Source organism: Serratia liquefaciens ATCC 27592, assembly GCF_000422085.1.
GTDB classification, from domain to species: domain Bacteria; phylum Pseudomonadota; class Gammaproteobacteria; order Enterobacterales; family Enterobacteriaceae; genus Serratia; species Serratia liquefaciens.
On the sequence record NC_021741.1, the window covers coordinates 2173992 to 2228964 of the forward strand.

Below are 54973 nucleotides of genomic sequence, written 5' to 3' on the forward strand. Positions count from 1 at the left end.
CGGTCATACTGCTGTTCCGGCTGATAAACTGTTAATTTATCCAGTATATGGGAAAATTCCCAGTAGTGGAAGCAGTTACCCTGTAACCAATTGTTTATTTTTCCCGGTTTTACAACGGCTTGTTACTTAAATGGCCAAGTGCTGTACGCTTTTTCTGCGGTAAGGGGATGGGCGTAGGAGAAAGCGCCGGACGAGAGCGTAAGGCTGCGTGGCAGTGACAGCCTGTGCCTAACGTCCGGCGACTTTCTTGAACTGCAGCATAATGAGGCCGCTACAGTAACTCAATAAAAATGAAATAATGTTTTATTTATTTTATGACGTGCAGCCAGATTTTGAACTTAAGCAACGAAAAGGCGGGAGAAGTCAGGTTAGCGGCACCGGCAGTAAGCCGATGCCGTGAAAATCAGGCCAGATGATCGGAGGTCAGTTGCTCAAGGGAATCGAGCTTGTGGTCGGCCAGCGCCCAACGGCCATCATGGCGATACTCGTGCGCAGGGATCACGATAGAACGCATCCTCGCGGCCTTGGTGGCAATCATGCCGTTGAACGAGTCTTCCAGCGTTATACAGCGCAGGGGATCGCTGCCCAGGCGCTCGGCGGCGATCAGGTACACTTCCGGGTGCGGCTTGCTGTAAGGCAAGTATTCGGCGGAGACAAGTTGATCAAAGTAGCCTTCGAGGTCAAACATCTGCAGCACCTGTTGTTGCATGTGCAGCGGTGAGGCGGAGGCCAGGCCAATATTCAGATCCAGGCTGCGGCACAGCTCCAGCGCCTGTTGTACGCCAGGCAGCAGGGGGCGTTTTTCACGCACCAGCTCGATGGCGCGCTCGATAATACGCGCAGAGACTTCTTCTTGCGACACCCCTTGCCACGGCATGGCCTGGTACCACATCTTCACCACCAGATCGATGCGCAGACCCAGGGTATCCGGCAGTTTGTGGCGGTCTGACAAATCCAGCCCCAGTGCGCCAAAGATATCCAGTTCTGCCTGTAGCCACAGCGGTTCTGAATCGATCAATAAACCGTCCATATCAAAAATAGCGGTTTCAATGCGTTGCGAATAGGCCATTATCGGTTAACTCCTGCCGGTGAATGTGCCCGACACTTTATCATCGCCGGCGTTGAGACTAAAATTTTTGCCTGCGTGGCTGAGCTTTGCCGAAACGCAGGATGCGCCACATCTCCTGCACTTTTAGCCACCAGCGCTGATGCTGGCGTTCGGTAACCTGTTGCAGCATGCGGGCATAATCCAGCACCAACCCCGGTGTCCAGGTCATGCTTTCGCCACGGCTGCGCAGCACCGCCAACATCCACAGGTTGGGATCGAGTATCAGCAACAGGAAACGCCGCCACAGATGTTTATCGCCCAGTACACCTTCCAGCGCGCTATCGAGCGCCTGAATAACCGTGGTGGAGCAGTTGCGACGAGTCAGATTGTAAGTGGCATCCTGACGATAACGCTGCCAGAAGGCGCGTAATGCCGTCGAGTTGTAACGGCGAAACTGTATTCTTTTGTCCGGGGGGCACCAGGCTGCCACTTCCTGTTGCAAATCGGGCAGAAAGCGTCCGTCGACGTTGTTTTGTTCGCCGGAGTGCAATAGCCGGCGGAAATCTTGTGCAGACTGGCTGATTTCGTTAAGCGGATAGTGGCTGATATACACGTCCGGTGCCAACGCCAGGGCGGCATGGCCAGTGGATATATTGCCGCTGCCGTCCACCGCCGCGATATAGCGATCGACGATGTAACGCCTGCGGGCATCTTTTGCCGATCCTGTCGGTGTCCAGACATACACCCTGAGCGGATTAGCGTCATTGGTTTGCGGCTGAGTGGCTAACTGCGGGTTCTGATTTAGCGAGAAGCTTTCCAGCCTGCGGGCAATGCGTAGCAGTGCCCAGCCGGAAAGCAGGATCATCACGCCGATACAAAAAGGAACCGTCATCCGATGCGGCACCGGCCAGCCAATAAAAATCATCAGCGAAAGCAAGATTTCGCCGCTGCCCGCCAGCGCGACCGGTTTCCAGCGGCTGTGCTGGATCACCGTAGAAGAAGCAATGCGAACCGCACCGTCAAGCAGTAGCGCACTGCCAAACACCAGCGTGGCGACGATGTTGTCGTCGGCGGGCACGTCCCAAACTAAAAAGGCCAGAAACAAAAAGCCCAATCCCTTCAGCATCACTGGGCGACTGGCGGATGAGCCGATCACAAGTGCGGCGGAAATCGCCACTAATCCCTCCAGCGCCAGCAGTACCGCCAGCGCATCCAACGCCAGCACCGAACGCCCGTCCTGAAGTACATCGAACAGCATCAGCGCGCCTACGGCGATCCACGCCCAGCCGAACAGCATTAGCAGGCGGCGTTGCCCCCGCAGCGCTTGCGCACCCAGCAATAAGATAATCAGCCGAATCATGAAGGCCCCTGTTTAAACGGTTTGATTTAACTATATAACTATTTACCGGCAACGCGCGCTCGCCGTTAAGCTGTTGATTTCGGATAATCCCGGCTACGCTTGTAGCACAGCAGTGCTGAAGAAAACGGTGGGCGAGTTTCAATAACTACAGGTAGACTTAGCCCATTACGGTTACGTCGCTTACAAGGGGAACACATGACGTATCAACAGGCTGGGCGCATTGCCATTTTAAAACGTATTCTTGGCTGGGTGGTTTTCATCCCTGCGTTACTGTCAACGCTGATCTCGCTGCTGATGTTTGTGTATCAACACAGCGAAAAGACCAAAGGCATCAACGCAGTAATGCTGGATTTCGTTCACGTAATGGTAGATATGGTGCGCTTTAACACCCCGTTCCTGAATATCTTCTGGTATAACTCGCCGGTACCGGACGTAGAAAAAAGCCTGTTCAGCGGCGCGAACCTGATGTTTATCATCATTTATATTCTGATTTTTGTCGGGCTGGCGCTGCAGGCCTCTGGCGCACGTATGTCACGTCAGGTGAAGTTTATCCGCGAAGGCCTGGAAGACCAGATGATCCTCGAACAGGCTAAAGGCAGCGAAGGGCATACGCGTGCGCAGTTGGAAGAGCGCATTACGCTGCCGCACCACACCATCTTGCTGCAATACTTCCCGCTGTACATTTTGCCGGTGGTGATTGCGGTGATTGGCTGGTTTGTGATCAAGCTGCTCGGCCAACTGGCCGGGGCGGCCTGATAACGGCTGCTCATTAAAAAGGCGCTGATTTCAGCGCCTTTATTTTATCGGGACTCGGGATGCAGCAACGCTTCCACCGCGCGTTGGGCCCGAACCAGATGCTGCCCGCCGAACAGGTTACTGCGGTTGAGCAGGTAATACAGTTGATAAAGCGGCTGACGTTCGATAAAGCCGCTCTCTAACGGCCAGACGCTCTGGTAGCCGTCGTAAATTTGCGGCGGCAGTTCCGGATACAGCGGCAGCATGGCCAAATCACACTCTCTGTCGCCCCAATAGCAGGCCGGATCGAACAGCAGTGGGCCGTCGGCGGTCATTGCGCAGTTGGCCGGCCACAAATCCCCGTGCAGAAGAGAAGGTTGCGGCTGATGATGCTGCAAACGCAGATACACGATGTCGACAATCTCATCGATATCCCCAAAGGTCATGCCTTTCTCTGCCGCCATCTGCAGTTGCCAGCCAATGCGCTGTTCGGCAAAAAACTCTGACCAGCGGCGCTGCCAGGCGTTAGGCTGCGGGGTGGTGGACAGGTCGTTGTCGAAGTCGAGGCCAAACTGCGGCTGTTCGCTCCACTTGTGTAAATGGGCCAGCTGTTGTCCGAGACAGTGAGCGCCATGGGCGTCTAAAGGTTTCAGGGTTTGGTATTCCAGCAGCAAGAAGCTGTAATCGCGATCGCTGCCTACGCCGTACACCTGCGGAACCCGCACGGTTTTACTGCGCGCCAGCAAGGCCAGCTGGTCGGCTTCGGCGGTGAAGATGGGCAACAGTTCGCGAGCGTCGCATTTGACAAACACCTGATTGTCACCGTAACTCACGCGCCACGCCGGATGGATTTCTCCCCCGGGCAGTTCGGTCCTTTCGCGGATTTCTGCGCTGCCAAGATGTTCACTTAACAGACGGCTAACGGCTTGCCACATGGTACACCCCCTCTGTGTTGCCTGCGAATTCATTAGGTTAGCGTCTTTAGCCCTGTGAAAACACGACCTGGCGCACAGCTGGCACCAACAACCGGCGATTTTATCGCCATCGCATTTGCTCAAAGTATATACGCTATTGATTAATTTAAGTACGACGTCTGTTGCAACTTGGCGGCGTGAGAGCGATGTTTATAAGGTCGTCAGCTATTACGGCAAGGGCAGGATTCAGATAACTATCATTATCAATGAGATGAACAACAATGGAGCAAAACCGGCAGTGGCAGCGAGGGGAATACCGGATCAACTGCGATACAAGTGAATTGAACCTCTCCTTTACTCACGCATTTTTGACCACTTCAAGCTGGGCGAGCGGCATTTCGTTGCCGACGGTGCAGTTGTCTATCGACAATAGCCTGTGTTTTGGCCTGTACCATCAACACCAGCAGATTGGTTTTGCGCGTCTGGTGACGGATTACGTCACTTTTGGCTATCTGTGCGATGTGTTTGTCTCCCCGGACTACCAGGGACAAGGGTTAGCGCGTTGGTTGATGGACTGCACGCTGGAGCACCCGGTGTTGCAGCGGCTGCGACGGATTATGCTGGTGACCGGTACTGCGCCGTGGTTGTATCAAAAGGTGGGTTATGAAGCGGTAAACCGCGAGGATTTTGTCTGGCATATTGTCCGACCGGATATCTATCAGCAGCCGTAATGAGCAGCGGCGGCGCCATTAGGCACCGCCGCCTGTTTCAAGGTTTTGCGTCGAGCATTCCATTTTCGTGACGTTGTAACGGTTTAAATTTACTGTAGAGCAGGGCGAACACAAACAGAATGGCCTGGACTATCACAATGCAGGGGCCGGTGGCACCGTCAATGTGGAAGCTGATCAAGGTGCCGAGTACGCAGGAGAACACAGACACCACCGTGGCGACTATCAGCATGCGGTCGAAGCTGCGGCACAGCATGAAGGCAATGATGCCTGGAGCAATCAACATCGCAATCACCAGAATGACCCCGACGGCCTGCAATGAGGCGACAATCGTCAGCGCCAGCAGGCACAGCAGCCCGTAGTGCAACAGTTTCACCGGCAGGCCAATCACCCTGGCATGGTTGGGATCAAAACAGTAGAGCATCAAATCTTTGCGTTTCAGCAACACCACCAGCAGCGTAATGCCAGCCATCAGCAACGTCTGTTTCAGCTCTGCGTCGGTAATGCCCAGCATATTGCCGAACAGAATGTGGCTGAGGTGCTGATCGGTATCGATACGGGAAAACAGCACCAGGCCAAAGGCAAACATGCCGGAGAAAACGATCCCCATCACCGTGTCCTCTTTCACCCGGCTGTTTTCTTTCAGGTAACCGGTAGCTACCGCACAGAAAATACCGGAGAAGAAGGCACCTATCACCACTGGGATGCCGAGCACGAACGCCACCACGATACCGGGCAGCACCGCATGCGAGATGGCGTCACCCATCAGCGACCAGCCTTTGAGCACCAGATAGCAAGAGAGCACTGCACACACCACGCCGGTCACGATGGCGGCCAGGATTGCCCGCTGCATAAAGGGATAGGCGAAGGGCTCGCTGAGCAGTTGATACAGGGTTTCCATCAGTGGCCTCCGGTCTGTTCACGTGCCACGCGGCGTTTGGACGCCAGTAGCCCATGTTTGGGGGCGAAGAAAAAGGCGGCCAGGAATACCAGCGTTTGCAGAGTCACGATCACCCCGCCGGTAGCCCCGTCGAGGAAGAAGCTGAGGTAAGCGCCCAGGCCGCTGGTCAGTGCGCCAATCACGATGGCGATAATCACCAACCGGCTGAAGCGGTCTGTCAGCAGGTAGGCGGTAGCCCCCGGCGTGATCACCATGGCGATCACCAAAATGGCGCCAACGGTTTGCAATGCCGCTACGGTGCAGGCGCTGAGCAGGGTGAAGAACAGGATCTTTAACCGCAGCGGCGACAGGCCGATAGACACGGCGTGGTTTTCGTCAAAAAACACTGCCAGTAAGTCTTTCCACACCAGACACAAGATCAGTAGAGAAACGCTGATGATAATCTCGACCTGCAATACGTCTTCATCGGCGATACCGAGGATATTGCCGAAGATAATCGACTGGACGTTAACCGACGTCGGGTTTAGCGACACAATCAACAGGCCTACGGCGAAGAAGGTGGAAAAGATAAAGCCGATAATGGCGTCTTCGCGCAGGCGAGTCACGTGGCGCACCAGCGTCATTGCCAGCGCGGCCAGCATGCCGGTGAAGAAGGCTCCGGCGGCGTAGGGCAGGCCTAGCGCATAGGCCCCGGCAACGCCGGGTACCACCGAGTGCGACAGTGCGTCCCCCATCAGCGACCAGCCCTTTAGCATCAGGTAGGCCGAAAGGAACGCGCAGGCGGCGCCGACGATGGCGCTGACCCAAATGGCTTTGACCATGTAGTTGTAACTGAAGGGTTGCAGCAGAAGTTCCAGCATCAGGGTTGTTTCTCCTTCGGCTGGCTTTGCGCCGGCGGATCGCTCTTGGTATGGCCGTAGAACACCGCTGGCCGCTCGTCATCGGTCAATACCGTGACCGTGCGTGGATCGTTGTCGTCGTGCAGATCCGGGCCTGACAGATTGATATGGCGCAGTACGCCGCCAAACGCCTGTTCCAGGTTGCTTTGGGTAAAGGTGGTTTCTGTTGGGCCGGCAGCCAGCACCGTGCGGTTAATCAGGATCACCCGATCGCAAAATTCCGGCACGCTCCCCAAGTTATGGGTTGAAACCAGGATCAGGTGGCCTTCATCACGCAGTGCGCGCAGCAGATCGATAATGGCGTTCTCGGTTTTGACGTCGACCCCGGTGAAAGGCTCGTCCAGCAGCAGAACGCTACCTTGTTGCGCCAGCGCCCGCGCCAGAAAGACGCGTTTTTTCTGCCCGCCGGAAAGCTCGCCGATCTGGCGGGTGCGTAACTCACTCAGCCCAACGCGCTCCAGCGCCTTGTCCACTCGCAGCCGGTCCTCTTTTGAAGGAATACGCAGGAAGTTCATCTTGCCGTAACGGCCCATCATGACGACATCTTCCACCAGCACTGGGAAATTCCAGTCAACGTCCTCGGTTTGCGGCACGTAAGCAATAACGTTTTTCTTCAATGCCTGCGCGACTGGCTGCTCGTTGAGCTGTACGCGGCCCGTGGTGGGCCGCACCAGGCCCATAATGCTTTTGAACAAGGTCGATTTACCGCTGCCGTTGACGCCAACCAGCGCGCAGATGGCACCGCCGCTCAGGGTAAAGCTGGCGTTGTGGATCGCGGTATGGCCGTTGTTGTAGGTCACGGTAACGTCGTCCACGCTCAACTCAGGGCGGACAAAAACCTCACTTGTCATTGATCAAATCCTTTGGCAATGGTTTGTACGGTGACGTTGAGCAGGTCGATATAGGTCGGTACCGGGCCATCCTGGGTGGACAGAGAGTCGACATAGAGCACGCCGCCGTATTTTGCGCCGGTTTCTTTCGCGACCTGCTTGGCCGGTTTGTCTGAAATAGTGCTTTCGCTGAACACCACCGGGATGTGGTTGGCACGCACGGCGTCAATCACCCGGCGAACCTGCTGCGGTGAACCTTGTTCATCGGCGTTGATCGGCCACAGATAAACTTCTTTCAACTGATAGTCTTTGGCCAGATAGCTGAAGGCGCCCTCGCTGGTCACCAGCCAACGCTGGGCTTCCGGAATGCGAGACAGGCGTTCGCGCAGCGGGGCATCCAGCGCGGCAATTTTGGCAGCGTAGGTTTTAGCATTGCGATTGTAAGTTTCTGCATTGGCCGGGTCGTACTGCACCAGCGCTTTGCGGATATTTTCGATGTACACCTGCGCATTGCTGGCAGACATCCAGGCATGTGGATTCGGGTTGCCGTTATAAGGCCCTTCGCGGATCGGCAGCGGGGTGATGCCCTCGGTGACCACGGCCGCAGGCACCTGTTTAATGTTCTCGAAGAAGCGTTGGAACCAGCGTTCCAGATTCATGCCGTTCCACAGGATCAGGTCGGCGTGCTGCGCTTTGACGATGTCGCGTGGTGTAGGCTGGTAATCATGGATCTCTGCACCCGGTTTGGTGATCGACTCCACTACGGCGGCGTCACCGGCTACGTTCTGGGCAATGTCCTGAATAATGGTGAAAGTGGTCACCACGCGCAGCTTCTTTTCCGCCAACGCGGCATGGCTGGCAAGGCTGGCGGTCAACAACAGACACAGCAGGGTGAAAGGGCGGAAGTAGGCCCTGTTCTTAACGAGGGATAGGCGGGGAAAAGCGCGTTGTTTCAAAAACATGGTGACATCTCCTGGCTCAAATGAAAATGATTATCAATATCAATTAGAGCAAAGTCAAGCGTCACCTGCAGGCAAACTGCCGGTTATTTCCACAGCGAAGCGAAATAATACCCAGCAGTGAGTTATAGCATTTTATGTATCAGTATGTAACCGCTTTACGTAGTCCTCATAGGTGACGATGTCGACCTCCGGCGCCTTGCCCAAGGCCACCTGACCAAGCTTCTGGGCCAATTGCCGTACATCCTCTTGATCCAGTGGGGTTATTAACGCAAAACTGTTGCTGCCCAGCTCGTGCGGAACGCCATTTTCGTCGGCCACTGACGTGACAAATCCCTGCAGGGTTAATTGTCCTGTCAGCTTGGCTAAATCAGCTAATCCTTCTTCCTGATAGCGAAAAGTGACCACAAAACACGTCGTTGCAGATTGACTCATAAATCACCTCTTGGTATACGAGTAGCTTGAGAATAGACCAAAAAACCGTACAGGCGTCCTTACAAGTTGTATATGCTACGCAACTCATTGAAAGGAGTGAGGGATTCTGTGAAAACAAAAATAGGTTGCCTGACGGCAATTTTGCTTTTGTCGGGGTGCGCCAAAGACCCGCAAACAGCAACTAATAATTCAGGCAGTGGCACATCGCGTGGTGGTTGGCTAAAAACCCCCCCGCAGGCACCGGTTAACCGCACGGGGACACCGATAGCCTATAACGATTACATTCGTCAGGCAGCCAGCAGCTATGGCGTTGACGAAACGCTGATTAAAGCGATTATTCAGGTGGAGTCCGGGTTTAACCCGAACGCAGTCAGCACCTCGAACGCAGTGGGATTAATGCAGCTGAAGCCTTCAACCGCCGGGCGTGATGCCTATCGTTTAAAAGGAAGAAGCGGGCAACCAAGCTCGCGTGAGTTGAAGGATCCGGCGGTCAATATTGATCTGGGAACGGCCTATATCAATATTCTTCAAAGCCAGCAGCTAGCCGGGATCAACAACCCACAGACGTTGCGTTACGCCACCATCGTTTCCTACGTGAATGGGGCGGGCGCTATGCTTCGCACTTTCTCATCGGACAAGCGTGTGGCGGTGAACCGCATCAACCAAATGAGCCCGGATGAGTTTTATCAACACATCCAGAAAAAGCATCCTGCCCCGCAGGCGCCACGCTATCTCTGGAAAGTGACCACCGCCTACCAGGCGATGTCACCCTAGCCAAGATTTTTTCGTAAAACCGGCCGCGTCAGCAGCCGGTTTTTTATTGGCTAGCGCTAAATTCGCGACATATCTCTCATTTTTCGTTATTTCCCATCCTGTTACCTAAAAAACCGCACGAATCGTTAACTTTACATTACCCATCAAATCTTTACGTTTATTCAATAAGTTACCGGTAACATTTTGGCTTTTGTTCACATTTTGGTCTTCAATAAATATACAAATAAGTAACAATTTGTGTTTAAAACCCGCATCGACCGCAAGGTTGAGGTTAAATAGTTGTGATTATCTTTGGATGGAATGTGATATGTCGGACGATAAAACTAACAATTCACGGCGCGATTTCCTGTTGAAATCGATGACTTTAATTCCCGCAGCAGTGATTGGCGGCAGTGGCGTGAGTGCGCTGACAGCTCCAATCCCGGCGGTTGCGGCAACAGACACCTCAAAACAGCCAGATTACCAACCGACTTTCTTTACGCCGGAAGAGTGGGCCTTCGTTAAAGCCGCTGCGGCGCGACTGATCCCGGCGGATGAACGCGGCCCCGGTGCGCTGGAGGCCGGCGTGCCGGAGTTTATCGATCGTCAAATGAATACCCCGTACGCCACCGGTTCTATTTGGTACATGCAGGGACCGTTTAACCCGGATGCACCGAAAGAAATGGGTTATCAACTGCCATTGGTGCCAAAACAGATCTATAACCTTGGCATCGCAGATGCTGATGCCTACTGCAAGAAAACCGCCGGTAAACCCTTTGCTGAACTTGACGCTGCACAGCAGGATGCGCTGTTGCAGAAGTTTGAGTCCGGAGAGGCGGAATTCTCGCAGTTGCCGGCAAAATTGTTCTTCTCCTACCTGTTGCAAAACACCCGCGAAGGTTTCTTCAGCGACCCGATCCATGGCGGCAATAAAGACATGGTTGGCTGGAAGCTGATTAATTTTCCGGGCGCGCGCGCCGACTTTATGGACTGGGTTGAGCGAGGGGAACGTTATCCCTTACCTCCGGTCTCGATTCGTGGGGAGAGGGGGTAACAATGGCAACGGTAATGAAAAAAGTAGACGCGGTGATCGTCGGTTTCGGTTGGGTGGGCGCGATTATGGCCAAAGAGCTGACCGAAGCGGGCCTGAACGTGGTGGCGCTGGAGCGTGGCCCGATGCGCGATACCTATCCGGACGGTTCCTATCCGCAGGTGATCGACGAACTGACCTATAACATCCGCCGCAAGCTGTTCCAGGATCTGTCGAAAAGCACCGTGACCATTCGTCACAATACCAGCCAGACTGCGGTGCCTTACCGCCAGTTGGCGGCGTTCCTGCCGGGTACCGGCGTGGGCGGCGCGGGCCTGCACTGGTCCGGCGTCCATTTCCGGGTCGATCCTATTGAATTGCGTATGCGCAGCCATTACGAAGAGCGCTACGGCAAGAGCTTTATCCCGAAAGACATGACCATCCAGGATTTCGGCGTGAGCTACGCCGAGCTGGAGCCATTCTTCGACAAGGCCGAAAAAGTATTCGGTACTTCCGGTACCGCCTGGACCATCAAAGGCCAGAAAGTGGGTCAAAAGGGCGGCAACCCGTTCGCGGGTGACCGTTCGGACGACTTCCCGCTGCCGGCGCAGAAAAATACCTTCTCTGCCCAGCTGTTCGAGAAGGCAGCGCTGGAAGTAGGTTATCACCCGTATAACCTGCCTTCCGCCAACACCTCCGATTCCTATACCAACCCGTACGGTGCGCAGATGGGGCCGTGCAACTTCTGCGGTTTCTGCAGCGGTTATGCCTGCTACATGTATTCCAAGGCTTCGCCGAACGTCAACATTCTGCCGGCGCTGCGCATGGAAAAACGCTTTGAGCTGCGCACCAACGCTAACGTGTTGAAAGTGAATCTGACCGCTGATAAATCCCGTGCGACCGGGGTGAATTACATTGACGCGCAGGGTCGTGAAGTCGAGCAGCCGGCGGAGTTGGTGATCCTGGGGGCATTCCAGTTCCACAACGTGCACCTGATGCTGCTGTCCGGCATCGGTAAACCTTACGATCCGGTGACCGGCGAGGGTGTGGTAGGGCGTAACTTCGCCTATCAGAACATGACCACCATCAAGGCGTTCTTCGACAAGGACGTATACACCAACCCGTTCATCGGGGCCGGCGGTAACGGTGTCGGCGTTGACGACTTCAACGCCGATAACTTTGATCATGCCAAAGAAGGCTTCGTCGGCGGTTCGCCGTTCTGGGTCAACCAGGCGGGGACCAAGCCTATTTCCGGCTTGCCAACGCCGCCAGGAACGCCAGCCTGGGGTAGCAAGTGGAAAGCGGCAGTGGCCGATGCTTATACCCACCATGTATCGATGGATGCGCACGGTGCGCATCAGTCGTACCGCAGCAACTATCTGGACCTCGATCCCAACTACAAGAACGTCTTCGGCCAGCCCTTGCTGCGCATGACGTTCGACTGGCAGGAAAATGACGTCAAGATGTCGCAGTTCATGTACGACAAAATGGCACCTATCGCCAAGGCCATGAACCCTAAACTGATCGCCGGCAGCCCGAAAAACGCCAATAGCCACTTTGATACCACCAGCTACCAGACCACCCATATGAACGGCGGGGCGGTGATGGGGGAAGATCCGAAAACCAGCGCGGTGAACCGCTATCTGCAAAGCTGGGACGTGCATAACGTATTCTCGATCGGCGCGTCGGCCTTCCCTCAGGGGCTGGGTTACAACCCGACCGGCACCGTGGCCGCGTTGGCTTACTGGTCTGCCCGTGCCATTCGCGAGCAGTATCTGAAAAACCCAGGCCCTTTGGTGCAGGCATAAGGACGGCGACTGATGAAAGCATTTGTTCCCGCACTGGTTCTCAGTGCACTGAGTTTTTCCGTATGGGCGCAGGACGCCACGGTCAGCAGCGAGCTGATCAAACGCGGCGAGTATTTGGCGCGCGCCGGTGACTGCGTGGCCTGCCACACCAACGGCAAAAGCGGTAAAGAGTTTGCAGGCGGTCTGGCGATGGAAACGCCGATCGGCACCATCTACTCCACCAATATTTCGCCGGACAAGAAAACCGGTATCGGTGATTACAGCTTCGAAGACTTCGACAATGCGGTACGCAAAGGCGTCGCCAAAAACGGCAGCACCCTGTACCCGGCGATGCCGTATCCGTCGTTTGCCCTGGTGAAAGAGGATGACATGCGCGCCATGTACGCCTATTTCATGCACGGTGTGCAACCGGTGGAGCAGGCCAACAAGGATTCCGACATCCCTTGGCCACTGTCGATGCGTTGGCCGTTGAGCATCTGGCGCGGCATGTTTGCGCCTTCGCCTGCCGACTTTGTGGCTGACAGCAAGGCGGATCCGGTGATTGAACGCGGTCGCTATCTGGTGGAAGGGCTGGGTCACTGTGGCGCCTGCCATACGCCACGTAGCCTTACCATGCAGGAAAAAGCGCTGAGCAATAACGACGGCGATACCTATCTGTCCGGCAGCAATGCGCCGATCGACGGTTGGGTGGCTTCCAGCCTGCGCGGTGACAACAAGGATGGGTTGGGGACCTGGAGCGAAGCCGAACTGACGGAGTTCCTGAAAACCGGACGCAACGACAAATCTATCGTGTTTGGTGGCATGAGCGACGTGGTGGAGCACAGCCTGCAGTATCTCAGCGATGAGGATCTGACGGCGATCTCGCGCTATCTGAAAACGCTGCCGCCGAAAGACGGCAAGCAGCAGGCGGCACCGGTCGAAGACAGCGTCGCCAAGGATCTGTGGCGTGGTAACGACAGCAAGCCCGGAGCGGCGCTGTACGTCGATAACTGCGCGGCCTGCCACCGCACCGATGGCGTCGGCTATAAACGCGCCTTCCCGGCGCTGAAGGGCAATCCGGTGGTACAGACCGAAGACGCGACTTCGCTGATTCATATCGTGCTGACAGGTAACACCACGCCGGCGGTGAAAGGGGCGGTTTCCAACATCACCATGCCGCCGTTCGGCTGGCGTCTGAACGACCAGCAGGTAGCGGATGTGGTCAACTTCATCCGTTCAAGCTGGGGCAACAGCGCCAAGCAAATCGACGCCTCAGACGTGGCCAGCGTGCGTAAAGACCGCTCGATGATCCGCGATGAGAAGGAGATGGGCAGCGCCGCCGTGCCGGAACATCCGGACGCCAACAAGTAAATCTGAAAGGGCCTCGTTCGAGGCCCTTTTCTTTTGGCCGGGCGTGCTGATTTTGGCAGCATTTTCTGCTCGTAAATCACTCTGTCAGCCGATAAAACATAGACCCGAGCCGCATTTTTCATTATCCTTTGCCGTCCTTTTAGCAGGAATAAGAGTGAAATACTGCGTTAATCCACTGATTAATATTAAAAATTCGCGGAGAAGGATATCCCGTTGAGCGCAATCGTTGTCGCTGAAGAGTAAGGTAAGCTTTCTTATGAGTACTATTTCTCCCGATTCAGGCACGCTGGCAACCGCCCAGGCTGCCAAATGGAATAAAACCGATACCGTGTGGATGTTTGGGCTCTATGCCACCGCTGTCGGCGCAGGAACCCTGTTCCTGCCGATCAATGCAGGTCTGAATGGCCCGCTGGTCCTGTTGTTGATGGCGTTGTTCGCTTTCCCGCTGACTTATTTACCGCACCGCGCATTGAGCCGCTTTGTGCTGTCCGGCTCCAGCCGTGACGGCAATATCCATGATGTGGTGGTGGAGCACTTTGGCGTGCTGGCCGGCAAAATCATCATGGTGCTGTACCTGATGGCGTTCTTCCCGATCGTGCTGGTGTACAGCATCTCGATCACCAATGCGCTTGACAGCTTCCTGATCCATCAGTTTCACCTGGCGCCGCTACCGCGTGTCTGGCTGAGCCTGGCGGTGGTGGTGGTTCTGAACCTGGTGTTGCTGCGCGGCAAAGACGCTATCGTTTCGGCGATGGGCATGTTGGTGTTCCCGCTGCTGGTGTTTTTGATGGGTATCTCGCTGTATCTGGTACCCACCTGGCAAACGGCAAACTTTGTCAGCGGCCTGGCCAACACCCAGTTCAGCAGCCCGGACCTGTGGCATTCACTGTGGCTGGCGGTGCCGGTGATGGTGTTTTCTTTCAGCCATGCGCCGATTATTTCGTCCTTCGCCTCCACGCAAAAGAGCCTGTACGGTGAGAAGGCCGAACGCCGCTGCGCGCGTATCATGCGCTACAGTTATGTGCTGATCTGCGTCACCGTCTTGTTCTTTGTCTTTAGCTGCGTACTGAGCCTGTCACATGAGGATATGCAGCAGGCGAAAGATCAAAACATCACCGTGCTGACCACGCTGGCGAACAAATTCTCCAACCCGCTGATCGCCTACCTTGGCCCAATGATGGCGATGCTGGCGATGGCCAAGTCTTATCTCGGCACTTCCCTGGGCGTAACCGAAGGGGCAACCAGCCTGATCGACGGCCTGACGCGAGCGGTTGGCAAACCCTTGAGCTCGCGTATTACGCACCGGATTTCTGCGATATCGCTGTTCCTGCTGACCTGGGCGGCGACGGTGTGGAACCCAAGTGCGCTGCACATTATCGAAACCATCAGCGGTCCGCTGATTGCAGCGATCCTGTTTATTCTGCCGATGTACGCTGTGCGTGCAGTGCCCGCGATGCGCCGCTATCGTGCGCTGAGTAACGTCTTTGTCCTGGTGATGGGCCTGATAGCGCTGTCGGCGCTGATTTACGGCCTGATTTGACCTCAGTAGCGCATCGGATCCGGTGCGCTGCTTTTTCCCTGTTCACATCCCTTTTCAATTAAGCGAAAACGCACCCGGGGTTCTCTTTGATAATGGGAGCGGTTCTCATTATTATTTCCGCACTGATTTCCTACGCTAAGGAGTTTTACGTGCACCGTCGAATCACCCTGTTGGCTTTGGCCTGCGCCTGCGGTTTGTCCGCTCAGGCGATGGCGACCACTTATCCGTTAACCCTGACAGATACCTCTGGCCAGAGCCTGACCATCAAGCAAGAGCCTAAACGCATTGTGGTGCAGGACGGGCGCGATATTCTGACGCTGGCCTTGCTCGACCGCGCCGATCCTTTCGCCCGGCTGGTAGCCTGGAATAACCTGCTCAAGAAAAGCGACGGTGAAACCTGGAAGATCCTGCGTAACAAGTGGCCGGAAGCCAACGGCATTATCGATATGGGCTTTAGTGATAAGGGCGAGGTCAACCTGGAAAGCGTGATCGCCAAACAGCCTGATCTGATGGTGGCTCAACTGCGTTCCAAGCCTTCACTGAGCCAGACTGGCGTGTTGGATAAGCTGAAAGCGCTCAACATTCCGGTGCTGTTTATCGACACCATGCTCAAGCCGGTGGAAAACACCCCGAAAAGCATCATGCTGCTGGGTGAGACCCTCAACCGCGAAAGCGAAGCGAAACAGTACACCGACTTCTATCAGCAGCATTATCAGAACATCCTGGATAAAACCAAAGCCGTCGAGCCAAAGCCGTTGGTATTTATCGAGGCAAAAGCCGGTCTTAACGGGCTTGAGTCCTGTTGTTTCACTCATTCTCACGTCGGTTGGGGTGGGATGATCGAGGCGGTAGGCGCACGTAACCTGGGCTCCGCATTGTTGCCTGGCGCAACCGGCGATGTCTCCCTGGAAAAAGTGATCAGCATGAAACCTGACGCCTATATCGTGTCCGGCTCTCAATGGGCGACCAAAACCAATGCCGCAGTGCCCTTTGGTTACGGTGTGACGCAGCAGCAGGTTGATGACGCCTTTAATCGGATGAAGCAACGCCCGGGTTTCGCTCAGGTTACGGCGGTGAAGGAGGGGCGCTTCTACGGCATTTACCATAACTTCTATAACCACCCGTACAACATCGTCGGGCTGGAATATCTGGCGAAGTTTATCTATCCGAATCAGTTCAAGGAATTGGATCCGGCGAAAACCCACAGCGAAATCCTCAGCCGCTTTACCGAAGTGCCGGAAGGTAAGGGGATATTGGGTGCGCAGGCACCGGCAGGAAAGTAAACATCGTGAAGGGCGCGGCTGATACCGCGCCCTTATTGTCAGGCCGCAGGCACGTAGGTGGAGATGATTTCCAGCACGCCGTTGATAATAAACTGCACGCCCATACACACCAGCAAGAACCCCATCAGACGCGAAATGGCTTCGATGCCGCTTTTGCCCACCAGGCGCATAATAGCGCCGGAACTGCGCAGGCAGACCCACAGGATAAAGGCAACCGAGAAGAAAATCGCCACCGGGGCCACCAGCAGCACCCAATGGGCGAAACCCAGCGTATTTTCGTGAATGCTCGATGCGGAGCTGATGATCATGGCGATAGTTCCGGGGCCAGCGGTGCTTGGCATTGCCAGGGGGACAAAGGCGATATTGGCCGAGGTTTTCTTACGCAGTTCGTTTGACTTGGTTTCCACTTCTGGCGCGTCTTCTGCGCTTTGCTGCGGGAACAACATGCGGAAACCGATAAATGCCACAATCAACCCACCGGCAATACGCAGACCGGGAATGGAAATGCCGAAGGTGTTCATCACCACTTGGCCGGCGTAGAACGCCACCGTCATGATAAAGAACACATAAATGGATGCCATCAGCGACTGCTGATTGCGTTCTTCGCGCGTCATATTGCCCGACAGGCCAAGCAACAGCGCGACGGTAGTCAGCGGGTTGGCCAGTGGCAACAGCAGCACCAAACCCAGTCCGATGGCCTGGAATAACTGCAGAATACTTGTCATAAAGCGAACTCCCTGTTTTCAGTTAAAACACGACAGCGCAACCTGATCGCCTGCCATGAAATGCGAATTGCTTCCGCAATAAGTTACTTAAAATACAATGAATTAATAAAATGTTCTCACGCCGTTAACCTGGGCTGCCAGGGGGGAGCAGTTCAAGAACGGCGTCGGTATTAGCGTCATCGTCGTTCACGCAATCATTGGCAATCTCCGGTGTATCCTCACATTCCATCGGCGGCTCATTCACCGCGATGGCCCGTGGATGACGGTCTGCTCCCAGATGGAGCAGGACAAAAAGAGCCGTCAGCACCAGGCAGGCGCCAACGAGTAATTTCAATAACCGGTTCATGATGCGGGGTGCTTCTCAACTCTGCCGTTAATGGCATCAGGATAGCGGGAGCCAGAGATGTTCGCCATCGCTGATTTGCGCAATGTGCAGGGAGCAAAACGTCGGCTAAACACGGACAAAGAGTACATGTATCATTAGTTAATTTTATATTTTTGATCATTAAGCCACCCCTTTTTTTATTGGATTCTATACTGATAGGGCTTTCGGGCAGTTTTACTTAATCGAAAAGCTTAAAAGGAGTTTTACTATGCAAGTGGCAAACGAATTGGCAACGGTTAAAAAAATATCGTGGGGCAGCGTAATTGGCGGGGTTATCACCGTTTTGGCGGTGTCGCTGCTGCTGTCTACTCTGGGGACCAGTCTGGGGTTTTCCATCGTCGATCCGACCTCTGACGATCCGGTCAACGGGGCCGGCACTACTGTGGTGGTTTGGTCTGCAATTTCGATCATCCTGAGCCTGGCTGCCGGTGCCTTTATTGCCGGTCGTCTGGCAGCGAATGATGGGTTAATCCACGGTTTCCTGGTTTGGGCCACCTCGCTGATTGTAGCGGCGGTGTTGGGCGCTTTGTTGGTGGGTTCTGCAGTCAAAGCCACCGGGAACGCGCTGGGGGCTATTGCCTCAACTTCCGGTAGCCTGCTTTCCGGTGCCGGGTCAGCCATTGGTAAAGGCGCTTCGGGTCTCGCGGATGCCGGCGGCAAAGTGTTTGATAAGTTGGGTATCGACACCAAGTTGGAACCCGAAAAGTTACAAGACAATGTCGTGGCGGCACTGAAAAAAAGCGATATCCCTTCATTGCAGCCGGAGTTTATGCAGCAACAGTTGGACGCGGCCAAGAGTGAAGTGGGGGACGCGGTAAAAGCGTTGGCGCTGCAGCCTGAGAATAGCGATGCAATTATTCAGGATCTGGTTGCCAAATTGAAAAAACACGGTGAGGCCATTTCGCAGGACGTCGATGAGGATTCGCTCAAGAAAGCGCTGTCGGAGAATACCGATATGACACCGCAGGAAGTTGACCAGACCGTCAAAAATCTGGTGGATGCGAAAAACAAAACGGCGCAGCTGGTGAATCAGCGCTTGAATGACGTGGAAGTAAAAATTAATCAGGCTAAGCAGGAATATACAGAGCTGAAGCAAAAAGCACGCGAGCAGGCAGCGGAAGCGGCTAAGGCCTTGTCTCATGCGGCCCTGTGGTCATTCTTCGCATTGCTGATTGGCGCAGTCATCAGCGCGTTGGCCGGCCTGTGGGGCGTTAAGACCAACAGCCGTATCGTGGTGGTGAGAGAATAACGGCGACAAGGAGTAAGCCGGGTCTTACTTGCGCGTCTCAGTATCGGGATGAGAGGCCCGGATCTTCACGACGGTGAAGTGACAGCCAGGAAAGACTGGCATCCTCCCTGGCAATTTGCCGGGGATTTTTGTTTTTTATGGCCCTTTAGTGGCAAATCAGACACGAAGTAAGCCTATTCCGCATCAATTGCTACGATCCCCTTGCGCAGGTGAATACCATAGTCGCGCTTTAAATAATAACGAGTATGACTATGAAACATGATCTGCAAATTTTACTGGGAAAAATAGGCTCCTTTCTGCTTTACAGCGCATTTTTGGCTGCGCTGATGGGCTTAATGTTCATTGATGTGCACTGGCTGCATAATTTTGTCTACGAAACCTCCTTAACCGAATCGGCGCAGGAAGTGATGCTGGCCGCCATCTCCGGCTTGTTCTTTGTGGCTGCACGCCGGCAAGTTGCCTATCGGCCCGCGTGGGTGTTGGCGGGGGGGTTCTTCCTTTGCATGCTGATCCGCGAGATGGATTTTGCCTTCGATATGCTGTGGCACGGTTCCTGGCTGTGGTTCGCTTTGGCGGTGACGCTTGGATGCCTGTGGTATGCGTCACGCCACATTGAGGCCACGGTGCAGGGATTGGCGCATTTCGTGACGCATCCGAGCTACGGCATGATGTGCGCAGGCCTGCTGTGCATTCTGGTATTTTCACGCTTGTTTGGCATGAATTCTCTGTGGCAAATGCTGATGCTGGATGGTTACAACCGAGTGGTGAAGAACATGGTGGAAGAGGGCTGCGAGCTGTTGGGTTACGCCTTCTGCCTGATTGCCGCGTTGGGTTACCTGAAGGACCGCCCAGCTTCCCGCTAAATCCGGGCCTGTGCCGCAGTTTATTTATCCGGAACAATTTTAGTGATACTATCCGCTTAGCCAATATGGCTGTGAAGGTATGCTTTCCATTCTGTGTACCAAGTTAGGTTTCAATCTGGCAATTGTGGGCGAGATCTGAAATCTGGCTGACTAAACTTCTTAGAAGAGGGTGAAGTCGTCGTCAAACTTTTCTGCGTTTCGCTCGACTGACCTTGAGGCTAGGATGAATTGGATGCCTTCAAATAGCGACGTTGGTCGCTCAAGCCCGAATATGAACGCATCGTTGTATGTGCGCCCGAGCCAGTAGCCGCCGTACTCCTTCAGGCGTTGGAAGAACACTCAGCCACCCTCTACGAAGTGAGGGAGGGTTTCGCCGCGATAGACGACTTGATAGCCGAGTTCTTTTGAAGCCATAACTCACACCACAAAATACTGTTTATTTGCTCAGTATAATTGAGAGAGCGGGTTAGTCAATCAAGCAGCTCTCCACCACATCCTTTCGGTTATCTGCAATGGTGTAGCCCATACCGAAAGTTTTATAGAACTTAACTGCCGATCCCGTTCCATTTGGGGTGATATCGGCGAACATAGTGTCTTTCCATGTAAAGACCGTGATTTTATTACTCGACTGCTCAACATGTGTCGTGTTGTCTCGCTCAAGCATGACACGGGTATTGGTCCATCGTTCATAGATGCATTCACTGAGAACTTCAGGGGATTTGGTGCTTTCTCTGCTCAGAAGTGGTGCTTCGTTTCTTGCCTCATTAGGCGTTGATAGGCATCCAGACAGAAGTGCTGATGATGCCAAAATAAGTATTATTCCTTTTCTCACGATTTTTCCTTTCGCTTGTTCTACATTTTATAATGTGAGTATAGCTTCAATCTGCTGTGTTTTCAGCGACCTGGTTCTCCGGTTTTGCCTGCATAGCGAGGTGGCATGCATTTCAGCCTTAATACCATTGAAAGCTCAGTACTTAACTGATGTCCTGCAATCCCTGCAGCCGTCTCCACTGGCCCTGGCATTAAAGTCTAGAAATACGCTGAAAGTGTCTCATTACGTCTTCTCGACGGAGTAGGCTAAAAAGAAGCCCGGCGTTTAACCGGGCTGAAAGAGTGATAAATTATGGGGTCATGCTTTCCTGAAACCTGGCTTGCCGTTTTTAGATCGCCATTCTTTGATGACTTTAACTACAGCTTCAGCGCCTTGATTGCCTTTTTCAGGGTAATACAACAAATCCGATCCTGACGGATGCTCAGACAACCTCTCAAACTCCATAACAGCATCAATATGCGCTTCTTCGGATGGATAGGTGTCGTTATAAATACCCTTTACGAATTCGAGGAATTCTTTTTCCGTATAATCAGATATCGTCTTATTAGCCATGTTACTTCCCTCCCTTTCTTGAATGAATTTCAACATGTCGTTTCGGGGTTACGACACCAAGATTATCAACATCAAAGACACGCCCGCCATCTTTTATCATGTCTAAATGATGTAATTCAGCTTTAACCCTTTTCCCTGCTCGTTCGGCCTTTCGAACATACGGGGCTCTCCCCTTTTTCATGGTGGCTAAACTACCTGGATCAAATTGCTTGCTTAATTCAGGGTCTTTACTAACTTCCCGCCAGAATGCATTACGAAAAGCATCAAAGTTCGCGAATTCTCGACCACGCAGCTTGTCAGCAATCTGACTGGGGACTGGGGCACCGAGTTCCTGGCCCGCTTTTTTTAGCCAGCCTTCACCTACTTTCTGTCCCTTGCCGCTCACTTTCCCTGGCATATCTCGTGGGCTTCTGAACACCACATAAATCGGCTCGACGCCGGTACCTTTGGCGTCAGGCTGCCAGTAGATAAAATCTTGTAGCCCATTGTTATCTGCGGCGCGTGAAGTAGTCACCACAATATTTTCCACCGGTTTTACATCGGTGCCAGTATGCAACGGTATTGCCGGTACAGACGGGGTCTGATTACCTGTATTCGAAGGTGCAGGCGGTGTTGCCGCTGGATTGATCAAAACCGTACGCGAAGGGGCACTAGTTGTCGCTGGCACCATGATGCGATCCAAGCCGGTTTTTTTATCACGTACAGCTGTCAACACCTGAACGGCTTTCGACAAACCATCACCGGTTTTCAGCAGTTTCAGTGCCAATTGGCCGTTTGACATGACCAGTTGACCCCGGACGGGCAAATCGACCGTGGATGTCCCCGGTTTCAATCCCTGTTCTTTGGGCAACATGACGTTGGCAGGATAGCTAAACAGTGCAGGAACATCACGCCCCGGGACTTTGTCACTGCCTATCCCTACTTTGGGTGAATGGAAAATGGCTGCAATGACAAAGCCGCCTGCCAGTGGACTGGCCGCCCCGGTTGTCAGTGCTGAAATGCCTCTGCCAATGGAGGGACTGAGCACTTTCCCTCCCACATTCATCACACCTCTTCCCGCAATGGCCAACTGGGCTGTGCCAGGCCAACGCCCCAATGCCAGCACGCCGGCGCCACCCAGGGTTGCATTTGCCGCCTTCACCATATCCGGAGTGTACTCCGGTGCAGGTTTAACTCCGGCCTTTGCCAGCTCAGCAGCTACCTTCGCCAGTTCTGCCGCTATCTTCGCTTTGGTTTCCGCGGCCGCTTTCGCCTCTGCGTCTGCACGTGCTTTGGCCTCCGCTTCCGCTCTGGCTTTCGCCTCAGCTTTTGCCCGAGCGGCGGCTTCGGCTGCGGCTTTCACTTTGGCCTCTGCTTCAGCTTTGGCGCGTGCATCGGCTTCAGCCTGTGCACGTGCATCGGCTTCGGCTTTACGCGCGGCCTCTAGGGTGACATCTGCCAGCCCTTTATCGACGTTAGCCTGATGCAGCGTTTGTTGAGCGGCGTTTAGTTCTGCTGTTGCTGCATCGACCTGTTGTTGAAGATTATTTAATTTGGCTTCTTCTTCGTCCAACTGACCCAGATAAGTGGGGTCAAGGTTAAACATGTCGGTGAGCATCGAAACCAGCGTTTTTTTCTCGTCACGAGCGGGAATAGTTGAGGCCAGATGTTCATTTTTTTGACGTATCTGTTCCGCAGCCTGATTAATGCGCTCTTGGGCTTCCCGCACTTTATTTTCCGCCGCCGACACACCAATTTTCGCGCCTTCGGAAATTGCATTGGCTTTGGCTTCTGCCTCCGCCCGAGCTCTGAATTCTGCTTCAGCTTGTGCGCGGGCCTTTTCCTCTGAGTTTTTCCTCGCGGCTTCCTGTGCTTTTTGCTTTGCTTCTTCGGCTTCTTTTTGTTGTTTTATCTTCTCCTGTTGTTCATACCACTCTTTTTGAAGGGCATCGAGCACGTCCCAGGAATCACCGCCAAGAATACCTGCCCATGGCGTCTTTGTTGGATTATCAGAGAAGCCCAGGCCTGGGAATGCCAGGTGATTTCCGTTACCTGTCGTACCTTGATCATTAGGGCTTATCGTTAACGTATCTCCGTCCCATTGCCCTGTTGTTGGCCATCCCCATGACCCCGGGACACCGCCACCACCGGGTTCCCATACTAGCCCAGCTTGGGGCGGCACGCCGTTGTTATAGTTGCCGGGGTCGTAGTTGATATCACCCATAAGAACTCCTTTTTCTTAAACACAAAGTTGAATTAACTGTATGCCCATACAGTGATTTGAACTGTATATAAAAAGTTCCCACACGTCAATGTAATGATAATCATTATCATTTGTGCCATAAATGATACAACGCATGCTTGGAATAATGAGATGACAATGTGGGGTATTTTCTTAGGGGCTTTCAGATTAAAGTTATTGATCGAGCGTTAAAGACCTCGGAGCACTGTTGTTCTAACACTTAGCGATGCCGGGCCTGTCCCATATAACGAATCATTTCCGCCCCAATCCAAGCGCCCACCGGAATGCTCACCCCATTGCCAATCTGCTTGTAAGCTGCGGTATCTGACACGGGAAAAATGAACCAGTCAGGTACACCCTGCAGGCGAGCATATTCACGCACTGAATACGGGCGAACTCCGTCAGGGAAGCGTTTATCGACAACAAGTCGAGTGCTCTTATCCTTCGCGTAATGGGCCACACAGGTTGGGGCGATATCTCCGCGTGCTGGGTCACTGATAATCGGTAAATCCCTGTAAGAGCCACTGAGTCTCGCGTTGATGGCCTTAGGTAAAGTTACCTGTGGGTCTTCTTCCAATACCGCACTCAAGGGCAGCGGTTTGAATTTCTCGGGAGGCCTGATGGAAAACGCACGCCGGGTACCGATGATGATTAGGCGGTTACGGTGTTGTGGAAGCCATGTTTCGGATTGGATAGGGCAAAACACCTGAATGAAGTAATCAGGCATGCGGGTCATTGCTTCCATCACGACAGGGAAGGCTCGCATACCTGGGACGTTTTCGATCACATAAAACTCTGGTCGTGCAAGTGCGAAGTGACGCAAAGCATGCAGGAACAAGTCATCACCGGTATGCACTCCATGGATATCGCCGATAGTGCTGTATTTCGTACATGGGTAGGTGAACACCATCCCATCACTGGCACCCTGTTCAAATACCAGTTCTTGGCTGATATCGCATTGCTTTACGTGATCGCCGATGTTGTGCCGGTAAGTCTTGCAAGCGTCAGAATCAAGTTCGAAAGCTTGGTTAACCGTGATGCCTGCGCTCAGTAGGCCGACATCCATCATGCCAGCGCCGCAGAAAAATGAATTAACGGTTACGGTCATTTGGCCTCCTGTTGTTCAGCATCGAATGTCTGCGGGTGCTGTTGTCTGTACTCGTTGAGGATTTTGTTTATTTCCTCTCTGGTTCCTGGCGTCAGCAGCAGAACATCGCCCTCTTCACAGAGCATAGGGGCAGCGTCATAAAGCAGTTCGCATAATCTGCGTGCGCGGGTGGCGCTGAATAGGGGGGTGATAAAGGACTTGGTGACCTTCTTCTTGCCTGCCTTCTTGGCCTTTTCGACGTCACCGGCAAGCACTTTTCCTGCCGCTTCGCCGTGCTCTTTTACGCGGTCTACAGCGGCGTCAACGGCAACAGCACCCTCTCTAACGAGCGTCTGAACGTCGTGGTTTGCCTGGCTGAATGCCAGCAGCTTATCGACCGTTGCGCGGCTCTTACCGACCAACGCGGCGATTTCATCAGGGGAAAGATTGAACCCGGCCAGCTCTTTTACAACGAGCGACTGCTCGTAAGGGGATAGGGGGAGCTGGGTGTTACTGTTCATGATGCGAGCGATACGCTCTACATCATTTCCAGTAAACGGAATTATCTGTATGCGCTCTACAGGTTTACCTGCGTCACGACAGCGGCTATAAGCACGGCGACGGCGGTGGCCTTCAACAACCCAAACACCGCCTTCATCACGAACTCTTACCTCGATCGGTGGCACCGGCTTGCCTTTCATCAGGTGCTGAAAGAGCTTTTCATCCTCTGCCTGAGTGTGTTCATTCTCCACGCGCTTGTTAAAGCCTTCCTGAACGTGGATATCGTCCAGGTTCATAGTCATGCGCCCATCAGGACGTTTTATCGTGCCGTCCTTTGCCATCTGCTTAAATGAGTTAGCCATCTGTTATTCAACCTCTCCGTGGATTGTGCTTTCGCTGTGGTGCTGTAGGCGACTGCTTGAAGGGTGGGTAATGGCATACGTCAGGACATATGCCGAACCGTCTTTAAAACCCGTCCAACGTGCGCATGCGCTGACTATCTGGCCCTGAACATCCTTACCCCGGTGATCTGAGTAATTCACGATGGTCCCAATGTGGTAACGCGGTTCGCACAGGCTCGGCGGGAGAGGTTTCTTTTCCATGATTAACTCCAAACAGCGCCAGCAGTGAGCAGGCACAAGGTAAAAATAAGCAGATAGAAGAGGTGTTTGCCGTGGTGGCGTTTAGGGGCAAAATCGCCCCCGGTAAGGTCGTACTTATGCTGGATGCGAGCGTTGAGCGTTACCATGCTGGCCTCCGCTGCATTGTGTGCAGGCGGCGCTGCAGGGTTTTAATGCTGTTGCGTGTGACGTAGAAGCTGGAGCAGGTGTCGGCGCAGACGAGGATTCTCACGGTCTTATATCTGCCGTCTTCGTAGCGCTGAATGCTTACGCCCTTTTTCTCTACGCCGCGCGTCTTACCGCAGTGCTCACAGTATTTTGTGGTGGTTTGCATAACATGTCCTCTCAATGAAAATTACATGGATAAAGGCACTGCCTGAGTTGATGCGCGCGCTCGGTTTCCCTACGGTTCCAGCACACTGGAGCGGGGCAGAGCCTTTATTGATGTAAAAAAGAGCCCCGACTAGCGGGGCAAAGGATGACAAGGGAGGTGTTACGGAACAGGCTTGTGATGACTCACGCACCTGGTGGCGCATCGAACCGGGGATTTATACTGTGTAGGTTAAAATTAGAACCGGAATGATGCGCCACCAGATAAGTGAGACGCCGGTATTACCCGGCGATGTATACGCAGCCAGAAATAGTTGCCACCCAAAGGGTTAAGCCGATGAGCACGCTATAGGTCATTGCCTTCCATCCGTTTAAACTCATGATTGCCTCAGTGCGCCCCGTAGGGCGCGGTGGGTATTAGCTGGCCAGCCACTCGTCATAAGTTTTCAACGGCTTGCCGGTCATGAATTCGTTGCCTTTGCCGTCATCAGCGCAGGCCAGGTAAATCTGATATTCGCTGTCGTTGTCGCCGCGAGCTTTGGTCTGCCAATTGGCGTTCTGTTCGAGTCGCATCGTGTAACCCTCTGCTGTGTTAGTTGGCGCACTGGTGCTTTTTGCTGAAGATGCGCTGAGCCTGCATTGCTTTACCCGTGCTTGGAGTGCGGTAGAAAACTTCACGGCATTTGCTGCAAAACAAAACCTTCATGTCGTGACCATCAATGCCCCAGCCAACATGTTCGTTTATTGCTTTCATCGCGTTACTCCTCAGTGGTCTTAATGAAGCGCCCCACAGGACGCTTTATAAGTTCACTTCACCCAGTGCTGTCCGCCGCATGCCAGCTGTGCCATACCCCCGTAAGGGCTGGGGACTTCCAGGTACTGAGTTATGCAGATCTCTCTGCTCAACGCTGGGTGACTAAACCTGATTGTTAAAGAGCGACCCGGTGGTTTGGGGTGACGTTGTTGCTGTCGATGGATTGAGTTTAATTAATAATAAACTTAATCGTCAAGTAAACACTAAACATAAGGTCGATGTTTATCGTTAACTAATTGAGAGTTTAGAGAATTTAGTTTTGTAAATTACTTGATAGGACTGGATTGGTAGCTTATGGGGGTATTTTGAGAGGGGATTTAACGGTGGAGACTATGGCGGACCCAGATTCAGATCTGGTTTATGACGAGGCATGCAGGATAATGGGACAGTCTTGTTTGCTGCTGGCATAGAATAGCGATGAGATAGGTCGTGTAGATGGCCTACCAGCTTAAGCGAATTCACTGACAGAAATGAACGAAAAACCGAGGATTGAATATTTAGAGGAGGTCCATAAAAACCCGGAGAAAAAACCGGGTTTCATCTCAGGAGGACCAGACTGTTTGTGGTGGTAAAGTTCCTGTCTCTTTCCAGTCTAAAATCACTCTTCTTGCCGCTCTGGCAAAGTGTGTTTTTCTTGAGTCATTAGGCATTGGTTTGGTCAAGGCTAACTCACCTGTTTTACAGTTGATTGAAAAGTATCCATTCCTTCCATTTTCATCTGAAAACAAGTATGTCACCTTACTCCCTTCACGGCTAACGATCCTAGCAGTTACTAATATCGCCATTATATGCCTCTTCAGGGTTCCATGTGTATCCACATGCTATGGTAGTTCTATGTGCTTCTGTTTGTGATACATCCTTCCGCATCACAATTATAGACTCAAGTTGTTCGTGGCGGAAGAGTTTTTCATCCTCATCGACGTGGTCGCCCTCTGTCATCCTACTCCAAGAATTTACAATTTCAGGGTCTGCATCTAACCTTCTATATTCGTCGATGTCATTAATTACAATTCTATGTTTTTTATAGAAAATATGCTCTTTTACTCTCGATACTACAGATTCTGGTTTCTGAATATTTTCTGCAATTTTTGCAACATCACTTGTATCCTGCCTTATAGCTTCGTAAAGTTCAACGGCTTTATCCCAGTTTTCTAGTTTATTTGGGTCAAGAACTACGCGTAATATTGTTGATGCATTCTCAAGATCACTTGAAATGATTTCATCAAGGAAGTCAAGAGCATCCTGAGCAGCATCATTAAAATCAAAGTCGCTGAGGATAGCTTGATTATTCATTTTACAAACTCTTGGATGCCGGACTTAGCCAAGGCAAAACCAAGAAGATTTAAGTTATATTTAACAAATACTTTAAAACCTTCAAAGCCCATGCCATATGGTTTTATTAGACTAAAATGAAAAGCAAAATCTTTTTTTTCAATAGAGAAGCAGCCAGAAATTGCATTGCTATTCATTTCATTGATTTTTCTCAACAATTCAAGTTCATTTGCATCATCTTTGATTCTGAAGAGTACGCGGAAAATTAAATTATTGCTTGGTAAAAGCTGAACGATAAATGTTGTAGCCTCGGTAGAAACGACTAGTAATTTCCCTTCTTGTTTTACATTAAAATCTAGTTGCTGAAGCCAGCCGATGTAGCCTTCCAGCGTGGTTTCTTTGGTTATTCTTTCCATGTCAGTTAACCTTAAATAATAATTTAAAGATGAAGTATAATCACTTAACGCATGTTTTTTTGTTTAAAAACGAATTATTAAAATTCATTTTATTTTGAGACCATTCATTAAGTGATACCAAAATTTTCAATATATGCCAGTTTATCCGTGGCGCTTAAATGCTTGTGACTGACTCAATAGTACCTTACCAATCACTTTCAGTTTATGCTCGTTATCTTCAGTAATAACCCAATCTGAGTATTGCGAATTGTCAGAATGAACTAGCAGGTGATCTGGCAACATCTGAAGTCTTTTCACATGCAAATGGTTTTTGTACAGGAACACGTAGATGCCATCACCACTGAAGTAGTCTTTGCTCACATCAACAAAAATTGCATCCCCGAGTTCGATAGTCCCAGCCATGCTGTCACCATCTACGGTGATCGTCTTTACCTGTGATGCTTGCTTGCCGCCGAACATCATTGACGCGTGATCATCGGTATACTCAATCGAACGAATTGTCTGAACCACTTCGCTATTAATCACTCCTGGCCCAGCGCTCGCCTGTACGTCAAGGACTTCGATCCTGTAATTTGAGCTTTCCTGCTGTTCTAATCGGGCGTCGCTGACATCATCTAGAAATCCCGTAGGCATGCCATACGTTGATTCAAGGCGTCTTGCAGCCCTTTCACCAAAAGAAGCTTTACCTGTCATCAACTGTGATAGGTAGCTTTTTTCATTGGCTGGTAACGTTTTATCTGCGAACCAAGCCTTCAGGCGCTCACGCCGATTCTCTGTCGTATTCATATTTCCATTCTGCGTAGTAGTTACTAAACAAGCAAATACTTGACGCTTGGTTTAGTATTCAATAAACTTCATTTAACTTATGAGGTGACCTATGCAACTAAAGCAATACATCGACGAACTAGAACGGGGAGAGGCAAAGAAGCTTGCTGAGCGTTTATTCGTTTCCAGTTCCTATTTATCTCAGATGGCTTCTGGCCGGTGCTCAATTTCGCCTGCACGTTGCGTTGAGATCGAAACAGCAACAAACAGCAAGGTTACTCGGCGGGATCTTCGTCCAGACGATTGGCAAAAGATTTGGCCGGAGCTAACTGCTGCTTAACAAGGACAACTATCAATGGAAAACAATGCAATAGCACGAAAGTTAGAACCGCCAATTATCAACGCAGTTGAGATTGAAGGCGTATTGCTCAACCGGCTTGCATCGGTAGGGCAAAAGGCTTACGCGGAGCACTTAGGGATTAGTGAGTCGACTGCAAGTCGCCGTAAAGGAGAGGGGCATTTTGCAGCGATGGCCAAGGAGCTGGCATTCCTGGGAATTCAGGCTGCACCTCCTGAAGCGGTTTTGGTTTCTCGGGATTATTTGGCGTCGGTCGAAACATTGGCTGATATCGGATTGAAAGCTGAGCGCAGCCGACCAGGGCCGCTGGGATGGGACTAAATGGCCTGGGACACTTTTGTTTACGACAACATCAAGCGGCAGCTGGTGGCTGAAGGATTCAGCGAGGCAGTCGCTCAGGGGGGGGGGCAAATTATGGGGCTGATCACTATCGCCGTATGTCGCAGGCAAGCCGGAAGGGGATGGCATTCGACGACTGTCTCACCCGTGCCAGGCAGTTTGCGCTTGCGAGTTGTACGAAGGAAGAAAAGCCAGAGAAGGCGGGTAGGAAAGCAAAAAGCCGTGCAGTTACAGCTGCGCGGCCTTCACTAATCTGATTTGGAGTTCTGCTATGAACAACCTGATTGTGATTGAAAAGACCGCCATTCGTCAAGATGTCGTAGGGCGTTACTGCCTGAATGACTTGCATCGTGCTGCTGGTGGCGAGGAAAGACACAAGCCGAAATATTGGTATGCGACGCAGCAAACGCAGGAGTTGGTGCGTCTTTTGACCGAGCGGGGAATTCCTCCCTCGCTCGAAAATCAGCCAATTAACGTTATTCGTGGTGGGTTAGAGCAGGGCAGCTATGCCTGCAAAGAGCTCGTTTATTCATACGCCATGTGGATCAGTGCAACCTTCAACCTGAAAGTGATCCGCACGTTTGACGCAGTGCAGGCCCCATCGACTCTATCTGAAATGGAAATGATAGCCGCCATGGCTACGAACGCTGCGCAACAGCAACGCCAGATGCAGGCGCTGCAGCAACAGGTTAATGGCGTAACTCAGCAGATAGAGGAAATTTCAAACGGCGCTATACCACCTGGCTGGCAGACGGTTCGTAACTTGGTGGCTTTGTCTGGGCTGTCTGACAACAAAGTTAGAACCCTGATCTGCTCGTTTCATGTTACCAGCAAGAAAATCCCCTTTAACGCTCCAGGCGGCATCCTGACGAACGCGACGGTAGCCAAAGAGGATGACTTTCTTACTGCACTCAGTGAGGTGCGGAAGACGTCCACGCGGGCCTGCAGAAGCAAATACTGGTATCACCCGCGCCTCGGTCGTTTCGAGATGAAAGAACTCCATGGCAACTAATCACTCTGTGCCATTAAACCGGAAATACCTTGATGACCACGGTAAACGCGTGACCGTCATTCGGTGGGATCGGGCTGAGCAACAGGTGATTTTTATGCGAGAGGGCTACCCGTATGAATGCATGCAGCCACTTGAGCGATTTAAAGAGAAATTTAAGCGAGTCGAAGTATGAGCATGAACCTGATGGCGCAGGCTATGAGCATCAAAGTGGGTAACCCACTGCGCAAGCTGGTGCTGATCAAGATAGCCGACAACGCTAACGACAAGGGCGAGTGCTGGCCTTCCTATCAGCATGTCGCTGACCACTGCGAGTGCAGCAAAAGCGCCGTGAGGGCGCACATTGAGTCGTTGATTAAGATGGGATTAATCACCAAAGAGAACCGTTTGGGTGTTAACAACGGCAAAGGTAACACCTCTAACCTGTATTACCTGACGCTGGACACCCCTGTGGCGTCAGAAAGCATAGCCCCCTGTGCCGTCAAAAAGCATAGCCCTATGCCGTCAAAAAGCACAGGGCTATGTCAGCAGGTGGCACCCCCTGTGCCGTCAGAAAGCACACCCCCTATGTCACCTGATGGCACCAGAACCAGTCACTCTTTTGAACCAGTCATTGAACCAAAAGGAACCCCCCCCATAGCCCCCCAGACTGAACAACCAGCGGCGGACACATCGGGCATGGCTGGGGAAGTGCTGGATTTCTTGAATCTGAAAATCAACGGCAGAACGCCAAAGCGCGCCGATACCCTGAGAGAAATTTGTGAGCGACTGTCGGAAGGTAACAGCGTTGATGAACTGAAGCTGGTGGCAGAGCACCGCGCAAGCCTGTTACTGAGCGACCCGACGAAAGGGCATCTACTCAGCACCAAGATGATTTTTGACCCGGTACGTTTCAGCGGCTACCTGGCTGCGGCCAACACCTGGAATGTACAGCGCACTCGCAAAGCAGCTATGGCCGATGCAGTAGAACAACAACGCCAGGATCCCCCGGCTGGCGATACTCCAGAAATAGATTTTGATGAGTCCTTTGACCGCTTAATCCGAGATGCCACGATGCCAGCTAACGCTGCAGAAAAACGAGCTCAGCAGCAGGTACGCAAAAACGGCTTTGGCAATGTTGACGAAAGTAAGGCCCGCCAGATGTGGCGTCCAATTTTAACCCGAGCATACGCAATGGCAGGAGCGCAGGTATGAGAGCAATAGTGAAATCTAACGTACAGCGCGATCTGGGCATCGCGATGATCAAGGCTGGTGGCGAGTTGCTCTCACACCTGACAGGCCGCGTGCTGGTATCGACTCTGCCGGACGAAATGAAAGACCTCCCAGACGGAATTTTACCGAAGGTAGAGCATGAGATAGCGAACGATCCGCGCCTGCAGCCATTCTTTCAACATGAACGGGTTATCAACGCTGCTGGTGGTATCAACTCGATGGAAGCCTGGGCAACGCGTTTCACCCAATGCCAATACGCCAGCGATAGCCACTCGTCCAACCTGACCACGCGTCGTTATGGTCATGCTGCCATGCGTATCTGCTGGAGCTGTGACAACAGGACTGACGGGCATACAACGCCAAAGCTTGATGCAATAGCGAACGTGAACATGGCGCGCTGGGTTGTTGAGACGGCGAAGTGGCGGCTTAAGTCTGAAGGGCAACTGACTATCCCTGAGCTTGTTCTGTGGGCTGCCATTTCCGGCGTTGTAGACCTGGTCCCTAATGAAGTCTCAGCAGAATTACTTAGCTTGCCGAAACCTATTTTCGTATCAGGGCCAAAAAAAGAAGCAGACATGGTTGTTGGGTCTGCACCTACCGAAATCCTGAAGAAAACGGCGATTAAAGTTTTCACTGTTGACCCAGAACCGCCGAAGGCTTTCATGCTGCGTCCAAAACTGACCCGCGTTGAAGACAGCAAGTGGACACGCTGGGTTAAAACACAAATGTGTTGTTGTGGTTGTGGTTGTGGTCGCCGAGCTGATGACCCACACCACATTATCGGGCACGGTCTGGGTGGAATGGGGACGAAGCCAAGCGACTACCTAACAATCCCATTAGCTCGTGACTGCCATCGCAAGCTCCACGACAACCCCGACGCATGGGAGGCTGAGCACGGCAGTCAGGCCGTATTGCTGGCCCAGTTCATGGAGTATTCCTACGGCGTGGGAGCGCTGGGATGAAGAGTTACAACATAGTCCCTATCCCCAAGCCACGTCAGACGCAAAAAGACCGGTGGGCCAAGCGCCCGCCAGTTCTTCGCTATCGGGCATTCTGCGATGAAGTGAGGCTGCACCGCATATCGCTGCCTGAGAGCGGCTATCACGTGACGTTTGTATTACCCATGCCAGATAGCTGGAGCAAGAAGAAGCGCGCTGGGATGGCCGGTAAACCACATCAGCAGAAGCCTGATAAAGACAATCTGGAAAAGGCACTGTTGGATGCCATTTTTGAGGACGACTGCCGGATCTGGGACGGTCGAGTAACAAAGGTTTGGGGCGAAGTAGGCCAAATAATTATCGGAGAAATAGCATGAGAATAGAGCACGCACTTTTAGCCAGCAGCCCAAAATCTCCTTCAATCATGAGCACCGCGCCTGATATTAAGCCTCAATCCAAGCTACTGATTGGACAGGATGGCATCCAGCAGGAACGGCGTGTGGTTCGCGCATCACAATGCCAAGGTGGCGGGCAAGGAGGCTATACCGATGTCATGGTTGCATTGGGGATCACTCAATCCAGAGAGGCGCAGGGGCTCAGTCTGCTGTATGCGAAATTCAATAAGGACATGGCAGAGAGAGAAAAGGCGATCGAGCAACTTGCTCAGCATGCCTTTAAGCAAGCCCCAAAGCTGGTGGGGAAGGCTGCTGGTAGACAAATGGCACGATGCATGGTGCTGCTTTCAAAGCTGGCAGTTGATGACTTCTGCAGAACGGCAGACATAGAGCGGGCACGCTGTAGATGCGGCGGTAGTGGGAAAACCTACGATTTCGCAGCCACAAAGGCTGAAGGGCAAGTGATTGAGAAGATCTGCATCAGATGTAATGGGACGGGCTTAAAGCCTACCACGACTGCGCCAGCTCACAAGGTAGTGAAAGGCCTTATACCTACCTTGAGCCAGCCTACATGGAGTAGGAACTGGCATCGTTTTTATCAGATGCTGATCAGTAAGTGTTATCAGGATGCAGAAGCCGCAGAGAGAGTGCTTAGTAGAGTGACATCAAACTAACTTGATTGAGACATATGTCGACAAATTTATAAATTTTATCAACCAAGTCTTGCATTATTGAATAATTTTGGCTAGATTTGCTCTTAATGATGGGATTTCAATGCCTACGGGCTGACAAATCACCACTGCCACATTAAAAGAACCCGCCTCCTTGCGGGTTTTTTTATGAAATTCTGCTATGCAAAATTATGGCTTCAAAGGCACTATAGCATCCGAAGCAGAAGAAGATTAAAGAAGCTAATCCGGCTAATACAGCTAAAATGTTAAATATGTTTCCAGTAATCTCCCATTTGCATTTTTTATCACTGTCATCATCAAAATCGATGCTTGAATAACAATATTGGGCAATATAGGTAATCCCAGTGCAAAGTGCAGCAAAGCCAACGCCAATGCAAAAAAATAGAATACCGTAAGCAATCTCTGTCACTGTTCCTGCGCTCGGGCTTTTATTCCAGATATTACCTACGAATGCGAGCAGCGCTACAGCTGCGCCGCCATTGATGAGCATACAAGATTTAGACGCATTAGCTCCGGCTGCAACAACGCTACGGAAAGACTCTAAATTAACAGCAGACACTTGCTTATATCGTTCTATATGTAACTGGTTTGTTGCTTTCAATCTCTCGAGAATTTCTTCGTGAGATTGCTGTTCGTTGTCTTTTAAAGCACTCAGGTAATCTATTAGCTTATCTGTACCTATAAACTCGACCCCATCATCCTTTATAGACTGAACATCCTCAATGACTCTACCTATAGGGTTATTCATTTCGAAACGCCATTTAGTGTGTAATTCCCAAATTCTATAACAAACACCCACCTCTGACCTAGAGGACTATCTATCACCCGGAGATCGGGCTAAGCCCCGACAGGGGGGGGACATGAAAATGCCATTTAACCCGCACAACTTCCCTGACGTTGGGGACATTTTACAAGCATGGTGGAGGGGGGAGACGCCGATCGGTGCGGTTCTGCTTGCCATTGTTACTGCGGTTCTTCGTGCTGCGTACACGGGCGGTGGCTGGAAAAAGACGTTACTGGAAGGCCTCCTATGTGGCGCTTTGACGCTGGCTATCGTCTCAGCACTGGAGTATTTCGATCTTCCACGGTCGCTTTCAATCGCTGTGGGCGGGGGTGTCGGCTTTGTTGGCGTTGAGCAATTCCGAGTGTTCTTCCTGAACTTCATCGGCAACAGATTCGGGGGAGGCAATCAGAATGCAGATAAGCAATAAAGGCATTGAGCTGATTAAGCGCTTCGAAGGGTTAGAGCTGAAAGCCTACCAGGACTCTGTAGGCGTCTGGACTATCGGCTATGGCTGGACTCAGCCGGTAGACGGCAAGAAGATTGGCCCCGGCATGGTGATTGATCAGGCTACAGCAGATCGGTTGCTGAAGTGCGGCGTGGTTCAGTATGAACAAGGTGTTAATCAGCTAGTGAAGGTAAAAATCACACAGGGCCAGTTTGATGCATTGGTGAGCTTTGCTTATAACCTCGGATTGCGCTCATTGAGCACTTCAACGCTACTTAGAAAACTGAATACAGGTGACAAACAGGGCGCTGCTAATGAGTTCGGTAAGTGGGTAAACGCTGGTGGTGTGAAGCTGGCTGGCCTTGTAAAACGCCGTTCGGCAGAGCGTGAGTTTTTTCTGTCATGAGTGGCTGGCTGGGTAAATTATCAAGGGCGGGAATGTTGCTCTTGCTGGTGGTATCAATCTGCCTGGGTGGTTACAGCTCGTTGTTGTCGCACCGGCTGGAATTGGCCAGAAAACAGGTGGGCGAGCAGGAAAAGACGCTGGCGCAGCAGTCAGGACTAATCTCAACGCTGCAAGAACAAGACCGGCAAAACAGAGTGTTAGCGGCTGAGCAGCAGAGAAGAGAGCAGCAACTACGCCAGCAGGGGGAAACGTATCAGAGGAAGTTACGCGATGCACTTAAAAGCGATAAATGTGGCAATAGTCCTATGCCTACCGCTGTTATTGACCTCCTGCAGCAAAACGCCGGTAACTCCCCAACAGGTAGTGTTGTTACCCCCTGAGTCAGTATTCAAGCGATGCGAGCAGCCAACGCTGCAGGGTGATACCTGGGGTGATGCTGCGAGTTACACGCTGGCGCTGCAAACCGCTTTATCAGTCTGCACTGGCCAGGTCGTCACACTAAACCAATGGCGTGAAGCAGCCGGGAGAAAACGATGAATGAAGCAAAACCGCAAGTTGGCAGCATGTGATGCCTGTATCGACCCCGACTCAGACATGCAAGTAGACATCGAAATAGCCCAATATCTTAGGCAGCTAAGGTTAGATAAATACCACTGGTAGGCCTATTATCAAGCAGTAAATTCGAATAAAAGTTTATAAACTCCAAGAATGATGTAAAATATCCACTTCGAATAACAAAAACTGGGTGGGTTATGGACTTAACAAATATGATGGAACAAATTGAAGATAAGATGAGAATTGAAGAGCGACTGGGGTTATTGAAGAAATATTGTAGCTATCTATCTGATAGGAATAAAATCTCTGATGTTTTCAATGGAGATATCCTTCCTTCGTCATTACATTATTTCTATCAAAAGATGGGGGAGGGTGATAAAGCCCAAGAGGCTATCGAATGGTGGTGTAAATTACCGCAGGCTGAAAAAGAAAGATACGATAGATAACAGCACAACTGAAGTAATAGTAAAAGCCACACTAAAGTGCTTTTTTATTATAATAAGCAGCCGATTCATCATTAACAGAAAAAATCAGCGTTAGTTCATCTAATGCTACATATGTACCCGCCCCCCTAACCAAGAGGTATATGCTATGAGGGTCGCTGGTTGTAGTCGCATGACGGGATTGCTCCCCCCCTTAGTCCGAATCTTAACGATCGCCGGGCGAGTGAGTTATCTCTAAGGTTGAGAGAAAATGATGAATAAATTCATGGTGTTATATACTGGTCACTTTAAAGGAGAGTAAATGTACGAGTTAGAAAATTTGGTGGGTGCTTTAGATAAAGTACTAAGCAATCAACAAGAACACTACCTAGATGTTAGTGTGTTTACTTGTGATGATCATAAAAATATTAGTATTGAAACTCGTAAGGCCAATCTTATTCAAGAACGAGGACGAAAAATCTCCTTATCTTACCCTTTAAAAAAGGCATACTGCGACTGGGATGTGGAGTTAATAGTTACCAAACTTGTCGAAAAATAACCACCTGCAGGCGGTTATTTTATAACTCAACACAGAGCATCCGGATGGACGTTGCGTAATGAGTGGTAACCAAGCTACATCTTGGAATCAATGGGTTGGTGGTATTCCAAGATTTAGGGATAGCGAAAAAGTACCAGCGTTCAACGAACTGATCTCCTATTCGGATTTAGAGGCGCACGGAATCCTACAGTTCGCCTAACGAAGTTGCAGGTGGCATTCATTGAGTGCCACCGATGATACACACATCACTCTTCAAACTAACTTGATTTTTTAATAACAAGAAGAGTCTAATACGGTGAAGTTTTCTCTAATTAAGCTTAATAACCCCTCATCGAGAACTTCTTCTTTAAAGGTAAATGTAATTAGTATTTCATCTTTTTTTTCATCATACCCGTCCGTGATTTCACAGCTAACATCGCCTTTCTCAGCATTATGAAAGGTAGGGGCTGAATTAATGTAAAAGTGTTTGTCAGGTTCTGGTCGCTTAAATTTATAATAGGGGTGACCAATAAGCCAAACGTGAAATTCATTTTTTTCATCTTTAGGAATTACAAACCAATATTCGCTCATCTGACTCTTCCTTAGAGTATGGGGTATTTTAATGGCGCTCACCGACAAGCAAGAAATGTTTTGTCGCGAGTACCTCATCGATTTAAACGCCACACAAGCGGCTATTCGGGCGGGGTACAGCGCTAAAACAGCTAACCGCACTGCATCCGAAAACCTGTCAAAACCTGACATTCAGTTAAGGATCTCTAAACTGAAGGCTCAACGCAATGATCTGGTTGGTATAAATCAACGGGGAGCAGGTCAACGGAGTTGAAACAATGAAAAAACTGCTAGCACTTGTCACCAACCAATACTTCCTGGCATGTGTCGCTGCAACCATAATGTATGTAGCAACGGGAGAACAAAACTACTTTAAGAACAGCATCGACTACGGCCTACAGGCTGTCTTCGAATCCAAAAGTAGGTAGCCTCCAAACCCGCTTAGCTGCGGGTTTTTTCGTTGCCACCGCCGCGACCTCTGCTAAGATCGGGTCATCTTTGATTGATGGGCAAGGAAGAATGAAAAAGACATTAGCAGTAGTACTCGCCGTTATGGCTTTGACGGCATGCAAGCCTGGTGAGGAAAAAGCATTAGAACTTGCACAGAAGGAAATTTCTGCAGACTTGAAAGACCCTGATAGTGCAAAGTTTAGATATTTGCGAGTGGCAAAAACTCAAGAAAACGAGGATGGAACAGTTCTCGTCTTAGTGTGCGGGCAAGTTAATGCCAAGAATGGATTTGGTGCTTATGCTGGATTTCATTCTTTCATGATAGATATGAGCATGAAAGAAAAGGGATATTTCAGTAAAGCAGTGACCTATAAGGTTGGAAGTAAGAAGGTATCAACAGAAGATGATGCGCGCGACATGTATGGCTATACGGCTATGTGTGGTGAAGACGCTTAGAAAATGTTAATAAAGAACAACCTCGCTTCGGCGGGGTTTTTTTATGCCTGGAGATTGCTAAATGTCAGAGCAAGATGGTGGAAGCCTGGTCTATCAGGTTGATATTGAAACAGCCAAAATGATCACTGGCAGCCGAAAAGCTTCTGTTGTTCTAGAAGAAATGCAGCGCCAGACGGGGAAAGCCTCGAAGTCTGTCGATGCATTATCATCCTCTGCGGATAAAGCTGGCAATTCAATGGGTGGCTTAAAAACCATTCTGACTGGGGTGGCAAGTGCAATCTCAGTTTCTTTAATAATCGACTATGGCAAAGCTTTTTTAACCGTAGCCGATAACATCACTCAACTACAGGCGCGTATAGCGCGTTTAACAAGCGACACATCAACAGCTAAAAGCACCTTCATGGGGTTAGCGGCCATAGCTTCAAATACAGGTGCCAGCCTGAAGGATACAGCTAAGCTCTGGGAAACTATGACTGCATCTCTAAAAGAGACTGGAGCCACAAACTCACAGATACTGGCGCTTACCGACACATTGCAGAAAATTGGCCGAGTTGGCGGTAGTTCTTCCGAAGAGATGGCAAATGCTTTGAGGCAATTTGGTCAGTCTATTGCCTCCGGTACGGTGAGGGCAGAAGAGTTTAACTCTATTGTGGAGCAGATGCCGGAGCTTGCTCGTCAAATTGCGGCTGGTCTTGGCATGACTGGTGGTCAGCTAATGCAAGCGATGTTGGAAGGTAAATTAAGCGCTGAAGATGCTATCAACGCGATAATGAAGCAATCCGACTCTCTGAATGAAGAGTTTAAAAAGCTTCCTAGGACGATGGATCAGGCAAGCGATACCCTGACGATTTCATTGCAGATGCTGATAGGCAAAATGAATGAAACCGTAGGGGCGAGCCAAACAATGGTCACGATCATTGACTCCATCAGTTCTGCGATTGATAGGCTCAGCGGAAAGACAGAGACGGCGGCTCAACGTATATCAGACTTAACATCTACTGCAGAGATGTATGAGCGTAGAGCCAGAACGTGGTCATGGCTTGGATTGGATGGTTGGTCTGAGCAGAACAAAGCGCTGGCTGTATTAAGTAATAGAGCCGCTACTTTGGTTGGTGATCTTGATTCAGTAGCTCAGGCGTCCGCGAGAGCTGCGGCTGGTCAAATCAAATTCAATAAAGCAGGCACCGCAACCCCTAAGCAAGATGCCTTGGTGAAACGCTCTCAGCGCCGTATAGAACTATCGAAACTAGAGGGGGAAGCTAGAGCTAGGTTGCAGGCGGTATATGACGCTGAAGATGCTGGCCTATCTAAGAATGATCCACGAGTGAAGATGCTCCAAGATCAGTATGCAGAGATTGAGCGGAATACTAAAGCCCAGAAAGAAAACAATGCGGAAGGTAAGAAATCTGCCAGCCAAGCCGAAAGTGCCGCCCAGAAGCTGGCTAACCTTAAGCAGCAGGCTGATCTTGCCGCAGATTCGACCAGCGAACTAAGCAGAGCACAAGCCATCCTCAACGCTCAACTGTCTCTTGGTAAGGGCGCAACGCAATCGCAGATCGCCGCGGCTGGAGAATTTGCGGCTAAAAAGTGGGACACAGCTAATGCCATTAAGGCGCAGGCCGCCGCCGAGAAACTACTGCCGGAGGCGCGAGAAAACGCCAGCTATACGCAGGACGTTAAGGACTTAAACACGGCGTTAGCGGCCAAGAAAATCAGCCAGGAGCAGTACAACACCACGGCTGAGCAACTGGAGCAACAGCATCAGGTTAACTTGGCAAAAATCCGGTCTGAAGCCGTGGTAAGTCCTCAGCAGCAAGCTGCCGGTATGGTTGACCCAGTGCAGCAGCTTGCCAACGAGAACGCGCAGAAGTTGGCGCTGATACAGCAATTTACCCAACAGAGAGTAATCACTGAGCAGCAAGGTCTGCTCCTCATGAATGCGGCCAATCAACAATATGAGCAGCAGAGAACAGCGGCGCAATGGGAGATACTAAGCCAACAAAGCCTTGGTTACGACATGCTGACGAGTGCCGTAGACGCCTTTGCTGGCAATGCTTCCAACGCGATAACAGGGTTAATTACTGGCTCGATGAGCGCAGAAGAAGCGCTGAAATCACTTGGCAGCACGATGCTAAACAGCGTCGTAAATAGCTTGGTTCAGGTCGGTGTTGAGATGTTGAAAAATTTCATCATCCAGCAAGTCATGGGGGGAGCAGCTACTACGGCCGGAGTTGCACAGGCAGGCATCCTTGCTTCAGCTTGGGCGGCTCCAGCGGCATTAGCATCCCTTGCTTCATTTGGTGGTAACTCAGTCCCTGCAATGGCAGGTATGACTGCTACAGTAGGCCTCGCTAAAGGTTTGGCTGTGGCGGGCGCTCGCAAGAATGGCGGCCCCGTTTCTGCTGGAGGAATGTATCAGGTAGGAGAGGGGGGCAAGCCTGAGATATTGCAGCAGGGTAACCATAACTACCTTCTGAATGGTGACCGTACAGGTAAGGTGATCAGCAACAAAGAGTTGCAAGGAAGCGGGGTGGGTGGAGGGGTGGTTATTAACATCCAGAACTACACCACTGGCACCGTAGATGCGCAGGCTACCAATACCGGTAATGGAATCACCGTCGATGTAATTGTGGCTGACCTGGATAACGGTGGCCCTATAAGCCAAGGTATTTCGAGAAACCATCAAGCCCCTCGCAGGGCGACAAACTAACAACCCGCTTCGGCGGGTTTTTTATTACCGGGAGAAAACCGTGGCAATACCTTATCCCGACTGGCTATCCCTTCCTCAGAAGACCAACAAGAGCCGAACGATTGATGCCGGGTTTCGTACCGATCAACCTGCAGTAGGCGCGCCCATCTTCCAGCGGCTGACCGATGACCTTAAAACCACCTGGTCACTGAACTGGATTTTCACGCTGCAGGAAGACCGAGCATTTGAGCAGTGGTATCGCAGCCCGCGTTATCTCGATAACGGCAACCAGTGGTTCACCATGCTGTGTAATCTGGGGGGCTCAGGTCTGCAGATGCAGGAACTGCATTTTGTGGCCCCTCCGGTACAGACAAGCATCAACGGCAATACGACGACATGGACGGGGAACGTCATCACCCGGAAGGTTTACAACCCGGATGATGAATTCTCAGACGTCATTGTTGAGCTGCCGCCGAACCAGTGGGGGATCATTGATGAGGTGGTTAACCGAGATTTACCGGAGTTTTAAATGCCAACTTTACGCGAATTTCAGTCTCAGCGTCCCAACCGCATTCTCTACGATACCATGACGTTTTATCACTCGACATTCGGCTATATCCGCCTGGTTAATCGCCAGATTTACCCAAAGACGTTTGCGGGGCAGGTTTACACCCCATGCCGGATGGAGGTGTCAGAGAGCCAGCAGAGCAATACGCCGGTAATCAATTCATCGGCGAAATTTGGGCGTTTGGCGCAGGACTTTAAGCAGCAGTTGAAGTTGTGGCGCACGTATTCGCGGATAACGCCGATATCGGCCACGTACCAGCGCTTTGATGCCGCCGACATGAATACACCGCTTAAGCCGTGGACGCTTTACGTGAAAGACGTGTCGATGGACGAGAGCGACGTTACATGCTCGCTGACTCTTCAGAACCCGCTGAACAACAACATCGCCTTCCTCTACAACACAACCGACTTCCCAGGGCTTGCCAATGCATAAATCTGACTTTGTGAACGCCATGGAGGGCAAACCGTGGCGCGATAGAGCGTGCTCGTTTGAGGCGGCGGATTGTTGGGTGCTCGTCGTTCTGTACTACCGGCATGTGCTCGGCATTGAGATACACCAAACGCCGGACTACGAAGCCGGTAGCGACTTCCTGACGTGCTTTGCGGGTGATGTCGTGTTCTGGCAGCAGGTAGAGAAGGCCGCCGACAGTAGCATATTTATCGCGTATTACGGCGCGGAGCCAAAGCATGTTGGTTTGGTGGTGAATGGCCAAGCATTCCATAGCCGTGGCGAGTCTGGACAGGTGCGTTTCGACAAGCTTCGGACGTTAGAAAAAGTGTTCACCAAAGTGGAGTTTTACGACTATGCCGTTGATCGAAGTTCAGCGCGTGCCGGGGATACCGAAAGAGCGACATAACCTCGCAGCCGGCAGCATGTTTTACCCCTGGCTGAAAACGGCCAACCTGCATTGTGATGTTGAGATACTGAGGAACGGAGTAAAGCTTAAACCTGATGACGAGCTGAATTTCCCGCTGAACCATGGCGACATCATCAGCGTGTTTGACCAGCCAAAGAGTGGCGCACTCGGCACAATCTTGAACCCGCTTGAACACTTCAACCCGATAAAGTTTACCCAGAAAATCCTTTCGTCACTCATCAAGCAGCCAAGCGCTAACGCAGCCACAAACAATTCCAAAACCTCACCGAATAATAGCCTGAAAGGGCAAACCAACATTGCCCGTAACAGTGAGGCAAAGCCTGATAACTACGGTCAGGTGAGGGCGTTTCCAGACCTGATCCAGGAGTCTCTATTCGAGTACACCAATAACATCAAAAAGGTGACCGAGTGGATGAACTTTGGCCTGGGCAAGTATGACGTGACGTCTGTTCGCTACTCAGAGTCGAATCTTGGTGCTCTAGCGGGTGCCTCATACCAGATCTTCCAGCCAGGCCAAAACATACCGGTCATCAACGAAGGGTTCGCATTCGATGATATCGACGGTCAGGAATTGCCAGGGCCAAACGAGAGCGAAGACTTCCCTGCTGAAACGGCTACGACTACCACGGATATGGTTTCTGGTGAATTCGTTGCCGGTCAGGCTCAGGTGAAGATTAAGCAAAATAGTGACTTCGACTACTTCTATGATCTGCCGAAACCGCACTCAGTTTCATTCGTGGTTAGCGTCACCTACAACACGGTATCTGGCCCAGTAACGCGGGATATCACCGTGTTTGCTGAACTAACCAATGCCACGACCACGGATGACGGTGCGCCTGTTGATCCTCAGTATTTCTATGAATTCACGTTTGCAAACCTCAGCGGGAACGACATCGGTCAAATACCGGGTGATGCTGTAATCAATACCACTATATTCACGCTGAATGATAACGAGCCGCTGGTTATCGGGCCTTCGTTTTCACCCGTAGAAGGAACACAGCTCTGGATTCACCTGCAGGCTCAGCTTGGCCATGGGGATTACGCCAGAACAAACGTTACTTTCTACAAAGTTGATGACGACAACAACCAGATCCCCGGCACGCTTGAGAGCTACAACGTTGGGTTAAATAACGACGATGAAAACACCGATACCAAATACGAAACTTTTAAGTTCACACCCGCTGCAGGTAATGGCCGGTATGCTATTTCGTTCATTCGGTCGAATAACAGCAACGATCATTCGGTACTGAAGGTTGAGGCCGTCCACATTGTCAGGACGCGCAGTAATGTCGCGTACCCGAATGACACACTCGTTACCGTCACTGTAACGGCCACCGAAAGGGCTACGAGCGCAAGGGAAAGGAAATATAACGCGCTCATTACCCGTCATGTCATCAGTTACAACCTGAGCACTCAAACCGTCGATTACACCGAAAGGCCGTCACGCTCGTTTGCTGATGCCGTGCTTCATACGTGGATAAAAATGGGCGGGCAGGCCGAGTCCAGCATCGACATCTATGAGCTGTATTCGATAGCCGCGTCATTACCGGATCAGCGGCTGGGTTACTTCGACTACACGTTTGACGACGAAGATATCTCTCTCGGTGCCAGGGTGCAGACCATTTGCGATGCAGCCACAGTAACGGCGTTCTGGGATGACGGCGTGTTGTCGTTTACGCGTGACGAGCGTAAGCCAAACGCGGTGACCGTATTCAACCGCGCCAACACCAAGGCGGAGGATTACAGCCTCTCATACGACATGACCCTCCCTGGTGGATTTGACGGTGTGCAGGTCACTTACAAGAACCCCACGACAAACAAACAGGCATTCATTCGCTATCGGATCACCGGCCCAACCATTGAAGAGGGAGAGCCAGTCAAGGCGAAGAAGTTCGACATGCTTTATGTCAGGAACTCATATCAGGCACGAGATAGGGCTTTGAAAGAGGTTAGGCGGTTGCTTTATTCCCGGCAAACGATGTCGATAAGGGCCTTGTCAGATGGAGAGTGGGTAAACGTCGGTCAGATGGTGCAGGTGCCTGATATCTACGACGCCAATCAGCAGGACGGGTATATCGTTGCCAGGAATGGAAACGATTTTGACACAAGTGAACGCATTGAATGGCAAGGAGACATGTATGTCATCGTCACCGATGCTAATGGCACGCCAACCGCGAGAATCCAGGCATTTCCTCGTAGCGACACGATATTTGGATTCTCCGCAACAGTACCAGCAATAACCCTCAATATTTTTGACGGCTACAACGTGCAATCACCCTCCCGATATGTCATCGCCACGCAAGTGGAGATGGATGCCACCAAGTGGACGATCACAGAAAAGAAACCTAATGGCGACGGGACTACCTCGTTAACCATGTCTGAATATAACGATGAAATGTATAATTATGAGGTAACTGAATAAATGGCTACCACACCAACAAATAAACAAATCCCTAGCGAAGATGTAAGGGGTTTAAAATTTAATGCCGGGAAAATTGACGAGGTAGTTAACTCAGGAAATCCAACATATAAAGACAGGTTCGGAATAGACCGCTATACAATTGAAGGCATAAGGAGGACACTAGCTCCTCTTGGGAAAAGTTATACTCTTACAGAGGCTAACGACGCCATTTCATCTGGTGAGATAATTAACGGTGCCTTTTTCTTCATTGTTTCTGACGACAGTTTTACTATCGCGGACGAATATAAAAATGTTAATGGTGTCGCAACACCAACTGGGAAGGTATTTCGTGATTTAGTTCGCGTAGATGAAGGTAGCGCGATTTCTCATTTAGATGCTAATGGGTATCCTGCAGCTTATATTCAAAACGGAAATATCTTCGCTGGAGATTTGGAGATTTGGAGATTTCATTAATATCAGGTGATGGAATTTACCTGATAGATAAAAATGGTTATGCGGTGGAACTGCAAGTTTCTTCAGCAGATACCGAAGAGGACTCCTGGCTTTCTGAACAGACAGAGAAAAGCGAAGTGTTAGCTCGCCAGAGCCGCGAGGCTATCGCTTCCCGTGGGAACAATGCGGTCCGTCCGTTAGCGCAAATTATTCACAATATCTATTACGGTCAGTCGCTGCAAAACGGCACCGAAGGGTGGCCGCGCCTGAGCACGACACAACCGCTGGATAATTTGATGTTTGGTGACTCATCAATGCCTGCATCACCAACAGCAGCCGTCTTCACTCCGCGTGGTAGTGCGACGCTAAAACCTTTGATCGCTACTTGCTGCGATGCCAACGGCAATGCATTAACTGATTCGCAGGTGTCCGCTCTGGCGCCAGGAACGATCGCATATGGTGAGTCACCTGTAGAAGGAAGCCTGAATTCATGGCGTCGTCATCACCTCGACCGAGTAGGCCTATCCTCTGAACCCAACCGTGTGTTCGTTGGTTCTGCTACAGGGGTCGGTGGGCGAAACCTTGCGCAGCTAAGCAAAGGTGCCAGCCCAGATCTATATAACCGATTCTACACTGCAATGACCGGTGTTAAAGCTATCGCCGATGCCGCAGGCAAGTCATACCAGGTGGGCTGCATCGTTCACATGCATGGTCAGCAAGACTATCCGAACGCAAGTAAGGAGTATTTCAAAAGCGGGACACTACAGCTGCGCAACGACATGTATGCAGACATTACTGCCGTAACTGGCCAGTCTCGGATGCCTGCATTTATCATCGACCAGGCAGGAGCATCATTTACGCGTGACGAGCATGACATGGCTGTTGGCATGGCCCAGATCGAACTTGCAGAAGAGAATGAAAACATATTTCTGGCGGGCCCGACTTATCCGTACACCGACAAAAACGGGCATCTGGATTCAAACGGTTACCGCTGGTTTGCAGAGAAACTGGGCGAAATCGCCTTTAAGATATGTGAGCTTGGCCAAGACTGGAAGCCGTTACAGCCAATCACCGCTGTTTACCGTGGTGTTGACGTGCTGTTATCGATGCATACGCCAGCTCCACCTTTACGCTTCTCTCCGCCGTATGTAGTGAACGCTGCTCAGGAATACGCTGACAAAGGGTTTACCGCCATTGATCGATTCAACGGTGCCGACACTCCGATCAGCGTACTGGACGTAGAGGTCCGTGGGCTTTCAACAATTCACATTACTTTAGTGCGTGAGCCGCTTGGCGAGCTGTTGATACGTTATGCCGACAAGGCTAATCACAATGGCAACGGCATGGTTTGTGATTCAAGCAATGGACTTAGCGAAAGTAAATATGAGTATTTGCCAGATAGTGGCATGTATCCGTCTGCAAACATACCGGAACTCGTTAATAACTATTATGACCTTCGTAATTGGAGCGTCGCATATCAGATTACAGCAGAAGAGGCATAAATAATGGGCATTGCGTTATATGACAACAGCACAGACCTGAGCGGAAAAACAAGTTTCATTATGCCTCCTGTTCAGGAGGGATTGCTGGGATGGGGGCATCTCGGGCGGCAGTATTGAAAAGTCACTGAGAAACCTTGCACGTTATCAACCAGCGTTTACTGTCGTTGGAAATCCAGAGGTTCACGGAAACTATTTACGATTTAAGGGTGGGCAAGACTTTTTAAGGACGTCAATATTCCAGCGACGAAATCATACGCTGTTTTGTATTGCTCGCTCTAATGATACATTCGCAACTGATGAACATAAGCCAATGTTCATGGGTACGTTTAGTGGTCAGAACGTCGAAGCGCCGGGATTTGTTTCACATGGCTTATCGCTATTCGTAAACAATAATGACCCTGGAGCGCCAATGGGGAAACTTACTGCTCAAGCCGGTGTTTTCAATCCGGCAGCGCCTTCTACATCAACACCGCTTTCGGTGAATGTGGTTAAGGATATGTCCAAATTTTCGATCATGTCGGTCACCTGCAGTAATACAACGATCACGGTGAAGGATTGGATCACTGGCATCATGGCAACAAACCCTTTCCCAGCAGGTACCATTCCGGCGCTGTCAAACCGTGCATTTGCGGTGGGTGGTCCTGCGAATGAAACACAATCACTGAAGGGTTATAACGACGTGGCTGCTTTTGTTATTTACGAAGGGGTGTTGAGTGAGGTTCAGCAAAGCCTGACCACTGCTCGTCTTCACTCATACTGTAACAATATGGGCATTCCTCTTTCGTAAGTTAATGTCGGAATGGACCAAGGCTATTTGATTTGGGATTTTGATGCCGCCATTGTGTCACTCCGGGGATGGTCATGGAGTAATGGTCGCTGGGATGTGTCTAGAAGTTCACCTGTTCATAGTGTTACACTCTCTTTTCCGTTATGGCGTAACAACATAGTACATTTTAAATTGTGTACATATGAGTGTACATATCTGGCAGGGTAAAGCTGGATAGCGTCGATAACCTCATGTAGTTAAACGTTATTGTATTTCTTCATGTGATCTGTCGTGTGGGTCACCACTGTAGATAAGGAATTATTAATGCCTGTTATTACTCTTCCTGACGGAAGTCAGCGTCATTTCGATCACCCTGTTTCCCCTTTGGATGTTGCCCGCGATATCGGCCCTGGCCTGGCGAAAGCCTGTATTGCCGGCCGTGTGAACGGTGAACTGGTTGATGCCGGCGATCTGATCGAATCAGACGCGCAGTTGGCTATCATCACCATCAAGGATGCCGAAGGCCTGGAAATCATGCGCCACTCCTGTGCGCACCTGTTGGGTCATGCCATCAAGCAGCTGTGGCCAGACACCAAAATGGCTATCGGCCCAGTGATCGACAACGGTTTCTATTATGACGTTGATATCGACCGTACCCTGACGCAGGAAGACCTGGATCTGCTGGAAAAGCGGATGCATGAGTTGGCCGACAAAGATTATGACGTCATCAAGAAGAAGGTTAGCTGGCAAGAAGCCCGTGACACCTTTGCCGCGCGTGGTGAAAACTACAAAGTGGCGATTCTGGATGAGAACATCAGCCATGACGACCGTCCTGGCCTGTATCACCACGAAGAATATGTCGACATGTGCCGCGGTCCGCACGTGCCGAACATGCGTTTCTGCCATCACTTCAAACTGCAGAAAACGTCTGGCGCCTACTGGCGTGGCGACAGCAAAAATAAAATGCTGCAGCGTATCTACGGCACCGCATGGGCAGACAAGAAACAGCTGAATGCCTATCTGCAGCGTCTGGAAGAAGCCGCCAAGCGTGACCACCGCAAGATCGGCAAGCAGCTCGACCTGTACCATATGCAGGAAGAAGCGCCGGGTATGGTGTTCTGGCACAACGATGGCTGGACAATTTTCCGCGAGCTGGAAGCCTTTGTGCGCATGAAGCTCAAAGAGTACCAGTACCAGGAAGTGAAAGGGCCATTTATGATGGACCGTGTGCTGTGGGAAAAAACCGGCCACTGGGAAAACTATAAAGACGCCATGTTCACCACCTCGTCGGAAAACCGCGAGTATTGCATCAAGCCGATGAACTGCCCGGGTCACGTGCAGATCTTCAACCAGGGCCTGAAATCCTACCGTGATTTGCCGCTGCGTATGGGTGAGTTCGGCAGCTGCCATCGTAACGAGCCTTCGGGTTCTCTGCATGGCCTGATGCGCGTACGCGGGTTCACCCAGGATGACGCCCATATCTTCTGTACTGAAGAGCAGGTGCGTGCCGAGGTGAACGAATGTATCCGTATGGTCTATGATGTCTACGGTACCTTTGGCTTCGACAAGATTGCGGTAAAACTTTCTACTCGCCCTGAAAAGCGTATCGGGACTGACGATATGTGGACCCGTGCGGAAGAGGATCTGGCTGCGGCGCTGACTGAAAACGGGATTCCGTTTGAATATCAGCCGGGTGAGGGTGCCTTCTACGGACCAAAAATTGAATTTACTCTGCATGATTGTTTGGATCGTGCATGGCAATGTGGTACCGTGCAGCTCGATTTCTTCTTACCTGGCCGTTTAGGCGCATCGTATGTTGGCGAAAACAACGATCGCGTGGTCCCGGTAATGATTCACCGCGCTATTTTGGGCTCCATGGAGCGTTTCATCGGTATTCTTACCGAAGAGTACGCAGGGTTCTACCCAACCTGGATTGCTCCGGTGCAGGTGGTGGTGATGAATATCACCGACAGCCAGTCTGATTATGTCCAGCAATTGACCAAAAAACTGCAGGACGCAGGGATTCGCGTTAAAGCGGACTTGAGAAATGAGAAGATTGGCTTTAAAATTCGCGAACATACTTTACGACGGGTTCCTTACATGTTGGTCTGCGGTGATAAAGAGGTCGAATCAGGCAAAGTTGCCGTTCGTACCCGCCGTGGCAAAGACCTGGGAAGCCTGGACGTAAACGAAGTCGTAGACAAGCTGCAAAAAGAGATTCGCAGCCGTAGTCTTCATCAACTGGAGGAATAAAGTATTAAAGGCGGAAAACGAGTTCAACCGGCGCGTCCTAATCGCATTAACAGAGAAATTCGCGCGCAAGAAGTTCGCCTAACCGGCGTCGATGGCGAGCAGATTGGTATTGTCAGTCTGAATGAAGCTCTTGAAAAAGCTGAGGAAGCGGGCGTTGATTTAGTAGAAATCAGCCCAAATGCCGAACCGCCAGTTTGCCGAATCATGGATTACGGCAAATTCCTCTACGAGAAGAGCAAGTCGACAAAAGAACAGAAGAAGAAGCAAAAAGTTATTCAGGTCAAGGAAATCAAATTCCGTCCTGGTACCGATGATGGCGACTATCAGGTCAAACTACGCAACCTGATTCGCTTTCTGGAAGATGGCGATAAAGCCAAAATCACCCTGCGTTTCCGTGGGCGTGAGATGGCGCACCAACAGATCGGTATGGAAGTGCTTAACCGCGTCCGTAAAGACCTGTGTGAAGATTCTGATTTGGCCATTGTCGAATCCTTCCCTACGAGGATCGAAGGACGTCAGATGATCATGGTGCTCGCACCGAAGAAGAGACAGTAAGGCTTCCAAGTAATCGAACCCACGCAGCGCTTGCGTTGTGTGGGTTTTATTCGCCTCACTGATTCGTTGTTTAACAATGCGAAGTGGATTTAATTAAAATGCCAAAGATTAAAACTGTACGTGGTGCAGCCAAACGCTTCAAAAAAACCGGCAGCGGTGGTTTTAAGCGTAAACATGCTAACCTGCGTCATATTCTGACCAAAAAAGCAACCAAGCGTAAACGTCACCTGCGTCCGAAAGGCATGGTGTCTAAAAACGATCTGGTCCTGGTTACCGCGTGCCTGCCGTACGCTTAAGCCATTTTTTTTGAATCTAGAATAAGACTTTAGGAGAGAGCATATGGCTCGCGTAAAACGTGGTGTAATTGCACGCGCACGTCACAAGAAAATTTTAAAACAAGCGAAAGGTTACTACGGTGCCCGTTCGCGCGTTTATCGTGTTGCCTTCCAGGCAGTAATCAAAGCAGGTCAGTACGCTTACCGTGACCGTCGTCAACGTAAGCGTCAGTTCCGTCAGCTGTGGATTGCACGTATCAACGCAGCTGCACGTCAGAACGACATGTCTTACAGCAAATTCATTAACGGCTTGAAAAAAGCTTCTATTGAAATTGACCGTAAGATCTTGGCTGACATCGCAGTCTTCGACAAAGTGGCATTCTCTGCACTGGTTGAGAAAGCGAAAGCAGCACTGGCGTAAGTCAGTTGAAGAGGGAGCTTGCTCCCTCTTTTAATCTTTAGCTTTCAGAGACAATATTGACTTTTTTGCCCGCCGCTTTATCACTGGTGGACAATCATCGACAAGGTAACGTAATCATGCACGCTGCTATTTTTCGTTTCTTCTTTTACTTTAGCGCCTGATCTCAGGAGGCTTTGCGCGTAAGAAAAGAAACGAAAAGTAGCGCCTAAGCCTCCCCTGTGGAGGCTTTTTTGTTTTTGGCCGTCTTCTGAGCCGGGTTAAAGCGTTAAATGCTTTGAAGATGTGCTAAAGGCGTGTTCGAATAATAGATAACAATTACTTAGAGCCATATCGGCCAGAGGAAGAGGAAAGCAATGCCACATCTCGCAGAGCTGGTTGCCAATGCCAAGGCAGCCGTAGAAGATGCCCAGGATGTTGCCGCGTTGGATTTGGTGCGCGTCGAATATTTAGGCAAGAAAGGCCATTTTACCTTGCAGATGCAATCGCTGCGTGACGTGCCGGCAGAAGATCGCCCGGCAGCAGGCGCGGTAATCAACCAGGCAAAACAGGCAGTGCAGGATGCGCTGAACGCGCGTAAAAATACGCTGGAATCGGCTGCGCTGAACGAGCGACTGGCAGCAGAAACCATCGACGTTTCCCTGCCGGGCCGTCGTATGGAAAACGGTGGGCTGCATCCGGTCACCCGTACCATCGACCGTATCGAAGCTTTCTTCGGCGAACTGGGTTTCTCCGTTGAGACCGGGCCTGAGATTGAAGACGACTATCATAACTTCGACGCGTTGAACATTCCGGGTCACCACCCGGCGCGTGCCGATCACGATACCTTCTGGTTCGACGCAACGCGCTTGCTGCGCACCCAGACTTCCGGCGTGCAAATCCGCACCATGAAGAACCAGCAGCCGCCAATCCGCATTATTGCGCCGGGCCGCGTTTATCGTAATGACTACGACCAAACGCACACCCCGATGTTCCATCAGATGGAAGGGCTGATTGTCGATAAAGACATCAGCTTCACCAATCTGAAGGGCACACTGCATGATTTCCTGAACAACTTCTTTGAAGAAGATTTGCAGGTTCGTTTCCGTCCGTCTTACTTCCCGTTTACCGAACCTTCCGCTGAGGTGGATGTGATGGGTAAAAACGGCAAGTGGCTGGAAGTTCTGGGTTGCGGCATGGTGCACCCGAACGTTCTGCGCAATGTGGGCATCGATCCGGAAATCTATTCCGGCTTCGCTTTCGGTATGGGTATGGAGCGTCTGACGATGCTGCGTTACGGCGTCACCGACCTGCGTGCGTTCTTCGAAAACGATCTGCGTTTCCTCAAACAGTTTAAGTAAGGCGGGAATATCACATGAAATTCAGTGAACTCTGGTTGCGCGAGTGGGTAAACCCGGCCATCAGCAGCGAAGCATTATCCGATCAAATTACCATGGCCGGTCTGGAAGTAGACGGCGTGGAGCCGGTTGCCGGCGTCTTTAACGGCGTGGTAGTAGGCCATGTGGTTGAGTGCGGTCAGCACCCTAACGCAGACAAATTGCGTGTGACCAAGGTCAACGTGGGTGGCGATCGCCTGCTGGACATCGTCTGTGGCGCACCAAATTGCCGTACCGGCCTGAAGGTGGCGGTTGCCACCGTAGGTGCAGTACTGCCGGGTGACTTCAAGATCAAAGCCGCCAAACTGCGCGGCGAGCCTTCCGAAGGCATGCTGTGTTCGTTCTCCGAGCTGGGCATTACCGACGATCACGACGGTATCATTGAGCTGCCGGAAGACGCGCCGATTGGCACCGATATCCGTGAATACCTCTCGCTTGACGACAACACCATCGAAATCAGCGTAACGCCAAACCGTGCCGACTGCCTGGGCATTATCGGTGTAGCGCGTGACGTTGGGGTGCTGAACCAGGTCGTGCTGACCGAGCCGGATATGAGCCCGGTAGCCGCCACTATTGCGGATACGCTGCCAATTCGCGTTGACGCGCCGCAGGCGTGCCCGCGTTACCTGGGCCGCGTAGTAAAAGGCATCAATGTCAAAGCGGCAAGCCCACTGTGGATGCGCGAGAAGCTGCGTCGTTGCGGCATCCGCTCTATTGACGCAGTGGTTGACGTGACCAACTACGTACTGTTGGAACTGGGTCAGCCAATGCACGCTTTCGATCTGAGCCGTATTGAAGGCGGTATCGTGGTGCGTATGGCGAGCGAAGGCGAAACCCTGACGCTGCTGGACGGCAACGAAGCCAAACTGAATGCTGATACCTTAGTGATCGCCGATCACCAGAAAGCGCTGGCCATGGGCGGCATCTTCGGTGGTGAACACTCCGGCGTGAATGAAACTACTCAGGACGTGCTGCTGGAATGCGCGTTCTTCAGCCCGCTGTCCATTACCGGTCGCGCGCGCCGTAATGGTTTGCACACTGACGCTTCACATCGCTACGAGCGTGGCGTTGATCCTGCATTGCAGTACAAAGCGATGGAACGTGCGACCCGCCTGCTAATTGATATCTGTGGCGGCCAGGCTGGCCCGGTCATCGATGTGACAGCTGAAGCCGAATTGCCGAAGCGTGCCACCATCACCCTGCGTCGCGAAAAGCTGGACCGTCTGATCGGCCACGTGGTACCGAGCGAGCAGGTGAGCGATATTCTGCGTCGTTTAGGTTGCCAGGTGACCGAGCAAGGCGACAACTGGCTGGCGGTCGCGCCGAGCTGGCGTTTCGATATGGAAATCGAAGAGGACCTGGTAGAAGAAGTCGCACGGGTTTACGGCTACAACAATATTCCTGACGTGCCGGTACGTGCTGACCTGATCATGACCAAGCATCGCGAAGCGGATCTGACGCTCAAGCGTGTGAAAACCATGCTGGTCGATCACGGCTTCCAGGAAGCGATCACTTACAGCTTCGTCGATCCTAAGGTTCAGGCCTTACTGCACCCGGGCGAAGAAATGCTGATCCTGCCAAGCCCAATCTCGGTAGAGATGTCCGCTATGCGCCTGTCGCTGTGGACCGGCTTGCTGTCTGCGGTGGTATATAACCAGAATCGTCAGCAGACTCGTCTGCGCCTGTTTGAAAGCGGCCTGCGCTTTGTGCCTGATACTGCGGCAAATCTGGGTATCCGTCAGGATGTCATGCTGGCAGGGGTGATTGCCGGTCATACGCACGAAGAACATTGGGATCTGGCGCGTAAGCCGGTCGACTTCTATGATTTGAAAGGGGATCTGGAGTCTGTCCTGGAGCTGACCGGTAAATTATCCGAAATTCAGTTCAAGGCAGAGACCAATCCAGCCCTGCATCCAGGGCAAAGCGCCGCTATTTATTTCCAGGGCGAACGTGTCGGTTTCATCGGTGTGGTTCATCCGGAACTTGAACGTAAACTGGATCTTAACGGCCGTACCGTGGTGTTTGAACTGGAGTGGAACAAGGTCGCAAGCCGCGCCGTGCCTCAG

Annotated in this window: 64 protein-coding genes, 1 pseudogene and 1 other annotated feature (2 of these 66 only partly in view); of the genes and pseudogenes, 41 read left to right on the forward strand and 24 right to left on the reverse strand. The window is 51.4% G+C overall.

Going from position 1 to position 54973, the window contains the following annotated elements:
• The 3 genes from M495_RS10165 to M495_RS10175 all read right to left on the reverse strand — a co-directional run.
• Positions 1-7, reverse strand: partial view of a metal-dependent hydrolase gene (locus tag M495_RS10165; RefSeq protein ID WP_020826560.1) — the beginning only. It extends 542 nt beyond the left edge of the window; only the first 7 of its 549 coding nucleotides appear in the window; it begins with the start codon at positions 5-7; its stop codon lies off the left edge, out of view.
• A gap of 396 nt (positions 8-403) precedes the next feature.
• A complete protein-coding gene (gene hxpB, locus M495_RS10170) occupies positions 404-1069 on the reverse strand; it encodes a hexitol phosphatase HxpB (RefSeq protein WP_020826561.1) in 666 nt (221 codons plus the stop codon).
• Positions 1070-1127: 58 nt separating this feature from the next.
• On the reverse strand, positions 1128-2408 hold the full coding sequence (locus tag M495_RS10175) for an HdeD family acid-resistance protein (protein ID WP_020826562.1): 1281 nt from the start codon (positions 2406-2408) through the stop codon (positions 1128-1130).
• Between the two features lie 195 nt (positions 2409-2603).
• Between M495_RS10175 and M495_RS10180 the strand changes: the two genes are divergently transcribed.
• Positions 2604-3164 carry a YniB family protein gene (locus tag M495_RS10180; RefSeq protein ID WP_020826563.1) on the forward strand — a complete coding sequence of 187 codons (561 nt, stop codon included), beginning with the start codon at positions 2604-2606 and terminating at the stop codon, positions 3162-3164.
• Between the two features lie 44 nt (positions 3165-3208).
• Here M495_RS10180 and M495_RS10185 read toward each other — a convergent pair whose 3' ends face one another.
• Positions 3209-4078: a fructosamine kinase family protein gene (locus M495_RS10185; protein ID WP_020826564.1), complete on the reverse strand. Its 870-nt coding sequence runs from the start codon at positions 4076-4078 to the stop codon at positions 3209-3211.
• A 260-nt stretch (positions 4079-4338) separates the two neighbouring features.
• Between M495_RS10185 and M495_RS10190 the strand changes: the two genes are divergently transcribed.
• The gene (locus M495_RS10190; protein WP_020826565.1) at positions 4339-4788 is read left to right on the forward strand and encodes a GNAT family N-acetyltransferase; all 450 of its coding nucleotides are present in this window, start codon (positions 4339-4341) and stop codon (positions 4786-4788) included.
• 37 nt (positions 4789-4825) lie between these two features.
• On the opposite strand, the gene M495_RS10195 is transcribed toward M495_RS10190, so the two are convergent.
• The 5 genes from M495_RS10195 to ghoS all read right to left on the reverse strand — a co-directional run bounded on the left by M495_RS10195 (position 4826) and on the right by ghoS (position 8809).
• Positions 4826-5686, reverse strand: a complete 861-nt coding sequence (locus M495_RS10195) for a metal ABC transporter permease (RefSeq protein ID WP_020826566.1) — start codon at positions 5684-5686, stop codon at positions 4826-4828.
• The gene (gene yfeC, locus M495_RS10200) at positions 5686-6546 is read right to left on the reverse strand and encodes an iron/manganese ABC transporter permease subunit YfeC (RefSeq protein WP_020826567.1); all 861 of its coding nucleotides are present in this window, start codon (positions 6544-6546) and stop codon (positions 5686-5688) included. The genes M495_RS10195 and yfeC overlap by 1 nt, the downstream gene beginning before the upstream one ends.
• Positions 6546-7436, reverse strand: coding sequence for a manganese/iron ABC transporter ATP-binding protein (locus tag M495_RS10205; RefSeq protein ID WP_020826568.1), 891 nt, complete (start codon positions 7434-7436; stop codon positions 6546-6548). The genes yfeC and M495_RS10205 overlap by 1 nt, the downstream gene beginning before the upstream one ends.
• Positions 7433-8377: a metal ABC transporter substrate-binding protein gene (locus M495_RS10210; RefSeq protein WP_020826569.1), complete on the reverse strand. Its 945-nt coding sequence runs from the start codon at positions 8375-8377 to the stop codon at positions 7433-7435. The genes M495_RS10205 and M495_RS10210 overlap by 4 nt, the downstream gene beginning before the upstream one ends.
• A gap of 132 nt (positions 8378-8509) precedes the next feature.
• Positions 8510-8809, reverse strand: a complete 300-nt coding sequence (ghoS, locus tag M495_RS10215; RefSeq protein WP_020826570.1) for a type V toxin-antitoxin system endoribonuclease antitoxin GhoS — start codon at positions 8807-8809, stop codon at positions 8510-8512.
• 108 nt (positions 8810-8917) lie between these two features.
• On the opposite strand from ghoS, the gene M495_RS10220 reads away from it, so the two are divergent.
• From M495_RS10220 to M495_RS10245, 6 genes are all read left to right on the forward strand, one after another.
• Entirely contained in the window at positions 8918-9583 is a 666-nt protein-coding gene (locus M495_RS10220; protein ID WP_020826571.1) for a transglycosylase SLT domain-containing protein, read from the forward strand.
• Positions 9584-9890: 307 nt separating this feature from the next.
• Positions 9891-10616, forward strand: coding sequence for a gluconate 2-dehydrogenase subunit 3 family protein (locus tag M495_RS10225; protein ID WP_020826572.1), 726 nt, complete (start codon positions 9891-9893; stop codon positions 10614-10616).
• A gap of 2 nt (positions 10617-10618) precedes the next feature.
• Complete coding sequence (locus M495_RS10230) at positions 10619-12400, forward strand: GMC family oxidoreductase (protein WP_041414502.1); 1782 nt, start codon at positions 10619-10621, stop codon at positions 12398-12400.
• Positions 12401-12412: 12 nt separating this feature from the next.
• On the forward strand, positions 12413-13750 hold the full coding sequence (locus M495_RS10235; RefSeq protein WP_020826574.1) for a cytochrome c: 1338 nt from the start codon (positions 12413-12415) through the stop codon (positions 13748-13750).
• A 256-nt stretch (positions 13751-14006) separates the two neighbouring features.
• Complete coding sequence (locus M495_RS10240) at positions 14007-15290, forward strand: SLC5/6 family protein (RefSeq protein WP_020826575.1); 1284 nt, start codon at positions 14007-14009, stop codon at positions 15288-15290.
• Positions 15291-15439: 149 nt separating this feature from the next.
• Positions 15440-16573 (forward strand): ABC transporter substrate-binding protein, encoded by a 1134-nt coding sequence (locus M495_RS10245; RefSeq protein ID WP_041415336.1) that lies wholly within the window; start codon positions 15440-15442, stop codon positions 16571-16573.
• A 38-nt stretch (positions 16574-16611) separates the two neighbouring features.
• Here M495_RS10245 and M495_RS10250 read toward each other — a convergent pair whose 3' ends face one another.
• Together M495_RS10250 and M495_RS10255 are read right to left on the reverse strand one after the other, a co-directional pair.
• Positions 16612-17298, reverse strand: a complete 687-nt coding sequence (locus M495_RS10250; protein WP_020826577.1) for a MarC family NAAT transporter — start codon at positions 17296-17298, stop codon at positions 16612-16614.
• A 124-nt stretch (positions 17299-17422) separates the two neighbouring features.
• Complete coding sequence (locus M495_RS10255; RefSeq protein ID WP_020826578.1) at positions 17423-17644, reverse strand: hypothetical protein; 222 nt, start codon at positions 17642-17644, stop codon at positions 17423-17425.
• 247 nt (positions 17645-17891) lie between these two features.
• Here M495_RS10255 and M495_RS10260 point away from each other — a divergent pair, with 247 nt between their 5' ends.
• Positions 17892-18932, forward strand: a complete 1041-nt coding sequence (locus M495_RS10260; RefSeq protein ID WP_020826579.1) for a caP-Gly domain-containing linker protein 1 — start codon at positions 17892-17894, stop codon at positions 18930-18932.
• 251 nt (positions 18933-19183) lie between these two features.
• Positions 19184-19795, forward strand: a complete 612-nt coding sequence (locus tag M495_RS10265) for a hypothetical protein (protein WP_041415338.1) — start codon at positions 19184-19186, stop codon at positions 19793-19795.
• 466 nt (positions 19796-20261) lie between these two features.
• On the opposite strand, the gene M495_RS25535 is transcribed toward M495_RS10265, so the two are convergent.
• The 11 genes from M495_RS25535 to M495_RS10310 form a co-directional block, all read right to left on the reverse strand.
• Positions 20262-20627: a hypothetical protein gene (locus M495_RS25535; RefSeq protein ID WP_041414505.1), complete on the reverse strand. Its 366-nt coding sequence runs from the start codon at positions 20625-20627 to the stop codon at positions 20262-20264.
• A gap of 297 nt (positions 20628-20924) precedes the next feature.
• The gene (locus M495_RS10280; RefSeq protein ID WP_020826583.1) at positions 20925-21179 is read right to left on the reverse strand and encodes a bacteriocin immunity protein; all 255 of its coding nucleotides are present in this window, start codon (positions 21177-21179) and stop codon (positions 20925-20927) included.
• 1 nt (position 21180) lies between these two features.
• Positions 21181-23382, reverse strand: a complete 2202-nt coding sequence (locus M495_RS26010) for an S-type pyocin domain-containing protein (protein ID WP_020826584.1) — start codon at positions 23380-23382, stop codon at positions 21181-21183.
• Between the two features lie 238 nt (positions 23383-23620).
• On the reverse strand, positions 23621-24508 hold the full coding sequence (locus M495_RS10290) for a DNA cytosine methyltransferase (RefSeq protein ID WP_020826585.1): 888 nt from the start codon (positions 24506-24508) through the stop codon (positions 23621-23623).
• On the reverse strand, positions 24505-25350 hold the full coding sequence (locus M495_RS10295) for a chromosome partitioning protein ParB (protein ID WP_020826586.1): 846 nt from the start codon (positions 25348-25350) through the stop codon (positions 24505-24507). Before M495_RS10295 ends, M495_RS10290 begins: the two co-directional genes overlap by 4 nt.
• 379 nt (positions 25351-25729) lie before the next feature.
• Positions 25730-25942, reverse strand: coding sequence for a hypothetical protein (locus M495_RS25540; RefSeq protein WP_144079309.1), 213 nt, complete (start codon positions 25940-25942; stop codon positions 25730-25732).
• Positions 25943-26355: 413 nt separating this feature from the next.
• Positions 26356-26511, reverse strand: coding sequence for a hypothetical protein (locus tag M495_RS25805; RefSeq protein ID WP_020826588.1), 156 nt, complete (start codon positions 26509-26511; stop codon positions 26356-26358).
• A 19-nt stretch (positions 26512-26530) separates the two neighbouring features.
• Entirely contained in the window at positions 26531-26692 is a 162-nt protein-coding gene (locus M495_RS25810) for a hypothetical protein (RefSeq protein WP_020826589.1), read from the reverse strand.
• Between the two features lie 822 nt (positions 26693-27514).
• On the reverse strand, positions 27515-28045 hold the full coding sequence (locus M495_RS24665) for a hypothetical protein (RefSeq protein WP_020826590.1): 531 nt from the start codon (positions 28043-28045) through the stop codon (positions 27515-27517).
• Entirely contained in the window at positions 28042-28440 is a 399-nt protein-coding gene (locus tag M495_RS10305) for a hypothetical protein (protein ID WP_020826591.1), read from the reverse strand. The genes M495_RS24665 and M495_RS10305 overlap by 4 nt, the downstream gene beginning before the upstream one ends.
• 141 nt (positions 28441-28581) lie before the next feature.
• Positions 28582-29226 (reverse strand): S24 family peptidase, encoded by a 645-nt coding sequence (locus tag M495_RS10310; RefSeq protein WP_020826592.1) that lies wholly within the window; start codon positions 29224-29226, stop codon positions 28582-28584.
• Between the two features lie 91 nt (positions 29227-29317).
• On the opposite strand from M495_RS10310, the gene M495_RS26125 reads away from it, so the two are divergent.
• From M495_RS26125 to M495_RS10350, 8 genes are all read left to right on the forward strand, one after another.
• The gene (locus M495_RS26125; protein ID WP_071846563.1) at positions 29318-29545 is read left to right on the forward strand and encodes a transcriptional regulator; all 228 of its coding nucleotides are present in this window, start codon (positions 29318-29320) and stop codon (positions 29543-29545) included.
• A 15-nt stretch (positions 29546-29560) separates the two neighbouring features.
• Entirely contained in the window at positions 29561-29884 is a 324-nt protein-coding gene (locus M495_RS10315; protein ID WP_020826593.1) for a CII family transcriptional regulator, read from the forward strand.
• Positions 29885-30173: 289 nt separating this feature from the next.
• Positions 30174-30914, forward strand: coding sequence for a KilA-N domain-containing protein (locus M495_RS25335; protein ID WP_020826595.1), 741 nt, complete (start codon positions 30174-30176; stop codon positions 30912-30914).
• Positions 30904-31086, forward strand: coding sequence for a DUF4222 domain-containing protein (locus M495_RS10330; RefSeq protein ID WP_020826596.1), 183 nt, complete (start codon positions 30904-30906; stop codon positions 31084-31086). The genes M495_RS25335 and M495_RS10330 overlap by 11 nt, the downstream gene beginning before the upstream one ends.
• Positions 31083-32105, forward strand: a complete 1023-nt coding sequence (locus M495_RS25815; protein ID WP_020826597.1) for a helix-turn-helix domain-containing protein — start codon at positions 31083-31085, stop codon at positions 32103-32105. Before M495_RS10330 ends, M495_RS25815 begins: the two co-directional genes overlap by 4 nt.
• Positions 32102-33085 carry a DUF968 domain-containing protein gene (locus M495_RS10340; RefSeq protein ID WP_020826598.1) on the forward strand — a complete coding sequence of 328 codons (984 nt, stop codon included), beginning with the start codon at positions 32102-32104 and terminating at the stop codon, positions 33083-33085. Before M495_RS25815 ends, M495_RS10340 begins: the two co-directional genes overlap by 4 nt.
• Entirely contained in the window at positions 33082-33438 is a 357-nt protein-coding gene (locus M495_RS10345) for a RusA family crossover junction endodeoxyribonuclease (RefSeq protein ID WP_020826599.1), read from the forward strand. Before M495_RS10340 ends, M495_RS10345 begins: the two co-directional genes overlap by 4 nt.
• Positions 33435-34130 carry an antitermination protein Q gene (locus tag M495_RS10350; protein WP_020826600.1) on the forward strand — a complete coding sequence of 232 codons (696 nt, stop codon included), beginning with the start codon at positions 33435-33437 and terminating at the stop codon, positions 34128-34130. The genes M495_RS10345 and M495_RS10350 overlap by 4 nt, the downstream gene beginning before the upstream one ends.
• Positions 34131-34293: 163 nt before the next feature.
• On the opposite strand, the gene M495_RS10355 is transcribed toward M495_RS10350, so the two are convergent.
• A complete protein-coding gene (locus M495_RS10355; protein ID WP_020826601.1) occupies positions 34294-34896 on the reverse strand; it encodes a hypothetical protein in 603 nt (200 codons plus the stop codon).
• A 112-nt stretch (positions 34897-35008) separates the two neighbouring features.
• Between M495_RS10355 and M495_RS10360 the strand changes: the two genes are divergently transcribed.
• From M495_RS10360 to M495_RS10385, 6 genes are all read left to right on the forward strand, one after another.
• Positions 35009-35359, forward strand: a complete 351-nt coding sequence (locus M495_RS10360) for a phage holin, lambda family (RefSeq protein ID WP_020826602.1) — start codon at positions 35009-35011, stop codon at positions 35357-35359.
• Positions 35343-35783 carry a lysozyme gene (locus M495_RS10365; RefSeq protein WP_020826603.1) on the forward strand — a complete coding sequence of 147 codons (441 nt, stop codon included), beginning with the start codon at positions 35343-35345 and terminating at the stop codon, positions 35781-35783. Before M495_RS10360 ends, M495_RS10365 begins: the two co-directional genes overlap by 17 nt.
• Positions 35780-36163, forward strand: a complete 384-nt coding sequence (locus M495_RS10370; RefSeq protein WP_041414509.1) for a DUF2570 family protein — start codon at positions 35780-35782, stop codon at positions 36161-36163. Before M495_RS10365 ends, M495_RS10370 begins: the two co-directional genes overlap by 4 nt.
• Positions 36054-36320, forward strand: coding sequence for an Rz1-like lysis system protein LysC (lysC, locus tag M495_RS26260; protein ID WP_420704977.1), 267 nt, complete (start codon positions 36054-36056; stop codon positions 36318-36320). The genes M495_RS10370 and lysC overlap by 110 nt, the downstream gene beginning before the upstream one ends.
• 230 nt (positions 36321-36550) lie before the next feature.
• Positions 36551-36784, forward strand: coding sequence for a hypothetical protein (locus tag M495_RS10380; protein WP_144079310.1), 234 nt, complete (start codon positions 36551-36553; stop codon positions 36782-36784).
• Between the two features lie 298 nt (positions 36785-37082).
• A complete protein-coding gene (locus M495_RS10385; protein WP_020826606.1) occupies positions 37083-37319 on the forward strand; it encodes a hypothetical protein in 237 nt (78 codons plus the stop codon).
• Positions 37320-37589: 270 nt separating this feature from the next.
• Here M495_RS10385 and M495_RS10390 read toward each other — a convergent pair whose 3' ends face one another.
• Entirely contained in the window at positions 37590-37889 is a 300-nt protein-coding gene (locus M495_RS10390; protein ID WP_020826607.1) for a hypothetical protein, read from the reverse strand.
• Between the two features lie 31 nt (positions 37890-37920).
• On the opposite strand from M495_RS10390, the pseudogene M495_RS10395 reads away from it, so the two are divergent.
• The 17 genes and pseudogenes from M495_RS10395 to pheT all read left to right on the forward strand — a co-directional run.
• A pseudogene (locus M495_RS10395) lies at positions 37921-38115 on the forward strand (terminase small subunit); the annotation flags it as partial.
• Positions 38116-38387: 272 nt separating this feature from the next.
• Positions 38388-38774 carry a hypothetical protein gene (locus M495_RS10400; protein ID WP_020826610.1) on the forward strand — a complete coding sequence of 129 codons (387 nt, stop codon included), beginning with the start codon at positions 38388-38390 and terminating at the stop codon, positions 38772-38774.
• A 61-nt stretch (positions 38775-38835) separates the two neighbouring features.
• Positions 38836-41484 (forward strand): tape measure protein, encoded by a 2649-nt coding sequence (locus M495_RS10405; protein WP_020826611.1) that lies wholly within the window; start codon positions 38836-38838, stop codon positions 41482-41484.
• Between the two features lie 40 nt (positions 41485-41524).
• The gene (locus M495_RS10410; protein ID WP_020826612.1) at positions 41525-41992 is read left to right on the forward strand and encodes a hypothetical protein; all 468 of its coding nucleotides are present in this window, start codon (positions 41525-41527) and stop codon (positions 41990-41992) included.
• Positions 41993-42463: a DUF1833 family protein gene (locus M495_RS10415; protein WP_020826613.1), complete on the forward strand. Its 471-nt coding sequence runs from the start codon at positions 41993-41995 to the stop codon at positions 42461-42463.
• Positions 42456-42887 (forward strand): NlpC/P60 family protein, encoded by a 432-nt coding sequence (locus tag M495_RS10420; protein ID WP_020826614.1) that lies wholly within the window; start codon positions 42456-42458, stop codon positions 42885-42887. The genes M495_RS10415 and M495_RS10420 overlap by 8 nt, the downstream gene beginning before the upstream one ends.
• Positions 42835-45330: a host specificity factor TipJ family phage tail protein gene (locus M495_RS10425; RefSeq protein WP_041414513.1), complete on the forward strand. Its 2496-nt coding sequence runs from the start codon at positions 42835-42837 to the stop codon at positions 45328-45330. The genes M495_RS10420 and M495_RS10425 overlap by 53 nt, the downstream gene beginning before the upstream one ends.
• Positions 45331-45783: a hypothetical protein gene (locus M495_RS10430; RefSeq protein ID WP_020826616.1), complete on the forward strand. Its 453-nt coding sequence runs from the start codon at positions 45331-45333 to the stop codon at positions 45781-45783.
• Positions 45768-47264 (forward strand): hypothetical protein, encoded by a 1497-nt coding sequence (locus M495_RS10435; RefSeq protein ID WP_020826617.1) that lies wholly within the window; start codon positions 45768-45770, stop codon positions 47262-47264. The genes M495_RS10430 and M495_RS10435 overlap by 16 nt, the downstream gene beginning before the upstream one ends.
• 409 nt (positions 47265-47673) lie before the next feature.
• Positions 47674-48051, forward strand: a complete 378-nt coding sequence (locus M495_RS25550) for a hypothetical protein (RefSeq protein WP_144079311.1) — start codon at positions 47674-47676, stop codon at positions 48049-48051.
• A gap of 303 nt (positions 48052-48354) precedes the next feature.
• Positions 48355-50283: a threonine--tRNA ligase gene (gene thrS, locus M495_RS10440; RefSeq protein WP_041414516.1), complete on the forward strand. Its 1929-nt coding sequence runs from the start codon at positions 48355-48357 to the stop codon at positions 50281-50283.
• A gap of 3 nt (positions 50284-50286) precedes the next feature.
• On the forward strand, positions 50287-50838 hold the full coding sequence (gene infC, locus M495_RS24950) for a translation initiation factor IF-3 (RefSeq protein WP_013812633.1): 552 nt from the start codon (positions 50287-50289) through the stop codon (positions 50836-50838).
• Positions 50839-50936: 98 nt separating this feature from the next.
• Positions 50937-51134, forward strand: coding sequence for a 50S ribosomal protein L35 (rpmI, locus tag M495_RS10450; protein WP_004931418.1), 198 nt, complete (start codon positions 50937-50939; stop codon positions 51132-51134).
• 43 nt (positions 51135-51177) lie between these two features.
• The gene (gene rplT / locus M495_RS10455) at positions 51178-51534 is read left to right on the forward strand and encodes a 50S ribosomal protein L20 (protein ID WP_020826620.1); all 357 of its coding nucleotides are present in this window, start codon (positions 51178-51180) and stop codon (positions 51532-51534) included.
• Between the two features lie 112 nt (positions 51535-51646).
• Positions 51647-51769, forward strand: a sequence feature (Phe leader region).
• Entirely contained in the window at positions 51651-51695 is a 45-nt protein-coding gene (gene pheM / locus M495_RS25930; RefSeq protein WP_121626058.1) for a pheST operon leader peptide PheM, read from the forward strand. Its footprint overlaps the feature before it by 45 nt.
• Before the next feature lie 118 nt (positions 51770-51887).
• On the forward strand, positions 51888-52871 hold the full coding sequence (gene pheS, locus M495_RS10460) for a phenylalanine--tRNA ligase subunit alpha (protein ID WP_020826621.1): 984 nt from the start codon (positions 51888-51890) through the stop codon (positions 52869-52871).
• 14 nt (positions 52872-52885) lie between these two features.
• Positions 52886-54973 carry the 5' portion of a phenylalanine--tRNA ligase subunit beta gene (gene pheT, locus M495_RS10465; protein ID WP_020826622.1) on the forward strand. 300 nt of this gene lie beyond the right edge of the window, so the window shows 2088 of its 2388 coding nt (coding positions 1-2088); its start codon is at positions 52886-52888; the stop codon falls past the right edge of the window.

What these genes read in the sequence shown, in the direction of transcription:
- hxpB (WP_020826561.1), bottom strand. Translation starts at nt 1,069, where the DNA reads ATGGCCTATTCGCAACGCATTGAAACCGCTATTTTTGATATGGACGGT.
- M495_RS10175 (WP_020826562.1), bottom strand. Translation starts at nt 2,408, where the DNA reads ATGATTCGGCTGATTATCTTATTGCTGGGTGCGCAAGCGCTGCGGGGG.
- M495_RS10180 (WP_020826563.1), top strand. Translation starts at nt 2,604, where the DNA reads ATGACGTATCAACAGGCTGGGCGCATTGCCATTTTAAAACGTATTCTT.
- M495_RS10185 (WP_020826564.1), bottom strand. Translation starts at nt 4,078, where the DNA reads ATGTGGCAAGCCGTTAGCCGTCTGTTAAGTGAACATCTTGGCAGCGCA.
- M495_RS10190 (WP_020826565.1), top strand. Translation starts at nt 4,339, where the DNA reads ATGGAGCAAAACCGGCAGTGGCAGCGAGGGGAATACCGGATCAACTGC.
- M495_RS10195 (WP_020826566.1), bottom strand. Translation starts at nt 5,686, where the DNA reads ATGGAAACCCTGTATCAACTGCTCAGCGAGCCCTTCGCCTATCCCTTT.
- yfeC (WP_020826567.1), bottom strand. Translation starts at nt 6,546, where the DNA reads ATGCTGGAACTTCTGCTGCAACCCTTCAGTTACAACTACATGGTCAAA.
- M495_RS10205 (WP_020826568.1), bottom strand. Translation starts at nt 7,436, where the DNA reads ATGACAAGTGAGGTTTTTGTCCGCCCTGAGTTGAGCGTGGACGACGTT.
- M495_RS10210 (WP_020826569.1), bottom strand. Translation starts at nt 8,377, where the DNA reads ATGTTTTTGAAACAACGCGCTTTTCCCCGCCTATCCCTCGTTAAGAAC.
- ghoS (WP_020826570.1), bottom strand. Translation starts at nt 8,809, where the DNA reads ATGAGTCAATCTGCAACGACGTGTTTTGTGGTCACTTTTCGCTATCAG.
- M495_RS10225 (WP_020826572.1), top strand. Translation starts at nt 9,891, where the DNA reads ATGTCGGACGATAAAACTAACAATTCACGGCGCGATTTCCTGTTGAAA.
- M495_RS10230 (WP_041414502.1), top strand. Translation starts at nt 10,619, where the DNA reads ATGGCAACGGTAATGAAAAAAGTAGACGCGGTGATCGTCGGTTTCGGT.
- M495_RS10235 (WP_020826574.1), top strand. Translation starts at nt 12,413, where the DNA reads ATGAAAGCATTTGTTCCCGCACTGGTTCTCAGTGCACTGAGTTTTTCC.
- M495_RS10240 (WP_020826575.1), top strand. Translation starts at nt 14,007, where the DNA reads ATGAGTACTATTTCTCCCGATTCAGGCACGCTGGCAACCGCCCAGGCT.
- M495_RS10250 (WP_020826577.1), bottom strand. Translation starts at nt 17,298, where the DNA reads ATGACAAGTATTCTGCAGTTATTCCAGGCCATCGGACTGGGTTTGGTG.
- M495_RS10255 (WP_020826578.1), bottom strand. Translation starts at nt 17,644, where the DNA reads ATGAACCGGTTATTGAAATTACTCGTTGGCGCCTGCCTGGTGCTGACG.
- M495_RS10260 (WP_020826579.1), top strand. Translation starts at nt 17,892, where the DNA reads ATGCAAGTGGCAAACGAATTGGCAACGGTTAAAAAAATATCGTGGGGC.
- M495_RS10265 (WP_041415338.1), top strand. Translation starts at nt 19,184, where the DNA reads ATGAAACATGATCTGCAAATTTTACTGGGAAAAATAGGCTCCTTTCTG.
- M495_RS10280 (WP_020826583.1), bottom strand. Translation starts at nt 21,179, where the DNA reads ATGGCTAATAAGACGATATCTGATTATACGGAAAAAGAATTCCTCGAA.
- M495_RS26010 (WP_020826584.1), bottom strand. Translation starts at nt 23,382, where the DNA reads ATGGGTGATATCAACTACGACCCCGGCAACTATAACAACGGCGTGCCG.
- M495_RS10290 (WP_020826585.1), bottom strand. Translation starts at nt 24,508, where the DNA reads ATGACCGTAACCGTTAATTCATTTTTCTGCGGCGCTGGCATGATGGAT.
- M495_RS10295 (WP_020826586.1), bottom strand. Translation starts at nt 25,350, where the DNA reads ATGGCTAACTCATTTAAGCAGATGGCAAAGGACGGCACGATAAAACGT.
- M495_RS25540 (WP_144079309.1), bottom strand. Translation starts at nt 25,942, where the DNA reads ATGCAAACCACCACAAAATACTGTGAGCACTGCGGTAAGACGCGCGGC.
- M495_RS25805 (WP_020826588.1), bottom strand. Translation starts at nt 26,511, where the DNA reads ATGCGACTCGAACAGAACGCCAATTGGCAGACCAAAGCTCGCGGCGAC.
- M495_RS25810 (WP_020826589.1), bottom strand. Translation starts at nt 26,692, where the DNA reads ATGAAAGCAATAAACGAACATGTTGGCTGGGGCATTGATGGTCACGAC.
- M495_RS24665 (WP_020826590.1), bottom strand. Translation starts at nt 28,045, where the DNA reads ATGAATAATCAAGCTATCCTCAGCGACTTTGATTTTAATGATGCTGCT.
- M495_RS10305 (WP_020826591.1), bottom strand. Translation starts at nt 28,440, where the DNA reads ATGGAAAGAATAACCAAAGAAACCACGCTGGAAGGCTACATCGGCTGG.
- M495_RS10310 (WP_020826592.1), bottom strand. Translation starts at nt 29,226, where the DNA reads ATGAATACGACAGAGAATCGGCGTGAGCGCCTGAAGGCTTGGTTCGCA.
- M495_RS26125 (WP_071846563.1), top strand. Translation starts at nt 29,318, where the DNA reads ATGCAACTAAAGCAATACATCGACGAACTAGAACGGGGAGAGGCAAAG.
- M495_RS10315 (WP_020826593.1), top strand. Translation starts at nt 29,561, where the DNA reads ATGGAAAACAATGCAATAGCACGAAAGTTAGAACCGCCAATTATCAAC.
- M495_RS25335 (WP_020826595.1), top strand. Translation starts at nt 30,174, where the DNA reads ATGAACAACCTGATTGTGATTGAAAAGACCGCCATTCGTCAAGATGTC.
- M495_RS10330 (WP_020826596.1), top strand. Translation starts at nt 30,904, where the DNA reads ATGGCAACTAATCACTCTGTGCCATTAAACCGGAAATACCTTGATGAC.
- M495_RS25815 (WP_020826597.1), top strand. Translation starts at nt 31,083, where the DNA reads ATGAGCATGAACCTGATGGCGCAGGCTATGAGCATCAAAGTGGGTAAC.
- M495_RS10340 (WP_020826598.1), top strand. Translation starts at nt 32,102, where the DNA reads ATGAGAGCAATAGTGAAATCTAACGTACAGCGCGATCTGGGCATCGCG.
- M495_RS10345 (WP_020826599.1), top strand. Translation starts at nt 33,082, where the DNA reads ATGAAGAGTTACAACATAGTCCCTATCCCCAAGCCACGTCAGACGCAA.
- M495_RS10350 (WP_020826600.1), top strand. Translation starts at nt 33,435, where the DNA reads ATGAGAATAGAGCACGCACTTTTAGCCAGCAGCCCAAAATCTCCTTCA.
- M495_RS10355 (WP_020826601.1), bottom strand. Translation starts at nt 34,896, where the DNA reads ATGAATAACCCTATAGGTAGAGTCATTGAGGATGTTCAGTCTATAAAG.
- M495_RS10360 (WP_020826602.1), top strand. Translation starts at nt 35,009, where the DNA reads ATGAAAATGCCATTTAACCCGCACAACTTCCCTGACGTTGGGGACATT.
- M495_RS10365 (WP_020826603.1), top strand. Translation starts at nt 35,343, where the DNA reads ATGCAGATAAGCAATAAAGGCATTGAGCTGATTAAGCGCTTCGAAGGG.
- M495_RS10370 (WP_041414509.1), top strand. Translation starts at nt 35,780, where the DNA reads ATGAGTGGCTGGCTGGGTAAATTATCAAGGGCGGGAATGTTGCTCTTG.
- lysC (WP_420704977.1), top strand. Translation starts at nt 36,054, where the DNA reads ATGCACTTAAAAGCGATAAATGTGGCAATAGTCCTATGCCTACCGCTG.
- M495_RS10380 (WP_144079310.1), top strand. Translation starts at nt 36,551, where the DNA reads ATGATGGAACAAATTGAAGATAAGATGAGAATTGAAGAGCGACTGGGG.
- M495_RS10385 (WP_020826606.1), top strand. Translation starts at nt 37,083, where the DNA reads ATGTACGAGTTAGAAAATTTGGTGGGTGCTTTAGATAAAGTACTAAGC.
- M495_RS10390 (WP_020826607.1), bottom strand. Translation starts at nt 37,889, where the DNA reads ATGAGCGAATATTGGTTTGTAATTCCTAAAGATGAAAAAAATGAATTT.
- M495_RS10400 (WP_020826610.1), top strand. Translation starts at nt 38,388, where the DNA reads ATGAAAAAGACATTAGCAGTAGTACTCGCCGTTATGGCTTTGACGGCA.
- M495_RS10405 (WP_020826611.1), top strand. Translation starts at nt 38,836, where the DNA reads ATGTCAGAGCAAGATGGTGGAAGCCTGGTCTATCAGGTTGATATTGAA.
- M495_RS10415 (WP_020826613.1), top strand. Translation starts at nt 41,993, where the DNA reads ATGCCAACTTTACGCGAATTTCAGTCTCAGCGTCCCAACCGCATTCTC.
- M495_RS10420 (WP_020826614.1), top strand. Translation starts at nt 42,456, where the DNA reads ATGCATAAATCTGACTTTGTGAACGCCATGGAGGGCAAACCGTGGCGC.
- M495_RS10425 (WP_041414513.1), top strand. Translation starts at nt 42,835, where the DNA reads ATGCCGTTGATCGAAGTTCAGCGCGTGCCGGGGATACCGAAAGAGCGA.
- M495_RS10430 (WP_020826616.1), top strand. Translation starts at nt 45,331, where the DNA reads ATGGCTACCACACCAACAAATAAACAAATCCCTAGCGAAGATGTAAGG.
- M495_RS25550 (WP_144079311.1), top strand. Translation starts at nt 47,674, where the DNA reads ATGGGGAAACTTACTGCTCAAGCCGGTGTTTTCAATCCGGCAGCGCCT.
- thrS (WP_041414516.1), top strand. Translation starts at nt 48,355, where the DNA reads ATGCCTGTTATTACTCTTCCTGACGGAAGTCAGCGTCATTTCGATCAC.
- rpmI (WP_004931418.1), top strand. Translation starts at nt 50,937, where the DNA reads ATGCCAAAGATTAAAACTGTACGTGGTGCAGCCAAACGCTTCAAAAAA.
- rplT (WP_020826620.1), top strand. Translation starts at nt 51,178, where the DNA reads ATGGCTCGCGTAAAACGTGGTGTAATTGCACGCGCACGTCACAAGAAA.
- pheS (WP_020826621.1), top strand. Translation starts at nt 51,888, where the DNA reads ATGCCACATCTCGCAGAGCTGGTTGCCAATGCCAAGGCAGCCGTAGAA.